Source organism: Streptomyces sp. LHD-70 (genome assembly GCF_031157275.1).
In the GTDB taxonomy this organism is placed as follows: domain Bacteria; phylum Actinomycetota; class Actinomycetes; order Streptomycetales; family Streptomycetaceae; genus Streptomyces.
In genome coordinates, this window is the sequence record NZ_JAVIFW010000020.1 from 57,133 (window position 1) to 114,803 (window position 57,671).

Consider the following 57,671-nt stretch of genomic DNA (forward strand, 5'->3'; position numbering starts at 1 on the left):
CGTCTTCATCACCTCGGCCGACTGCAGCACGAACGGCAGCTGCATCTGCCCGGAGCCGAACAGCTCACCGACCACCTTCATGCCCTCAAGCAGCGTGTTGTTGACGATGTCCAGCGCCGGGGTGTCCTGCAGCGCCTCATCGAGGTCGGCCTGCAGGCCGTTCTTCTCACCGTCGATGATCCGCCGCTTGAGCCGCTCCTCCAGCGGCAGCGCGGCCAGCTCCTCTGCCTTGCCCGCCTTCAACGACTTCGCGGTGGCGCCCTCGAACAACGCCATCAGCTTCTGCAGCGGGTCGTAGCCCTCGCTGCGACGGTCATAGATCAGATCCAGGGCCGTGGTGACCTGCTCCTCGTCGAAGCGGGCGATCGGCAGGATCTTCGAGGCGTGCACGATCGCCGAGTCCAGGCCCGCCTTGGTGCACTCGTCCAGGAACACCGAGTTGAGCAGGATCCGCGCGGCCGGGTTCAGACCGAAGGAGATGTTGGACAGGCCGAGCGTGGTCTGCACGTCCGGGCGGCGGCGCTTCAGCTCCCGGATCGCCTCGATCGTGGCGACACCGTCCTTACGGGACTCCTCCTGCCCCGTGCAGATCGTGAACGTCAACGTGTCGATGAGGATGTCCGACTCACGGATGCCCCAGTTGCCGGTGAGGTCGTCGATGATCCGCTCGGCGATGGCGACCTTGTTCTCGACCGTGCGGGCCTGGCCCTCCTCGTCGATCGTCAGCGCGATCAACGCCGCACCATGCTCGCGGGCCAGCTCGGTGACCTTCGCGAAACGCGACTCCGGCCCGTCACCGTCCTCGTAGTTCACCGAGTTGATGACCGCACGGCCACCCAGCTTCTCCAACCCCGCCTGAATCACCGGCACTTCAGTCGAGTCGAGCACGATCGGCAGCGTCGAAGCGGTCGCGAAACGGCCCGCCAGCTCCTCCATGTCCGCCACACCGTCCCGGCCGACATAGTCCACACACAGATCCAGCATGTGCGCGCCCTCACGGATCTGGTCCCGCGCCATCTCCACACAGTCGTCCCAGCGGCCGTCCAGCATCGCCTCACGGAACTTCTTCGACCCGTTCGCGTTCGTCCGCTCACCGATCGCCATGTACGACGTGTCCTGACGGAACGGCACCGTCTGATAGAGAGAAGCGGCGCCCGGCTCGGGCTGCGGCTCACGCACCGTCGGCGTCAAGTCCCGCACCCGCTCCACCACCTGGCGCAGATGCTCCGGCGTCGTACCGCAGCAACCGCCCACCAACGAGAGCCCGAAGTCGCGCACGAAGTTCTGCTGCGCGTCGGCGAGGCCCTCCGGGCCGAGGGGGAAGTGGGCGCCGTCCTTCGTGAGGACCGGAAGGCCCGCGTTCGGCATGCACAGCAGGGGGATGCGGGAGTGCTGGTTGAGATGGCGCAGATGCTCGGTCATCTCGGCCGGGCCCGTCGAGCAGTTGAGGCCGATCATGTCGATGCCCAGCGGCTCCAGCGCCGTCAGCGCGGCACCGATCTCGGAGCCGAGGAGCATCGTGCCGGTCGTCTCGAACGCCAGCGAGCACAGCAGCGGCATGCTCACGCCCGCCACGTCGAGCGCCCGCCGCGCACCGAGGATCGCCGCCTTGGTCTGCAGCAGATCCTGCGTCGTCTCCACCAGGAGCGCGTCCGCGCCGCCCGCGATCAGCCCTTCCGCGTTCGCCTGGAACCCGTCCCGCAGCCGCACGTACGGGGCGTGGCCGAGCGTCGGCAGCTTCGTACCCGGGCCCATCGAGCCGAGCACCCAGCGCTGCTGCCCACCGGACCCGGTGAACTCGTCCGCGACCTCCCGCGCGATCCGCGCACCCGCCTCCGACAGCTCGAAGATCCGCTCCGGGATGTCGTACTCACCGAGCGCCGAGGAGTTCGCGCCGAACGTGTTGGTCTCGACGCAGTCCACACCCACCGCGAAGTACTCGGCGTGCACCGCGCGCACGATGTCCGGGCGGGTCACGTTCAGGATCTCGTTGCAGCCCTCCAGCTGCTGGAAATCGTCCAGGCTCGGATCCTGCGCCTGGAGCATCGTGCCCATCGCCCCGTCGGCCACCACCACACGGGAGGCGAGAGCGGTCCGCAGCGCGTCCACACGGCCGGCCGCCGTCATCACGCACCCGCCAGGCACGGCTCGATGTCCTGCGCGGCCGTGCCGCCGTAGACCCGGTCGACACGGGCCAGCAGGTCCGCGGGCAGCAGCTTGTACTCCTGCGTGCCGACCGACTCCAGGACCACCGTGGCCAGGGCGCAGCCCAGTTGGGCGGCTCGCTCGTGCGACAGCTGCCGGGCGAGACCCGCGAGGAAACCCGCCCGGAAGGCGTCGCCCACCCCGGTCGGGTCGGCCGCCGCGTCCGTCGCCACCGCGGGCACGTCCCGGCGGGCCGCGCCGTGCGCCAGCAGGGACACCCCGTCCGCGCCGCGCGTCACGACCCACGTGCCGACCCGGGACAGCACCTCCTCCTCGTCCCAGCCGGTGCGCTCCTGCAGCAGCGCGGCCTCGTACTCGTTGGTGAACAGCCAGGTGGCGCCCTCGACCAGGGCGCGGGTCTCGTCGCCGGAGAGGCGGGCCAGCTGCTGCGAGGGATCGGCCGCGACCGGGATGCCCAAGCCGTGCGCCGAAGCGGTGTGCCGCAGCATCGCCTGCGGATCGTCCGCGCCGACCAGGACCAGGTCGAGGCCCTCGGTGCGCCAGTGCGTCGCCTCCAGGTCGATCCGGGAGGCCTCGGCCATGGCGCCCGCGTAGAAGGTCGCGATCTGGTTCTGGTCGTTGTCCGTCGTGCACACGAAACGGGCCGTGTGCAGGGACTCGCTGACCCGTACGGAAGCGGTGTCCACGCCGGCCTCCCGCAGCCGGGACCCGTACTCGGCGAAGTCCAGGCCCGCGGCGCCCACCAGAGCGGGCCGGACGCCGAGCAGACCCAGGCCGAAGGCGATGTTCGCGCCGACGCCGCCGCGGCGGACCTCAAGCCGGTCGGCGAGGAAGGACAGGGACACCCGCTCCAGCTGACCGGCGATCAGCTGGTCGGCGAAGCGGCCGGGGAACACCATCAGATGGTCGGTCGCGATGGAACCGGTCACGGCGATACGCACGACGTTTCTCCTTGAACCTGGTGGGGGCGGTGGCGCGGGACGCACCACGGACAGCGAACAGCGGACAGGCACCCGCGCCCGCCCCGACGCACGGGACGGGCGCGAGCGGGCACGGACGGGCGTGTGGGGCCGGGGCCTACAGCCCCGCGGCCCGGCGCAGCGCGTCCACGCGGTCCGTCTTCTCCCAGGTGAAATCGGGCAGTTCACGGCCGAAGTGGCCGTACGCGGCGGTCTGCGCGTAGATCGGGCGGAGCAGGTCGAGATCCCGGATGATGGCGGCCGGCCGCAGGTCGAAGACCTCGCCGATGGCCCGCTCGATGACGGCCTGCGCGACGGTCGCCGTGCCGAAGGTCTCCACGAACAGGCCGACCGGCTCGGCCTTCCCGATCGCGTACGCCACCTGCACCTCGCAGCGCCGCGCGAGCCCGGCCGCCACGACGTTCTTCGCCACCCAGCGCATCGCGTACGCGGCCGAACGGTCCACCTTCGACGGGTCCTTGCCGGAGAACGCGCCGCCGCCGTGCCGGGCCATGCCCCCGTACGTGTCGATGATGATCTTCCGGCCGGTGAGGCCCGCGTCGCCCATCGGGCCGCCGATCTCGAACCGGCCGGTCGGGTTGACGAGCAGCCGGTAGCCGTCGGTCGCCAGGTCGGTGCCGTTCTCGGCGAGCTCCTTCAGGACGTGCTCCACGACGTGCTCGCGGATGTCCGGAGTGAGCAGCGAGTCCAGGTCGATGTCGGCCGCGTGCTGCGACGACACCACGACCGTGTCCAGGCGGGCCGGGACGCTGCCCTGGTACTCGACGGTGACCTGCGTCTTGCCGTCCGGACGCAGATACGGCACCGTCCCGTCCTTGCGCACCTCGGCCAGGCGGCGCGACAGGCGGTGCGCCAGCGAGATCGGCAGCGGCATCAGCTCGGGCGTCTCGTCGGTCGCGTACCCGAACATCAACCCCTGGTCGCCCGCGCCCTGTTGGTCGAGCGCATCACCCCCGCCCGCGACCCGCTTCTCGTACGCGGTGTCGACGCCCTGCGCGATGTCCGGGGACTGCGCGCCGATGGACACCGAGACACCGCAGGACGTGCCGTCGAAGCCCTTGGCGGACGAGTCGTAGCCGATGTCGAGGATCGCCTCGCGCACCAGGGCGGGGATGTCGGCGTACGCGCCGGTGGTGACCTCACCGGCCAGGTGCACCTGGCCCGTGGTGATCAGGGTCTCCACCGCGACGCGTGCCGCGGGTTCCTGGGCGAGGAGTGCGTCCAGGACGGCGTCACTGATCCGGTCGGCGATCTTGTCGGGGTGGCCCTCGGTCACGGACTCGGAGGTGAAGAGCCGAGAAGTCATGCGGTTCTCTCCCATTGGCGGCGTGCGGTGCGGTGAAGTGGTCTGTGCCTTGCGGTGGATGTGCGGTGCGGTGAAGTGGTCTGTGCCTTGCGGTGGATGTGCTGTGCGGTGGATGTGGTTTGTGGTGGTCGTGGCGTGTTGGTGATGGGGCTGCGGGTGTGCGTTCCGATGCTCGGGACCGGGTGCGGGCGGGGGCAACGGCGGTCCGTGCCGGTGTGCCGAAGGAGGCAGCGGCGGCCTACCCCCTTCGAGGTGCCCGCACGTCGGACACCTCCTCCCGGCCGCCCGGCGGCGCGGGCAGGTCGCGCAGCTCTTTCAACTGCTGCCGGCGGACATCGGTGCTGAACACCAGGAAGTCGGCGATCACCGCCAGCTGTTCGGGGGAGTAGCGGCGGGACAGCTGTGCGTCCAGGTCGTCCAGATGCGGCGCGGTGAGCTCACCGGCACGTTCGGACGCCTCGCCCGTCGGACGCACCACGACCCGGCGCCGGTCGTCCCGCCGGACCCGCCGCACGATCAGACCGCCGCGCTCAAGCCGGTCGAGCAGCGCCGAGACACTGCCCGGCGTACGACCGAGCCGGACCGCGAGCAGCCCGGGGGAGACCTCCTCGTCGGCGCCGCGGAGAAACTCCAGACACCGAAGGTCCGTCTCGTTCAGCCCCATGAGCCGCGCCACTTCACGCTCGGCCTCACGGAACGTGTCCCGGTACTCCTGCCCGGCGTCACGCAGACCGGTGAGGTGACTCTCGCGCGGGTGTGAGGGCTCCGTACGGCGCTGGTGCCGGGCCGGGGGTTCTGGATCCCCGCGGCCGCCCGGCTGCTCGGCGTCGTGCCGTGCCGGGCCGAAGTCCCGTGTCGTGACGTCCATGTGATGCTTCCCCTCCCGAGGGTCCCGCCGGGTGTGTGCTTACTTCTTCCGAAACCGTTGCCCTGGCGGCGGGCGGCAGAAGTGGCCGAAGTGGCTGCCATGCCGGACGGCATCCCTTGATCCATCACGGACAGTCCGCCATGAACAGTCCGTCACCGTAAGTCCGCCACCTGTTAGTCCGTCACCTGTCAGTCCGTCACAACGAGTCCGTCCGCCACCGTCGGTCCGCTCATGTCGGCGCGGACCGCCACCGTCAGTCCGCCACCGGCAGCACCGCCACGGCGCGCAGGCCGCCGCTCCCGCCCCGGCCCAGTTCGAGCCGGCCGCCCGAGGCGGCGAGCAGGGCCGCGGCGATCGTCAGGCCGAGGCCCGTGCCGCTGCGGCCGTGCCCCGAACTGCCGCGCCAGAACGGCTCGCAGGCGCGCGCGATCTCCTCGTCCGCCATACCGGGCCCCTGGTCCGCGACCTCGACCCGTACCGCGGCGCCGGCCGCACGCACGACGACCGCCACCGAGCCGCCGGCCCCGGACACGTGCAGCGCGTTGTCCAGGAACACGTCGAGTGCCTGCTCCAACGTGCCCCGCACCTGAACACCCGTACACGCGACCCCGTCCAGGCACAGCCGCACCCCGCGTGCCCCGGCCGGAGCCGACCAGGCGTCGACCCGGCCCGCCGCGACCCCGAGCGCGTCGACCGTCTCGGTCGGCGGGCTGCCCCCGTCGATGGAACCCCAGGCGAGGACCTGTTCCAGCACGTGCGCGAGCCGCTCCACCTCGTGCAGGATGCCGCGGACCTCCCGCCGGGCCCGGTCGTCGCCCGGCCCGAGCAGATGGTCCTGGAGCAGTTCGAGCCGCAGCCGTACGGAGGACAGCGGGCCGCGGACCTGGTGCGCGGCCGCCGCGGCGGCCGACGGCGAGCCCTCCGCGGGAAGCGTGGGCGCGTCGACGGGCGAGAGACGGGCGGGGGAGGGGCCGGGGGAGACGGGGGAGACGGGGGAGACGGGGGAGACGGGGGAGACGGAGGGGACGGAGGAGATGCGGGAGGCATCGACGGTCATCGCGGAGCCACCCCCGCTCAGACGTACGCGGCGTCCGGCACCGTCATCCGGTAGCCGACACCGCGCACGGTCTCGATCCATTCCGTGCTGCCGAGCTTGGCGCGCAGCGAGCCCACGTGGACGTCGAGCGTGCGCGTGGAGCCGAACCAGTTCTCGTCCCACACCCGCGCCATGATGTCCTGACGCTCCATCACCGTGCCCGGATCCTCCATCAGCATCGCGAGCAGGTTGAACTCCTTGCGCGTGATGCGCACTTCGGCATCGTTCAGGAACACCTTGCGGGTACGCGGGTCCAGGCGCAGCGGACCGGCACGGAGCGGGCCGCCCGCCCCGGCCGGCGCCTCCGGCCCCGCGGCGGGCACCGCAGTCGTGGCCCCGGACACCGCAGCCGCCGGCGCGGACATGGGTGCCGCGACCGGCGCCGGGAGCGCTGCCACCGGGGCCGGTCGCGGGGTCGGGACGGACACCGGGCCGGAAACAGGGCCGGGGAGCGGCACCGGTGCCGGGCCGCCGAGAGGGGGCGCGGTGGGGGCGGCAGGGGCGGCAGGGACGGCAGTTGCAGGGACCAGGGCCGCGGCATGCTGCGCGCAGCCGCCCGCCCGCCGCGAGACCGCCTGGATACGGGCGATCAGCTCGTACCGGCCGACGGGCTTCGGCATGAAGTCGTCCGCCCCCAGATGCAGCGCCATCACCCGGTCCAGCTCCTCCGTACGACCGCTGAGCGCGATCACCGGCACGCACGACCGCTCGCGGATGCGCCGGCACACCTCGTGCCCCTCCAGGTCGGGCAACCCGAGGTCGAGCAGGACCAGTTCGGCACCGTCGAGCCGCCCGAGGGCCTCCGTGCCCGTGCAGACCCGGTGCGCCTGGTGGCCGTGGACCTCGAGGGTCTGCTCCAGAGCCTCGGCGACCCCGTCGTCGTCCTCGACGATCAGAACGTTCATCGATCGTGCCTCCCGTCGGCGGAGCCCGCGGACCCCGTGGACCCCGCTGCACCCTCGCAGTTCACATACTTGTCGAACGGCTTGCTTTTCAATTCTTAGCAAGCCGGTCGACCGGTCTTCAATAACGGAAGGTCAGCCGGCGCCCAGGGGAGCATCCGCGGATGTGTCTTTCGGGGTACGGCGACCGCCGCGCCCCGCGCCGACCCGGCCGCCCGCGTCCCGGGGTTGACCCTTTCCGAACGCCCCCCGGTAGGGTGCGCGAGGTACGCTCCGAACCTCGAGGGCGGTGCGGCCAGGGGAAGTTGGCTGGTCGGAGAGGGGGCGAGGGGATGGCGGCGGAGCACGGCGCACGCAGCACGGCAGCCGTTCTGCTCGAACACCGCACCGACGAGGTGCTCGCCGCCTACGAGGCGTCCCTGCACAGCACCGGCAGCTCACTGCTCCGCGAAGAGCCCGACGCCCGCCGGTACGTCGCCGAGGCCCGGCAGATACTCGCCCACGTCAGCGCCGAACTGCACCGCGGAACCTACTTGCCGCACCGTACGGAAGCCCCCGCCCCCGAGGTCCCGCCGGGCGGCCCGCGCACCCACCCCGTCGAATCGGGGCGCGCCGCGGCCGCCCTCTTCGACGCCGTGACCGTCGTCCTGCTCGGCGTGCCCGAGGAGGACCGGCCCTCCGGCGCGGAGACCGCCGTACTCTTCTCGCTCCTGCACCGCCAGATCGTCGCGCGGCACACCGCCCGCTCCGTCGCCCACATCGGCTACCTCCTGGAGCGGCTCCGCAGCGCCCACGACGACGAACGGCGCCGCATCGCCCGGGAGTTGCACGACGAGGTGGCCGGCCAGCTGGGCTCCGCCCTCAACGGTTTCGAGCTGCACGACCTCTACCAGGAGAGCGGCCGCGACGCCCTGGCCCGCGACAAGCTCGGCACGGCCCGCGACTCCGTCCGCGAGTCCCTCGGCAGCCTGCGCGACGTGATGACGGGCCTGCGCCACCGCATCGACGAACCACTGCGCACCGGACTCGCCCGCGACCTGGAGGACCTGGGCGCGGCAGCGGGCACGGGCGACGGCGAGGTGCGCATCACCGTCACCGGCGACGAGTCCCGGCTGCGGCCCGGTGTCGCCGAGGAGCTGTTCCTGATCGTCCGCGAGGCGCAGCGCAACGCGCTCAGGCACGCCCGCGCCCGGCACATCACCGTGGCCGTGCACGTGGCGCCCGAAGAGGTGCGGGGCGTCGTGGAGGACGACGGGGTCGGATTCGACCCCAGGACCACGGCCCCGCGGGGCCACAGCGGCATGCTCTCCATGCGGGAGCGCGCCGAACTCCTCGGCGGCAGCGTCGCCGTGGAGTCCCAGGCGGGCCGGGGAACCCGCATTCTGGTCTTCGTACCGTTGAGGGGGACGACAGGTGGAGACGACACATAGAGCCGTACGCGTACTCATCGCCGACGACCACACGCTGTTCCGCGAGGGCATCGGGGAGATCCTCACCGCGGCCGGCGGCATCGAGGTCGTGGGCTCCGCCCACAGCGGCGAGGACACCTGCCGCAAGGCGGCCGAACTCCACCCGGACGTCGTCGTCCTCGACGTCGAGATGCCCGGCCAGGGCATCCGCGAGACCCTGCCGCAGCTGCGCCGCGTCTCCCCGCACTCCCGGATCGTCGTCCTGACCATGCACGACGACGTGGTCCTCGCCCGCGAACTCCTCGCGCTCGGTGCCGGCGCCTACCTCGTCAAGGGCTCGACCCGGCACGAGCTGCTCTCCGCGATCCACAGCGTCGTCGTCGACCGCGGTCCGGGACATGTGATCCTCTCCGTCTCCCAGCAGGGCCTCGATCGTGTCGACAACACCCCGGGCGAACTCCTCTCCGCCCGCGAACGCGAGGTCCTCGGCCTCACCGCCGAGGCCATGAGCAACTCCCAGATCGCCCGCAGACTCTCCATCGCCGAGGGCACAGTCAAACGCCACCTGCGCAACATCTACGCCAAACTCGGCGCGGTCTCCCGCCTGGACGCGGTCAACAAGGCGGTGGCGGCGTCCTTGATCCCGCCCCCGGAGAACCGGAACTAGGCCGTCTCCTTCGGATCTTGCCGGGCCCCGTCACGCCCCGGTGTGCCCGAGCCGGACGGGATTCGCCGCCTCCGACCCCCGTACGACCGTCCCCTCGCGCAGCACCCACCCCTCTCCGTCGGCCGTCGCCCCGCGCAAGCCCTCCACCGCGTCCGCGCCCGTGAGGCGGGTGAGTCGGGTGAGGCGGGGCGTGGCGAGGGAGGCGAAGGCATAGGTGCGGGCCGGGGTCCAGTCGGTGCTCTGGCGGAGGCGGGCCGCCATCGGGGCGAAGTCCTCCGGGCCGGACGCCACCACCCAGGCGTCGGGGGCGGGGCGCGTCAGCCGGCGGGCCGGGCGCAGCCAGGACGCCGCCTCGCGCGGCCAGTCCACCGTCGCGAGGACCTCGCCGCCCGCCGCCTCCCAGGCACGGGCGAACGCCTCGGCGGCGCGCCGGGCCGACGGCTGCCGCGCGTGGCCGAGGGAGACGGTTCTCGTTCGGGTCCCGCTGCCGGTCCCGGGGTCTGTCAACTGGGCGAGCAGGCAGGCCAGTTCGGCTTCCGTATGGCCCGCACGGTCCTCAGGGCCGCCCGCATGGTCCTCATGGCCACGGCCCTCGGCGGGCTCGGGCTGCGCGCGGGCCTGCGTGGACCGCCAGCGCGCATACCGCTCCGGCAGGCAGATCGCGCAGGGCCGGTAGCCCGCCGCGAGTGCGGTCGCCTCGTCGGCGAAGAAGACGCGCTGCGCCACGTACCCGCCGCGCTCGATCGCGCGCCGGGCGGACGGGCAGTCGAGACGCCCGTACAGCCGCCCGCGCCGGTAGCCGCCGAGGGCGCCGGGACGTGTGCTGACGTACGGCCGGCCGTCGGCGCCGAGCAGCGTGTAGCGGCCCGGCGCCGGGGAGGCGGGCGGGGTCACAGCGGCAGCTCCAGCTGCGGTTGCAGTGCGCCCTCGTGCGTGAGCAGCGCCTCCTTGCGCGGGATACCCGCCGCGTACCCGCGCATCGAGCCGTCGGCGCCGATCACCCGGTGGCAGGGGCGGACGAGCAGCAGGGGGTTCGCCCCGATCGCCGCACCCACCGCGCGGACCTCCTCGCGCCCCACCCCGAGCCGCTCGGCGAGCGCCCCGTACGTGGTGGTCGTGCCGTACGGGATGGCGTCCAGGGCCTGCCAGACGCGCTCCTGGAACGCGCTTCCCCGGGTGCTGAACTCCAGCCGGAACTCGGTGAGTTCACCGTCGAAGTACGCGCGGAGCTGCTGGACGGCCGCGTCGAACGCCTCCGGTGCGCGCCGCCATCCGGGCTCGACGCGCGGCGCGCCCCGCTGCCCCGGCATGGACAGCGAAACCAGCGCCGCCCGCCCCGGCGCACCGGGGGACTCCTCGCCGACGAGCAGCAGTTCGCCGACCGGGCTGTCGACGGTCGTGTAGAGCGTCATCGTGTCGCTCCTTTCTGTGCACTCACCACTGTGGCCCCCGCGCACACCGACGGCTGGCGGTTTTCGGACGTGGAAGCGGCGTGCGTTCCGGCGGGAGCCACGCAGGCGCTACGCGGCCGTCCGCGCCGCCGCGTGCAGGCCGAGCGGCGGCCGGCCCGCGGCGGCCGCCGGCGCGAGAGGAGCGGGCCGCTCGGCGCACAGCCGCCCGATCGAGGCGTCGATGCCCCGCGCGTCGCCGTACGCCGTGACGAGCTCGGTGTCCCAGCCGCGCACCGCGTCCGCCAGCGCCCGCAGCGCCACGTCGGCGGGCATGGCGAGCATGCCGTCCAACTCGCCCGGCACCGGGACCGGTTCGCCGTCGAAGGCGTCATCCCGTACGTCATCCCGTACGTCATCCCGTACGTCATCCCGTACGTCATCCCGTACGTCATCCCGTACGTCATCCCGTACGTCATCCCGTACGTCATCCCGTGCTGCGACCTCTCGTACATCCGGCTCCGGGGCCCACGACGGCCAGGCCACCGCGACCGACGCGCCCTGGCGTGCGCCGGTCTCGCCCAGCTGGGCGCGGGCCGCGGCGAGTGCGCCGAGAGCGCGGCCGGTGGCCGAGCCAGGGGTGCCGAACCAGGCCGACGCCGAGGACAGCAGCACGAAGAAGCCGAGCGGCAGAGACGCCGTCGCCCGGTCCAGCTGAATGGCCTCGTCGAGCGGCCCGCCCGCGCAGTGCAGCACCCCGTCGAGGCCGCCGGACTCCCGCTGGGCGGCGGCCACGGCCGCGAGCGCGTCGGCGGGCCGGGACAGCTTCGCCCGTACGAATGTCACGCTCGCCCCGGCCCGCTCCATGCGGCGGAACGCGGCCTGCTGCTCCGCGTCCGGGTCCTGCTCGCCGGTCAGCACCAGGCGGGCGCGGTGCTCGCGGGCGAGGAGCGAGGCGAGCCGCAGACCGGTGCCGGTGGTGCCGCCGGTGATCAGATAGCGGCCGCCGTCGTGGAACACCGGGCGCCGCCCCGAGGCCGCGGTGCGCCGCTCGCGCCGGCGCAGGACCCGGACCTGGCGCCCGGCGTCCGCGTACCGCACCTCGGCGAGGCCGGGCAGTGTGGCCGCGGACAGTTCGGCGAGGGCCACGGCGAGCGGGTCACCGGCGCCGGCCGGCACCGTCTCGACACGCACGCACACGGGCCGCAGGCCGCGCTCCCCGGCGGCTGCGGCCTGCGCCAACGAGCCGAGCACCGGGGCGAGTTCGGGCCGGGCCCGGCCGGTCACCAGGAACGCCACCGGCAGCGGACCGCCCTCGGAACCGGCGAGCTGACCGCCCTCCGGACCGCCCTCCGGACCGTCCGCGGAGCCGGCGAGCAGGGCCTGCAGCGCCGGACGCACCAGCTCCATGGCGCGCTCCGGCCGCGTCGTCGCGGCCGGGAGGTCGAAGACCAGGGCGCGCGGGCCGCGCCCGGCCGCCCGGAGGCCGGCGAGGAACGCCGTCCACGCGGCCGGGTCGGCGTCGACGTCCAGGCCGACCCGCACCGGCCGGACGGAGCCGGGCGCCCAGGCCCGCCCGTGGTCCGCGCCATCCACGACGAGCAGCACATCGCGTGCGGTGAGCGGCACGGGCCCGGCGACCGGTGCGGGATCGGCGGCCTCCCACACCGGGGTGTACGTGACGAGCTCGGCCGGTGCCATCGTCGACTTCCCTTCCTGACGCGGGTGCGTGGGGTGCGTGGTGTGCGCGTTCATCGGGATTCCTCCGTGGTGCGGTCTGCCCCGGCCTTCCAGTATTGGCCCCGGGAATTCCCGGTCAAGAAGTGGCCAAAGCCATGGGGAGGACGTTCCTCTTCGTGCCGCCCTGTTCTTCCTCTTACCTCAACTGAGCTTCTGTGCAGGGGAGTTGTCGGCACGCCGAAATCCTCCGGCATTTCCCCTGCGTTCCGCTTAACCTTCCCTTTCGGTGCTGCTTAACGAAGCCTCACCCGTGTCTGCCGCATTCTTTTCGTTCCGTACGAAGAGCCGTACGAACAGACGCGCCGCCTCGGCCGCCTCCGCCAGGCCGGCGAAGCCCCGGTCGCGGGCCGCCGCCGTCAGTTCCCGCTCGCCCGTGCACCGCCAGCGCTCCTCCAGGTGGCCGCGGACCTCCGCGTCAGGGACCGGGTCCGCCGTACCCGCGACAGCCGCCGCCACCACGTCCGCGCTGTCCGCCCACACCCGGTCCGTGCCGCGCAGTCCGGCGGGCACACCGTGGAACGGGGCCGAGCCGGGGGCCTCGCGGAACGAGCGGACGAGCAGGGTCAGCAGCCGCGCCTCGGCGCCGTTCTGCCGCAGCTCCGCCGGCGTGAGCCAGTACGCCCACGCCTCCCGGGACAGCAGGCCGGGTGCGATGCCGCGCTCACCGGCCACCTCCAGGGCGGCGGCGACCAGCCCCCGGTCGGCGCTCCGCAACCGCTCGCCCGCGATCCCCGCCAGGGCGAACCGCCGCCAGCGCGCCGGGAAGTCGGGGGCGTACAACTGCTGGAAGCGCAGAACGTCGCGCTCCGGGACGGTCGCGGGATGGCGGTGGGCCACGGCCGGGCGGTGGGCGGCGCGCCAGCGCTCCAGGTGCGTGGTGCGCGGCAGCAGCCAGGCCGGAGTGGTGATGAGCGGGGCGGGCCCGGTCTCGTGGGTCGCGCACCCCAGGGCCGCCAGTGCGTCCTGGCGCATCAGGCCGTACAGCTCGGGATGGTCGTCGGTGAACCGCCGCAGCGTCCGGGCGGCGCGCCCAGCGCCGACCGACAACTCGCGGGCGCCCGCGGCAAGTTCGGGCCAGGTCCGCCGGAGGTGGTGCAGGCCCTTTGCGACGTCGAGCAGGGCGGCGGCGTCGGCGGCGCTCAGCACCTCATCGGCGACGGCGTTGGAGATGCCCCAGCGCAGATCGACCAGCGCGACCGTGCCCGGCCCGCCCGGCGCGACCTCGTCGTCGGCGTCCAGGGCCCCCTGGACGTACATGCCGAAGACCAGGCCCACGCCCTGCATGCCGTAGGGCCACAGCTCGGCCGCGCGCAGGGCGCCGATGCCGGCGGCGCCGATGACGCGGGTGCCGCGGCTCAGTACGTCGATGATCTCCTTGTGCCGTACGGGCGGGTCGGGGCTGCCCGCCCCGTCGATGAGGACCACGGTGTCGTACCGGTCGGTGTCCAGGGTCAGCAGGTCGCCGTGGCGCACCGGCGGGTGCGGCACGGCGTACGGGGCGCTCTGCAGGATCTCGGCCACCGTCACTGTGGGCCCCGCGTACACATGCGTGGTCACGCGGCCTCCCGCACGGCGGGTCCGGGCGGTTCGCGGCGCGGCGGGTTCCCGTGCCGCGAGCCGCCGCCGAGCCCCGGGGCCACCACCTTGACCACGCTGAAGCCGCCCTCGGTGCTCAGGTCGACGACCAGCGGCGGGCGCCCGGTCACCGCCCGCAGCCGGTCCGCGAGCCACCGGGTCTCCTGCGTGTCCTCGGCGAACTCCCGCCCCGGCCCGCCGACTTCGTGCCAGGCCACGGTCCGGCCCGGGGCCCATGGGCCGACGACGGCGCCCGGAGTGGGTCCCGGGGCGGGTCCCGAGCGCACGGCGGGCAGGTCGTCGCGGCTGCCCACGAGTGCGGTGAGACGATTCTGCGCGGCCTTGGCCACCGCCCGCCCCAGGGCGATGCCCGGCGAACTGTGCACACCGGAGCCGACCGCGGGGGCGGCCGGAAAGCCGTTGGCGGGGCGGGGGGAGTCGGCCGTGTGGCTCGGAAAGCCGTTGGCGGGGAGACCGGCAGGCGAGATCGAGCAGGCGAAACAGGGCAGCCCCCAGCGGTTGGGCACGCTCACGATCTCCGCCCGGGCGCCCCCGTCCGCGATCCGCCGCAGCAGGTCCGCGCAGTGGGGATCGTCCACCGAGGCCGGATCCACGTACACCCGCCGGGACCGGGGCACGGCGGCGGCGCTGGCCGTGCAGTCCCGCTCGATCACCTCGTACAGGGCGTGCGCGACCGCCTCGTCGTAACTGTTGCCGCCGGCCAGGCCGTCGGTGGAGGCGTGCAGCAGCGGCGGCTGCCAGGCGCCGGTGGCCTCCTCGTCGAGGGCCACGCAGGCGCGCGGCACCAGCGCCGGGGAGCCGCCGGCCACCTCGGCGGCGAGCACCCAGTCCAGCGGCGTACGCTCCCCGAGCAGGCGGCCCTCGGCGACCGCCAACTCGCCTACCGCGTAAGGGAGTTCCAGATCCCCGGCCGGTACGTTCCGCAACTCGGCCGGCGGGCAGGCGTACTCGGCGTGCCACCGCTCCAGGGCCGCCATCACCGCGGAGATCCGGGCCAGGAGGGGCGAAGTGCCCTGGCCCGGGGAGACGGTGAGGGATCTGGCGGCGGGCCGCACCACCACCGCCACCGGCACCCCGAGGGTGTCCAGGCCGGTGACGTCGGCGACCCGGGTGATCCCGAACGCCTCCCGCCGTGCGTCGACAGCCGCCCAGGTCTCCTCCGGTCGCCGGACGCGATGCGTGCCGTCGAAATGCACCTTCTTCACGCGTGGCTCCTTCTCCCGGCGGGTCCTCGGCGGCGCCTGTCGGGCGCTCTGCCCCCAGCGTCATGTCCAGCATCGGAGGTGCCGCCCCAGCGGTGTGTCACACCTGCGCGACGGCGGGTGCAGGGCTCCGGCAAGAGTGTGTGCAGGCCGGTCTGCGGGCTCTGGCGGCGGCCTGGCGCACTGCGTACGCCCCTCTGTGCTTTGTCTGCATTTGCTCTGCCTTGATGCTGTTGTGGGCTTTTCTACTGTGGGTCGGCGCAGCAGCGCGGAAGCCGACAGTTAAGGAACTCCCATGCAGCGAACGCCTGTTGAGGCCGGTACGCCGATGGGCAGCGCCCCCGGGAGGCAGGGGCTGCGGATCGGTGTCCTGGGGCCGCTCGAACTCCACCACGGGCGAGCGGACCGCACCCCCACGGCACCCATGACGCGCCGTCTCCTCGCGGTCCTGCTGCTGCACGCCAACCGCGCCGTACCCGTCACCGCGCTCGTCGACGAGCTGTGGGACGGCACGGCCCCACGAAGCGCCCGCCAGGCCGTCCAGACGTACGTCTACCAACTCCGCCGCGCCCTCGGGGAGCCGCCCGACACCGCCGGGGCGGTCATCGAGACGCGGCCCGGCGGCTATCTGCTGCGGCTGCGGCCCGAACAGCTCGACCTGTGGGCCTTCCAGAGCGCCGTGAGCCGGGCCCGCCGGGCCCAGGAGCAGGGCGACGACGCGACGGCCGCCGAGCGGCTGCGCGCCGCGCTCGACCTCTGGCGCGGGCCCGCCTTCGCCGGTATCGAGGCGGGCCCGCTGCTCGCGGCGCGCATCGCCCAGCTCGACGACGCGCGGCTCGGCGCGCTCGAACTGCGGATCGCCGCGGACCTGCGCCTGGGGCGCCACCGCGGCGTGCTCGGCGAACTCATGGGCCTGGCCCTCGCCCATCCGCGCAACGAGGAGTTCACCGCCCAGCTGATGACGGCCGCCTACCGTGCCGGGCGCCGCGGCACCGCCCTCGACGCGTTCCGCCGCCTGCGGCGCAACCTGGTCGACGAACTGGGCATCGAACCCTCGCAACGCCTCAGCACCCTCCACCAGGACGTACTCACTCAGGCGCCCGGCCTCGACTTGCCGGTGCGGGGGGCGGTGTCGGTGCCTGTGCCTGTGCCGGTGCCTGTGCCTGGGGCGGTTGGGCCGGTGTCCGGTGTGCCGGCCGCTGGTCTCGGTTCGCCTGCGCCTGCGCCTGCGCCTGGTTCGGCGGGGATTGGGGCTGGTACGGGTGAGCCCGTGTCCGGGGCGGCGGGACCTGGCCTCGACTTGCCTTCGGCTGCGGCGGGGCAAGGGCTCGACCTGCCGGTGCCCGGGTCCGGCAGGGCGGTTGAGGTACCGGCTGCGGGCTGCTGTGGGCGGGTGCCGCCGGCCCATCTCCCGGCGGACACGGCCGACTTCACCGGGCGTACGGACGAGCTGCGGCGCGTCCTCGACCTCGGCCGGGCCGGGTGCGCCGGGGCCGCGCCCACGGTGATCGCCCTGAACGGCACGGCGGGCGCGGGCAAGACCACCCTCGCCGTGCACGCCGCCCACGCCCTCAAGGACCGTTTCCCCGACGGCCAGTTGTACGCCGTGCTGCACGACACCGACGACCGCCCCCTCGCCCCGGCCGACGTCCTGCACGCACTGCTGCACGGCACCGGCATGCGGCCCGAGGACATCCCCGGGACGGCCGACGGGCGTGCCCGTGCCTTTCGTACCTGGTCGGCCGAGCGGGCGCTGCTGATCCTCCTCGACGACGCCGCCGGCGCCGAGCAGGTGCTGCCGCTGCTGCCCGGCAGCGGCAGCAGCACCGTCCTGATCACCTCCCGGGTCCGCCTCGGCGGACTCCCGGGAGCCAGGCTCCTCGGACTCGGGCCGATGGCCGCCGCGGACGCCGCACGCCTGCTCACCGAAGTCGCGGACCGTACGGACGACTTCGCGGGCGACGAGGCGACCGAGGGCGAGGCGATCGAGGATCAGGCGATCGGGAGTGAGGCGATCGGGAGTGAGGCCGAGGCCGTGGCCCGGGTCGTCCGGCTCTGCGGCCTGCTGCCGCTCGCGGTGCGCGCGGCGGGCGAGAAACTCGCCGCCCGGCGGATGTGGACCACGGCCGGCTTCGCCGCCCGCCTGGCCGACGAACACGTCCGGCTCGCCGAACTCCGCAGCGACGTCTTCGACATCCGGGCCCGCCTCCAGCACGCGCTGCACCGGCTGCCCGCCGCCGACCGGCACTCCCTGCGGCTCCTCGCCGCGTCCGGCCCGGGCGCCTTCGCCCCGCACACCGCCGCGCAGACCCTCGGCGAGACCGGCAGCGGCACGGAGCGGGTGCTCGGCGCGCTGCTCGACCAGCACGCCCTGGAAGTCGTCGGCCCCCGCCACGCCGTCCGGTTCCGCATACCGGAGCTGCTGCGCCTCACCGCCCTGGCCACGGACGGCGCGGGCACGCCCGGCCGTGGACTCGCCGCCGTACCGGACGACCGGTCCGCTGCCGGGCTGCCGCCCGTCCAGGCCCCGGGGCCGCCGCACGCCGGGTGGCGCGGATCCCGGGCGGCCGCCAGGAGCAGGGCCTTTGCCAGGGCTTGAGCGGCACTTCACACATCCTTGACCGGGATCCCGCACTGTCGGTGACGGGCTGCGGATCGCGGGTGCCGCCCCGAGCGCCGTCCGTCCCGCCGGGGCAGGCAGGACGGACGGCTGCGCCCACACCTGCGCCCACACCTGCGGCCCACACCCGCCGAGCCCCGCCTCCTCGAGCTCCCCGAGTTCCTGAACTCCCCGAGCTCACCCAGCCCTCCGAGCCCTCCGAGCCTTCGAGCCTCCGAGCCCTCCGGGCAAACCTCTCCGAACAGGCCCTTGTGCGGTTCTTGAGGCTCTGCTTCGAATCCCTTGACCCGCCGCTGCGAGGCTCGCCCTCAACCCACCCGACGGGAACGGCGGAAGGACGCAACGGTGCTCGATGACGGCCTGTCCTGGTACGTACGCGGTCACCTCGAAGCGGGCGGAGGGCGCCACGGCCGCGGCCCGCTCGCCCCACTCCTCGGCCGCGCAGCCGAACTCTCGGAAATGACACGGCAGTTGACGTCCGACGACACCGGCCCGCTCACCCTCACCGGCCCCGTCGGCGTGGGCAAGAGCCGGCTGGCCGCGGCGGTGTTCCGGCACCTCGGGAGCCGCTTCGAGCGGGCCTGCCTCGCCGAACTCGACACCGTGGACCCGCAGGGCGACGGCCGCGCCGCGGACCTGCTGCACACGGCGGCCGCCGACGGCACCACCCTCCTCGTCCTGGACGGCGGTACCCGGCCGCGCCGCGAGATCGCCCCGCTCGTCGCCCGCCTCGCCTGCGCGGCCGACGGCACCCGGATCCTCACCGTCACCCCCCGCGCCCTCGGCCTGTACGGGGAGCGCCGCCTCCCGCTCGCCCCGCTCGCCGTGCCCACATCCGCCGACGCCGCGGACCTCCAGCGGCTCGGCCGCGTCCCCTCGGTGCGGCTGCTCCTCGACCGCACCCGCTCCGTACGCCCCGGATTCCGGCTCAGCGACGGGAACCGGGGCGCCGTCGCGGAGCTGACCCGGCGTCTGGACGGGCTGCCCCTGGCTGTTGAACTCGCCGCCGCCCGGCTGAAGGTGGCCTCTCCGGCGCAGCTCCTGCGGGAGCTGGACGCCTCGCCCGACGCGCTGCGCGGCACTCCGGCCGACACCACCTCCGCGCACCTGACCATGGGCCGGGCCCTCGAACAGAGCTGGCAGGGCCTCGCCCCCGGGCGGCGTGAACTCCTCGCCCGGGTCGCGGTGTTCGCCGCGTCCTTCGACGCCGACGACGTCGCCGGGACGCTGCGGCTGTCGGCCGGGCAGGCGCACGGAGTGCTCGACGAGCTCCTCGACCGCAACCTCGTCGTGAGCGAGGAACAGCCCGACGGCGGCCTCCGCTTCCGGATGCCCGGCCTGACCCGCGCCCACGCCCGGGCGTTCCTGACCCGGCGCGACGCCTGGGAACCGGTGTGCCGGGGCCACGCCGCGTACCTCCTGCGGCACACGCCCACCGCGCTGCCCCTGCCCGACGGCGGCCCGCGGCCCGAGGCGGGGCCCCGGGACCCGGAGGTGCCCGACGGGGTGCCCGAGGGGGTGCCCGACGGGGTGCCCGAGGGGGTGCCCGACGGAGTGCACTCGCTCACCCCGCGCGAGCAGGAAGTGGCCGAGCTCGTCGCCGAGGGCCTGACCAACCGCGAGGTGGCGCGGCAGCTCGGCATCGCCGAGTGGACGGCCGTGAACACGCTCCGCAAGGTCATGCGCAAGCTCGGCTGCCCCTCCCGCGTGCACGTCGCCAACCGCCTGCGGCAGACCGACGGCCGGCCCACCGTCCCACCGGACCGCCCTGCGCGAGGTCACGCCCAGGCAGCAACGGCCCCTACGAGACGGGCGGTCGCGTAGCGCACCCACGCGACCGCCGACCACATCCCCGCCCCCCGACCGCCCCCGGTCACGCCCCCGCCGCCCCCGTCAGCTCCGCGAGTGCCGCCCGTAGCCACTGGTCCGGGGGGAGGGCCACCGCCCCCTTGCGCAGGCGGTCCAGGCGGGTCGTCCGTTCGGGGCCCGGCAGGGTCAGCCCTTCGTCGATGGCCTCGGCCAACTCCCGTACGTCGAAGGGGTCCACGAGCCGACAGCCCTCCGCCAGATCGTCCGCCGCCCCGGCCTCGCGGGACAGGACGAGTGCCAGGTCGCGGCGGCTGACGACAACGCCCTCCTTCGCCACGAGGTTCATGCCGTCCCGCACCGGGTTGACCACGAGCACGTCGGCCTGCGCCATCGCCGCGAGCCCGCGCCCGAAGTCGTTGTGCGTCTCCAGGAGCACCGGCCGCCACCCCGGCCTGCCGTAGCGTGCGTCGATCTCCCGGGCCAGCTCGGTGACCTGCCGGGTCAGGGTCCGGTAGGCCGCGAGGTCGGCGCGGGAGGCGTACGCGAGCACGAAGTGCACGACCCGGCCGTGCTGTTCGGGGTGCAGCTCAAGGAACCGGGCGAAGCCGCGCAGCCCGCGCAGGATGTTCTTCGACGGCTCCATCCGGTCCACCCGCACCACGAGCCGTACGTCCTCGCCCACCGCCCCGCGCAACTGCCGCTCGTGCGCCCGTACATCGTCGGCCGCGGCCCGCTCGAGCAGCGCCCCCGCGTCCACTCCCACCGGGAAGCAGCGCACCCCCGACCACCGACCGTCCCCGCCGCGCACCGCCCGCCGCCGCCGGTCGACGGCGAGGCCGAGGCGCTCGCAGCACGCCAGGAACGCCTCCGCCCAGCGCGGCACGAGGAAGCACACGAGGTCCGCGCCGAGCAGCCCGTCCACCAACTCCCGCCGCACCGCCGCCGGGAGCACCTCGAAGCGGTCCGGCTCGGCCCAGGGCGTCATGGTGAAGTGCGCGCTGCGCACATCGGGGCGCAGCGCCCGCAGCCGGCGCGGCGCGAGCGACAGGTGGTAGTCCTGCAGCAGTACGGTCCCGCCGGGCGCCGCCGCCTCGGCGCAGCCCCGCGCGAACGCGTCGTTGACGCGCCGGTAGCCCGCCCAGTGCGGCCGCAGCGCCGCCCCGGACACCGGCCCGCCCGGCAGCGGCAGCTGGTGCTGCACGAACCACAGCAGCTCCGTGGACACCGTCCCGTAATAGCTCGCGTAGTCCTCCCGGCCGTGCGCGAGCAGCCGCACCCCGATGGGCCCCTCGGGCAGCTCGACGCCCTCGACCCGGCCGGCCGCCGCCCGGTCCTCACCGGTGAGCGCGCTCGCCACCCACACCCCGCCGTACGAGGCGAGAGCGGGCCCGAGCACGGCGATCAGACCGCCCGCGCCGCGATGGCGCACCACCCGCCCGTCCGCGTCCCGGCGGCGCTCCACCGGCCCCCGGTTGGAGGCGATCACCAGCCGGGCGCGCCCCTGGTGTGCTGCTGCCGACGATGCTTCCACGTCCCTGCCCCCTGCGTCGGGGCACCGCCCCTGGAGCGGCGCCGTCGAGCCCCATCTGCCCCTCGTACAAGGGGAGTTACCTCATCCGGCGGCGTGGACCGAGAATGTAGCGGCTGCCCCTACGCTCTGCGCCGAACGGACCCGGAACTCCCTTCCGCGAGGTGCCGCATGAGCTTCACCGGTGACGCAGAGCCCGCCTGTACCACCGTCGTGCAGCCGCACGACGTGCCCGAGCGGAGCGCCCAGGCGTTCCACGACTATCTCGCCGTCCGGGCCCGCACCATCGACCTGCCGCAGCACGAGGTGCGGCGCCTCATCGACGGCCGCACCATCGTCGTCACCGGCGCCGCGGGCTGCATCGGCCGGGCCCTGCTGCGCGAGCTGGCACCGTACGCGCCCCGCCGGATCATCGGAGTCGGCCTGGAGGAACAGCCCGACCTGCAGGCCCTGCCTGAAGTAGCCGAACTGCCCGACGGCGTCGAGCACATCACCCTCGACATCCGCGACGCCGACGCCCTCACCGCGCTGCTCCGCACCGTCCGCTGCGACCTGGTCTTCCACCTGGCCGCCCAGCGCGACCCGGGCCTGGCCGAGCGGGAGGTGGCCCGCACCGTCACCACCAACGTCCTCGGCACCCGCAACGTCATCGACGCCTGCACGGCGGCCGGAACCGAGCGGCTGGTCCACGCCTCCACCGGCAAGGCCCTGCGCCCCTACACCAGCGATGTCTACGCCCAGAGCAAGCGCACCGGCGAGTGGCTCGTCGCCGACGCCGCCGCCCGCTCCGGCCTCACGGCGGCGGCGGTGCGCTTCACCCACGTCGTCGACAACGCCATCGTCCTCGACCGCTTCCGCACCTGGTGCCGGGCGGGCGAACCCCTGCGGCTGCACGGCCGGGACACCGTGTTCTACGTCCAGTCGGCCCGCGAGTCCGCCCAGTTGCTCCTCGCCGCCGCACTCACCCCGCCCGACGGCCTCTTCCGCCTCTACGCCCTCCACGACCTGGGCTGGCCGGTGGCGCTGTACGACCTCGCGCTCGGCGCGGTCGCCGAGTCCGGCCGCCCCGCGCGCATCGAGGTCGTCGGCCCCGAACCCGGCTACGAGAAACTCCCGTACCCCGGCGTGTACGACCCGCGCCACAGCGGCGACGTCAGCCCCCTCATCAACGGCCTTGAGGCACCCCGCACGGTGCGGGCGCCCGGCGTCCCCGACGTCGACTGCGCCGTCGGCCACGCCCCGCTCACCCCCGAACTGCGGGAGAGCTACGCCCACTTGGCGTGGGTCTGCGACCGCTCCGCCCGGCAGGACGAGATCCGCGGCGTCTTCGACGCCCTGGCCTGGAGTCTCCTCGGCCACGCCGTGGCGACCGCCGACCCCGCCTCCGTACGCCGCATCACCCGCCTCACCGAACCCCACCGGCCGCACATGAGCGACGAACACCTGCGCATCGACGGCCTGTTCCGCAAGCACTCCGGAGCACCCACGGCCCCGGACGAGACCGGAGCATCCACGGCCCCGGACGAGACCGGAGCATCCACGGCCCCGGACGAGACCCGAGCATCCACGGCCCCGGACACCCCGGACGAGGCCGGAGCAGGAAGGAGCGACGATGCCCCCGACGCCTGAGCCCACCGGGACACCGGCCGGCGCGGCTGCCACCCGGACCGCGCCGCCGCCCGCCGCGGCGCCGGACGCCCGCCCGTCCCCGCACCTGCGCACCCTGCTCGCCGCCCAGGCCGTCGGCGCCCTCGGCCTGTCCGCGGGCGGCACCGCGGGACCGCTGATCGCCGGGGACATCCTGGGCTCGGCGGCGCTCACCACCGTGCCGCTCGGCCTGCTCGTCCTCGGCACCGCCGGATCGGCCCCGCTGACCACCGCCCTGATGCGCCGGCACGGCCGCGCCGCCGGCCTCACCGCCGCCTACGCCGTCGCCACCGCCGGCGCCGTCCTCGTCGTCGCCGCCGCGGCGACCAGCGGAACGGCGCTGCTGCTCGCCGGGAGCCTCCTCCTCGGCGCCGGGAACACCGCCGTCATGCTCGGCCGGTACGTCGCCGCCGACGCCGCACCGGCGGCCGGCGCCGGCCGTGCCGTGAGCACCGCGATGACCGCCGTCACCGCAGGGGCCGTCCTCGGCCCCACCCTCATGGGCCCCGCCGCAACCCCCGCACACGCCCTGGGACTTCCCGGCGCCACCGGCCTGTTCCTGCTCGCCGCCGTCACCTTCCCGGCCGCCGCCGCCGTCACCCTGCGCCTGCAGCGACGGCTGCCCCGCACCGCCGCCGGCACACCCCCACCGCGGTCCGCCCCGGCGGCCACCACCCGCCCCCGCACCGGCCCCCGGCGCACCCGCCTTCCGCTCCTAGGCCGTGTCCGTAAAGTCCCTCCCCCAGCCTCCGGCCGGGAGGTGCCCCCAGCCCCGCGACGCCTGGCACGCACTCTCGCCGCACCGGGCGAAGGCCCAAGTACATCCAGTACGAGGGCCTGCGCCCGGCACGCCGAGAGCACGCTCCCCCAAGCTCTCGACTGTGCTCGAGCAGGGGGGACCCCCATGACGCCGCAGGGCCCGCCCTCCGGGCGGACGACGGGACTTTACGGACACGGCCTAGCCCTGGCCGTGATGGGCTGCGCCAACCTGACGATGGTGACCGCGATGGCGGCCGCCCCGGTCCATCTGCACGCCCACCACTGGACCCTCGACACCCTCGGCCTGCTCGTGGCCGGACACGTCCTGCTGATGTTCGGCCCCTCCGCGCTGACCGGCCGGCTCACCGACCGGATCGGCAGCGCGCTCACCGCCCTGTCGGGAACGGCCGTCCTGCTCGTCGCCCTCCCCCTGGTCGCCCTCGCCGCCGCCTCCCCGGCCTGGCTGACGGTGCTCGGCATCCTCCTGCTCGGCCTGGGCTGGAACCTCGTCCTCATCAGCGGCAGCGCCCTGGTGGTCCAGCGCACCCCCGCCGAGCACCGACACCGCGCCGAGGGCCTCGGCGAGTCGGCCATGGGCCTGGGCGCCGTCCTCGGCACCGTCGCCCTGGCGGGCCCGCTCATCGAGGCGGGCGGCCTGCCGCTGCTCTGCCTCGCCCTCGGCGCCGTCACCCTGCTCCCGGCCCTGCCCCTGGCGAAGGGCCGACGCGGATGACCCCGGCCTACGGGTCCGGCGCCGCGCGGCACGCCCGGTGGCGGCCCCCGGAAGCGGTGCTCTTCGACTACTCGGGCACCCTCTTCGACGACACCTCGGTCCTCACCCCGGGCCGACTCGCCGCCCAATGCGCCCTACGAGGAAGGGAGTTGCCGCACCGGCAGGCCGCCGCCCTGTGCACGGACATCCAGGCCGCCGTCGACTCCGCCGAGGGCCGTGCGCTGCGCGCGGACGCCGACCTGTCCCGGGAGGGGCACCGCGCGGTGTGGACCCGGCTTGCCCGTACGGCCCCGGGCAGCGACGCGCTGGTCGCCGAGGCGTTCTACGCCTGCGTCACCGCGTCGGACGCCTGGCGCCCGTACCCCGACACGGAACCCGTTCTGACCGCCCTGCACCGGGCGGGCGTACCGGTCGCCGTCGTCTCCAACACCGGCTGGGACATCCGCGGTTCCTTCGCCGCCGCCGGTCTCACCGGACTGGTCACGGCCTTCGTGCTCTCCTGCGACCTGGGCGTCCAGAAGCCGGACCCGGCGATCTTCCACGAGGCCTGCGACCGCCTGGGCGTCGCCCCGGGCAGGTCCCTGATGGTGGGCGACGACCCGGCGAAGGACGGCGCGGCGACGGCCGCGGGCCTCACGGCCCGCATCCTCCCCGCCGCCCGCTCCGTTGACCGTCCACGCGGTCTGGCCGAGGCCCTGGGCCCTTGAACTCCTTGCCGCGCATGGGGAGTCGGACTCTCCCGGCGCCGGGTGGGTATCGGACGGTCCGGCGGGTCGGCGGGGAGCCTGAGGTGTGAACTCCCGTACTTCGAAGGGGTGCTGGTGCTCAGTCGGGTAGCTGCCCGGCGCCGAGGGGTTGCAGGGCCGGTGGGGCTCCCGGAGGCCTTGACATCCCGGCTGCCGGAGGGGAGTCAGGGCTGTCCGGCGCCCCGGCGGGTGTCGGACAGCCCGGTGCCGGTGCCGGGGTTGCCCGGCGCCGGGCTCAGGTGTCGAGGACCTGTGTGATCACATGGCGGGCGTTGCCCGAGATCACCGGGTTGGTGCCGCGGTAGTACGCCAGCTGTGTGACCGCCATCGACAGGGCCCAGCCGCGGCCGCGGGCCCAGGTGGCGTCGTCGACGTCCACGCCCTCGCGGAAGACCTGACGGCTCGCGGCCGGCAGCAGGTTCCAGGCGGGGATCAGGTCGATGGCCGGGTCGCCGGTGCCCGCGGTGCCGAAGTCGAGGACCGCGGCGAGCCGGCCGTCGGCGGCGGCGAGCAGATTGCTCGGCATCAGGTCGGAGTGCGTCCACACCGGGGCCTTCGACCAGACGGGCTGGGCGAGCGCTGCGTCCCACGCGGCGAGGGCCGCGGCGGCGTCGAACGGCTCGTCGGTGCCCCGCAGTTGCCCGATCGACTCCCGGGTGAACGCGTCGGCGGAGGCGAGCGGGCCGCCGCGGTGCGCCGGGGGCCCGCCGTCGAGCTCGACCTTGCGGACGGCGGCGACGAACGCCGCCAGGTCACGGGCGAGCGCATCGGGCGCCAGGACCCGTCCCTCGACCAGGACTTCACCCTCGATCCACCGGTGGACGGCCCACTCCCACGGGTACTCCTCGGTGGGCTCGCCCCTGCCGAGGACCGCCGGAACGGGCACCGGCAGCAGCGGCGCAAGGCGCGGCAACCAGTGGGCCTCCTGGGCCACGACCTCGGCGCCGCCCGCGGTGAGCGGCAGCCGGACGGTGAGCTCGCCGCCGACCCGGTAGATCGCGTTCACCGTCCCGCCGGACGCCAGACGGCTCACCGGCAGGTCCGCCCACCGGGGGAACTGGGCGCGGAGCAACCGCCGGACGAGGCCCGGGTCGGTGTCCGCTTCATCCACGTGCATCTTGGCCATATGTCCTCAACCGTTCGTCCCGTCGCGTGCGCCGGCCCGGCTCCTCAGGGCCAGTCGATGTCACCGGTTCCGTTTCCGCCGACGGTCAGCAGGGTCGCAGGAGTCAGCAGGGTCGCAGGAGAAGGGGCTGTGGCGGCTGTGCACATGGGGGGTCTCCAGACAGAAGTCCTGAAAGGTAAACAGCTCTCCGGCCAGCGTTCGCCGCGCCACAGCCCCGTGGCAAGGCTGTTTGTCAAGAATTGGGGCGGGCGTCACGTCTCTTGCGTACCGTTGAGCTGGCTCTGATGTGCCTGGCGTTTGGCAAAAGTATTGCCATGCTGATGCAGAGACAGTTAAGATGCCCAGGTCGTGGCCGCAGGTCGCGCGCCAGTTCGTACACGAGAGTGATGGCGGGACTCACATGACAGCAGAGACGTCCTTCGGGGCACGCCTCAAGGCCTTGCGGCTGCAGCGTGGGCTCTCCCAGGCCGCCCTCGCCGACGGGGAGATCTCCACCGGCTACCTCTCGCGCCTGGAGTCCGGCGCGCGCCAGCCCACGGAGCGGGTGATCGCCCACCTCGCCAGGCAACTGGACGTGGACCGCTCCGCGTTCGAGGCCCCGGCCGCAGACAGCGGCGGCGGCAGCGCCCTGGCCCGGCAGCTGAGCATCGCCGCCTCCACGGACGCCGACGAGGCGGCCGAGGACCTGATCGAGGCGCTCGACGCCGCGCGGGACGAGGAGCCGCTGCTGCGCTGGCAGGCCCTCTGGCTGATCGCCGGGTACCGGCGGCGCCGCGGCGAGCGCGCCGCCGAGCAGGACGCCCTGGAGCAGCTCACCTCGATCGCGGACGAGCTGGAACTGCCCGCGCTGCAGTGCCGGTCGAGGACGCAGCTCGCCCGCTGCCTGCGCTCCCGCGGCGAGGTCACGCGTGCCCTCGGCCTCGCGGTGAGCGCGTACGAGAAGGCGAAGGAGGCCGCTCTCGCCGCGTCCGACACGGGCGCGGCGCTGCTCGCGCTGGTCTCGGCCGAGGTGGAGAGCGGGCGGCTGCCGGACGCCTGGGAGCACGCGCGGGAGCTGGTCGCCCTGGTCGCGGAGTGCGGCGGCACGCTGCCGGTGGAGGCGCTCTGGTCGGCGGCCACGGTCTGCTCGCGCCGCGGCGACGACGACGCGGCGCACGACTACCTGCAGCAGGCCATGGCGGCCCTCGACAGCCGCGACGACCCGGTCCTGTGGGCGCGGCTGCGGCTGGCCGCCGCCTCGCTGTACGTCCAGTCGCGGCCCGCCCGCACCGAGCAGGCGCGGGCCTGTCTCGCGGAGGCGGAGCAGGCCCTGTCCCTCGTCGGTACGCCGGTGCAGGAGCAGGAGCTGCTCGTGCTGCGGGCCCACCTCGCGTTCGAGGAGGGGCGGTACGACGACGCCAGGGCGGCCTACGCCGCGGTGGACCACGACGAGCTCGTGCTCGCCTACCGGGACCGGATCCGGCTGCGCACGCTCGACGGCCTGCTGCTGATCGTGGAGGGCCGGCAGAAGCAGGGACGGGCGCAGCTCAAGGAGTTGGGCGAGGAGGCCCGCCGCGCCGCCAACCTCGACCTGGCCGCCGAGATCTGGCGGGTCCTGGCCGAGACACTGGAGACCTCAGCCGCGCGCTGACCGCCAGGCACCGGCCCCGCAGCACGCAGGCCCCACAGCGCGTCGGCCCCGCACGCCCGCCCCGTACGCCCGAACGCCCGTGCCTCACGCCGAGACCTGTACGGCGACGCGGCCCGCCTCGCGCAGCACCGCCTCGCGGTAGCGCTCGCTGAGCCCCACCACCGGCGGCAGGACCCGGCACTCGTCGACGTCCCCGGTCTCGTACGGCAGCGCGAAACCGGCCAGGGGCAGCACCTTCAGCGGCAGCCTCGCGTCGAAGAGGCACGCCACCTCGGGCACCGGTGCCCCGGTCCTGGTGTCGATGCCTGCCCCGACGGCGACCACGCTCCGGCCGTCCACCGTTCCCCGCACCGCGCCCAGGGCGTGGCCGGGGCCGAACCGCCGGGCCGCCGCGGCCAGTTCGCCGCTCACCTCGGGCAGCACCCGGTCCGTCTCCAGCCAGCCGAAGGCGAGCGCCAGCTCCAGGTCGAGGCGGGGCCACTTGGCCAGGTAGTAGCGGTTGTTGCGGCGCGCCGCCCGCCCGTTCTCCGCGAGGCTGCGCGGATGCGGCAGATGCAGTCCGTACACCTCACGGCCGAGCACGATCGGGGTGCCGGCCCGCGCCACCCGCAGCGCCCACTCCTGGTCCTCGGGGCCCCAGCCCTCGAAGCCCTCGTCATAGGTGAGCCCGTGCTCGCGCACCGTGCGGGTGGTCACCGCGACCAGGCCGCCCCGCGCGTACACCCACGGGAAGCGGCCGAACGCCGAGGCGTGCTCCGGCGACCAGCGCTGGTCCATGACCACGTGGTCCTGCGCCTCGATGCGGGCGAGCACCTCGCGGTAGTGGCGGTACGGGGCGAGTTCGACCGGCCCGACCTCCTCGTCCTGGACGTCGTCGTAGCCGATCATCTGGCCCACGACGCACACGTTCTGCCGGTGCGCGTAGTACCGCCGGTAGAGGTTGTCCAGGAACCGGGTGGGCAGCGCCATGTCGGCGTCGAGGACGAGCGTCACCTGGCCGCGGGCGTGGCACATCGCCAGGTTCCTGGCGCGGGCGAGGTTCCAGTCGTCCGCGCAGAGCACCGAGACGAGGGTGAGGCGGTCGGTGAACTCCCGGCACAGGGCGACGAATTCGGGGTCGTACTCCATGGCGCCGATGAGGACCTCGAACCGGGCCGCGGGCATCGTCTGCTCCGCCAGGGACGACAGGGCCAGACGGAGATTGCCCAGGCGCTGCTTGTACGGGATCACGATGCTGAACGTCAAGTCATCATCCATGACGCGAGTGTGGCCCTGAATTGCCTAGCTTGGCAATATGTTGCCAAGAGGGGGCGGGGTGCCTTCGTCCTTCTCCTGGCCCTCGCGCACCGGATCGACCCGGAACGTGACGCGGTCCGCCAGCCGCGCCGCGAGTGCCCGCGCCCGCGCCGGGCTCTCGGCGCCGACGACGAGGTAGCCCGCCCGGTCCCCGGACTGCTGTACCGGAGCGAGCAGCTCGCCCGGGGACACCGTCAACTCCGCGCGCAGCACGGCCGGATGGGCGGCCACCTCGTCCCAGCCGTCCACACCGGTCAGGCGGCCCGGCGGGGCCACGAGGAAGCGGACCGCCGCGCCCCGCGACACGGGCCCGGGATCCCGCTGCGCGCGGCCGAGCACGTCGTCGTAGAGCAGGCCGAACAGGTCGAGCCCGGGCAGGGCGTGCGCGAGCAGCAGGTGCAGCCAGTCACCGCCCGGCCGCACATGCACCTCACCCAGGACGACCCCGTCCGCGGTCAGCCACAGCTCGACGTGGAACACCCCGAAGCGCAGCTCCAGCGCGTCCAGGGCGGCCACCACCTGCCGTTCGACCGCACGGCGGGTCTCCTCGGCCAGTTCGGCGGGCAGTACGTGCCCGACCTCCACGAAGTGCGGCGGCGGCAGCACCTCCTTCGCCGTCACGGCGAGCACCCTGGGCCCGGAGGAGAGCAGCACACCCTCGACGCTGTACTCGGGCCCGTCGACGAACTCCTCCACCAGGAACAGGTCCGGGTCCGGCAACGCGGCCACCGCGTCCGGCAGTTCGGCCACGGTCAGGACCTTGCGTACGCCGATGCTGGCCATGCCGTCGCGCGGTTTGACCACCCACGGGCCGCGCGAGGCGAGCAGGAACTCCTCGGCGTCCCGCCGCGAGGTGCACAGCCGTACCGCGGGCTGGCGGAACCCGGCCGCGGCGAGGGCGGCCCGGCAGGCGTCCTTGTTCCGCACCCGGCGTACCGCCTCGGCCGAGTTGCCCGGCACCCCGAGCAGCCGGGCCGCGCGTGCCACCGAGTCCTGCAGGGTGTCGCGGAGCCCGAGCACGATGTCGTAGCGGTCGCCCTCGGCGATCCGGGCCCGCACCCACCGCTCGACCGCGTCCGCGTCGTCCGGATCGACGGCCGACACCGCGTCGGCCAGCGCGCCGACGCCGGGCGTGCGCGCCAGCATCTCCTCGGTGTGGGTGAGATGCACCCGGATCCCGCGCGCCTGCGCCTCCGCCACGGCACGGGTGACGATGTCCACGCTGGACGGCAGCGGATTGGCACCGCCCACGAACAACATCCGCCCGGCCCGCCCGGCATCGGAGGCACCGGCATCGGAGGCACCGGCCCCGGCACGCGCGGCATCGGCATCGGCAGCGGCACTCATCGGACCACCCCCGACACCGCAACATCGGGTCGGCCCACACCCGCGCCCGTACTGGCCCCGGCGCCCGTACCCGTACTGGAGCCCGCACCCGCACCCGAAGACGCACCCACCAGCACCCGCCGCAGCCAGGAGACCCGGGCCCGGTGGGCGGCGCGGGAGATCTCCGCACCCGGCACCCACTCGTCGAAGCTGTGGAACGCCCCCGACCACACGTGCAGTTCGGCCTCGCCGCCCGCCTGCCAGATGCGTGCGGCGTACGCGAGGGCCTCGTCCCGCAGTGCCTCCACCGAGCCGACCTCGATGAACGCGGCGGGCAGCCCGGACACGTCCGCGGCACGTGCCGGTGCCGCGTAGCAGGACACGTCCGACGTGCCGCGCCGCGCACCGAGCAGCGCCGTCCAGCCTGCCCGGTTGGACGCACCGTCCCACAGGCCGACGTGTGCGAGCCGGGCCACGGAGTCCGTGGCACACCGGTCGTCCAGCATCGGGAACTGCAGCAACTGCCCCACGGGGCGCGGCCCTCTGCGGTCCCGGGCGAGCAGCGCGAGGCCGGCCGCGAGCGCACCGCCGGCGCTGTTGCCGCTCAGCACCAGCCGCTCCGGGTCGATCCCCAGCTCCGCCGCGTGCTCGGCGAGCCACACAAGACCGGCGTAGCAGTCCTCGACGGGAGCCGGGTCGGGGTGTTCGGGCGCGAGCCGGTAGTCGACCGCGACGACGGCCAGGCCGAGTTCCTGTGCCCGGTCGAGCTCACCGACCAGCTCCGTGCTGCGGTGGCTGCCGGCGACCATCCCGCCGCCGTGCGTGTGGAAGACCGCCGGGACCGGGCCGCCCGCGCCGGCCGGGCGGCAGATCAGCAGCGGCACCGGGGGCGCGCCGGGCGGCCCGGGCACCGTACGCTCCTCGATCGTGAACGCCCCGCCGCGGCGGATCGCGGCATCCGTGAGCCGGCCCGCACGCGACCTGCGGCGCCGGTCCGGAATACGGCCGGGCGTCAGCGGCATCGGCAGCTCGTCCAGGATCGCGCGCAGCGGACCGGCCAACTCCCGGTCGAACGGCGGATGCTGACCGGCTCCGACAGAGGCTGCCGGGCGGTCGGGGGTGATCGTCATGTGTCGTGACCCTTCGTCGTCCGTCGGCGCCCTCACGACTGGGGAACCAGCGCGAGAGCGTCGATCTCGAGGAGCAGATCGGGGCGGTAGAGCGCCACCACCTGGACCACGGTGCTGGCCGGCGGCCGCTCGGTGGACACGAACTCGTCCCGCACGGCCAGGACCTGCGGCACGTGCGCGATGTCGGTGACGTAGTACGTGAGCTTGATGACGTCGTCGAAGGTGAGCCCCGCGGCGGCCAGGCAGCCGCGCATGTTCCGGAAGACCTGCCGGGCCTGCGCGGCGGGGTCACCGGTGCCGACGAACACGCCCTTCTCGTCGAACGGCATCTGCCCGGCCACGGCCGCCACCTGGCCGGGCCCGGTCACGACGTGCGTGTAGCCGTCGCTGGGGGCGACCCCGGCCGGGGCGGAGACATGGGTGAGGGCGGAGCCGGGCCCGGCGGAGTCCGGCTTCTGCCCGGCGGGGTCCGGCGCCTGCGGCGTGCCCGGCGCGACCACGGTGCGCGCCGCGAACCAGGCCGCGAGCTCCCGGATCCGCAGCGCGGTCTGCTCCGCGTCCGCGCCCGCCAGGACGGCCGTGCCCGCGGGCCGGTTGGAGGCCTCGGTCGCCTCCGACGAGGTGCCGCCCACGCGGGCGGTGAGCACCACGTGCTCGACACCGTCCCGCTCGGCCACCTCCCGCTCATCGGGGAAGTCCCGCAGCCGGCCCGCCTCCGTGGCCAGGAACACGTCACCCAGCCACCGCTCGTCCGGCCGCGGCGCCACCCCGGGCGGCAGACCGAGGACCGCGCGCGCCCATTCGTCGTGCAGGTCCACACCGTGCTGACGGCGGATCATCTCGTCGAAGGAGCCACCCGGGATGCGGCCCCCGCACTCGCCGAAGACGAAGCGGTCCGGCTGCTCGAACACCTCCAGGTGGAAGACGCCGTCGTGGTGCTCAAGCGCCTTCATGGCCTGCTCGGCGAACGTGTGCGCCCGGTCGTACAGCTCGGTGCGGTGGCCTGGGTGCTCCATGACGGTGGCGACGATGCCGCCGTCCCGGATCGACAGCACGTTCTGCAGATACCGGCCCACCGAGACGAACAGCACCTGCCCGCCGCGCACGACGCCGTCGATGTGCAGCTCCGCGCCGTCCACCCACTCCTCGGTCAGGCACGGCCCCTGGGCGTCCGCGCGCTCCAACAGGTCGGCCACGGCGTGGCGTTCGGCCTCGTTGCGCCAGGACAGCACGCCTCGCGTGCCGGAGTCGGCGAGCGGCTTGATGACGCCGCGGGTGTGCGGGACGTCGCGCAGCTGCCCGGTGTGGACGATCGCGCGGGCCTCGGCGGCCGCCAGACCCGCGTCGCGTATCCGGCGCTTCTGCAGGTCCTTGTCGCGCAGCGCCAGGGCGGCGCGCGGCGTGGTGGGGCTGCGCGGGCCGCCGAGTACGGAGGCGTTGACGAGGGTGTACTCGTGCTGGCTGCACACGACATCGAAGTCGGTCACGGACAGGCCGCACCGCTCAAGGCCGGCCAGGGTCTCCTCGGCGCTCGTCGGGTCCTGCACGGGCACCGTGTGCGCGTCGTCCAGCAGAGCGGCCCGCCGTGGCGTGTCGTCACGCGTGGCGAGTACGCAGGTCACCTCGGCGCCGTGGCGTTCGAGGGCCTCGATGGCCTCCGGCCGCCAGCCGATGAGCAGCACGCTCCGTCGTGCCATGGCATGTCTCCTGTCTGCGGGGTGTTCTTCGCTGCGAGCTGTGAACGGGGTCGGAAGAGGTGCCGGGGTCGGAAGGGGTGGGCCGTACCGGACCTGCGGCGGCGTGCCTCAGGGCATCCGCCTCTTCGGGGTCAGGCGTACGGGGAGCGCGGCGGGACCGTTGACGGCGATCGACCGCACGCGGGTGACGGGCCCGGCCTGCTCCACCGAGCAGCCGGAGTCGAGGAGTTCGGAGAACAGGATGCGCATCTCGGCGCGGGCCAGCGTGGACCCGATGCAGAAGTGCTCACCGGAGGCGAGTGCGATGTGCCGGTTGGGCCTGCGGGCGATGTCGAAGCGGTACGGATCGTTGAAGACGGCCTCGTCGCGGTTGGCCGACGGCAGCCAGAGCACCACCCGGTCGCCCTCCTCGATCCGCCGGCCGCGCAGCGTGTGCGGGCGGGTGGCGGTGCGCATGCTGTGCGTCGCGCTGGAGGTGTGGCGCAGGATCTCCTCCACGGTCCCCGGCAGCAGCGCCCGGTCCGCGGCGAGGCGCCGCCACTGCCCGGGGTGCTGAAGGAAGGCGAGCATGCCGCCGATCAGGGCGAGGCGGCCGTTCTCCGTGGCGCCGATGAGGTTCTCGCAGTTGAGCAGGATCTCGTGCTCGGGCAGCAGCTCCCCGTGCACCGTCCCGTTGACCAGGGAGCTGAGCAGGTCGTCGGCGGGCTCGGCCATGCGCGCGTACAGCAGCTCCATCAAGTACTCCATGAGCTGCGGGTGCGCGGCCAGCGAGGTGTGTGCCGCGAACGCCTCCTCGCACCACCGGTAGACGGTGTCGTGGTCGCGCCCGGGGACGCCGATGATGCCGCAGATCACGGAGAGCGACAGGGGCCCCGCGATGTCCTGCACGAAGTCGCACACGCCCCGTTCGACGGCCCGCGCGAGCACCCTGCGGGTCGCGTCCCGGACGGTGTCCTCCAGGGCCCGCACCGACCGGGTGCTGAACCAGTCCGCCATCAGGGAGCGCAGCTGCTTGTGGCGCGGCGGGTCGGACAGCGCGAGCGTCAGGCCGCCGCCCGGGTCGTCGCCGAGCCGCGCCGGGCGCAGCAGCACCCCGCGGGCAGAGCTGTACGTCGCCGGGTCGCGGTAGACGGCACGGATGTCCTCGTACCGGGTCAGCGACCAGAACGCGGGCAGTTCACCGGCCTCGTGCCGGTGCACGGGCGCGAACTCCCGCATCCAGCGCCACAGTTCGTGCGGATCGCCGTCGGCGTGCAGGGCGGGGTCGACGAGCGCGGAGACGGTGGGCGAGGTGACGGTTGCCGCCATGAGGGGTGCCTTCGGGGTGAGGGGTGGCCGCGGCCCGTGGACAAGGGCGGCCGGGTGGACAGGGGCACGTGCGGGAGCGGCCGGGAGCGGCCGGGGGTGGACCGGCCCGGGCGCGTGGGGGCGCGGTCATCCGCCGGCCGTGACCGCCGCCCGCAGTCCCGCGGCCGGGCCTCCGTCGGGGCCTCCGTCGGGGCCTCCGTCGGGGCCGCGGTCCCGACCGCTCAGCGCGTGCAGCCGGTCCGTGAAGCGCTCGGCGAGCGCCCGTACGACCGCCTCCGGCACGGCGGCCGGCCGGAAGGCGTGCTCGACGCGGAGCCCGCCGCGGCCGTCCGGCCAGCACTCCGCGTGCAGTTCGAGGGGCAGCTCCGGGTAGGGCTGGCGGAGGAAACGGGTGCGCAGGCCCGGCAGGTCCAGGTCCGGCGCCGGGTTGTCCTGCAGCGCGAACAGCGCCTGGTAGAGCGGGTGGCGGCCGGTGCGGGGCGGGTCGACGAGGGCGAGGAGGTCGGTGAGCGGCAGGTCCTGCGCGGCGAAGGCGGACGCGGCGGCCCGGCCGGCCGCCCGGGCCGCGGCCGAGCCGCCGTCCAGGGCGGTGCCGCGCAGCCGCAGACAGAGCATCTCGACGTGGCATCCGACGACCTGCCCGAGCCCGGCCCCGTCGCGCTGCGCCACGGGCACGCCGACCGCGAAGTCCCGCTGCCCGGTGACGTCCGCGACGCTCGCACCCCACAGGGCGAGCAGCGCCACGAAGCGGGTGACGCCCGCCGCCGCGGCGAACCGGTCCACCCCGGCCAGCACGGACACCGGCACCTCGCTCACCACCCGGCCCTGCCCGGACGCGGTCGGCCCGTTCGTGGTCGGCTCGTGCTGGGCCGGCCCGTTCGCGGTCGGCTCGTTCTGGATCGGCCCGTTCGCGGTCTGCAACGGCGGGTGCGGCCACCGCAGTTCCGGTACGCCGGTCAGGCCCTGCGCATACGCCGCGTACGGGCTGTCCGCCTCGGCCAGGCCGCGCCGCAGGACCCGGTCCGCGTGCAGTGCGGCCAGGCCGGGCGGGGCCGGTGCGGCAGGTTCCGGTGCGGCGGCGCCGGCCGCCGAGGCGTAGGCCGCGGCCAGGTCGCGGGCGAGCACCGACTCGGAGTGGCCGTCGAACGCGATGTGGTGCACCACGCAGCCGAACACCACCGTGTCCTCGCCGCGCACGTCCACCAGCGCGGTGCGCCACACCTCGCCGAGCAACAGGTCGAGCTCGTCGGTGAGTTCGGCGCGCAGCGCCCGTACGGCCGCGTCGACGGAGGGCGCGGCGGGCAGCACTTCGAGTGCGGGGGCGGGCAGGTCCACGGGCACGGCGGACGGCCTGGGGTCGGGGACGTAGGCGGCGCGCAGCGCCTCGTGCCGCTCGTGCACGACGTCGACGGCCTGCTGCAGCGCCGCCCGGTCGAGGGGGCCCTCGACCACCCAGGTGACCAGGCAGTGCGCGGTCCGGTCGGCGGGGGCGACGAGCTGCCGGGTCAGGTAGACGGTCTGCATCGGCGTCAGCGGTGTCGGCCCGTCCGGTCCTGCCGCCGCGGCCTGCGGCTGCCCGGCGGTGCGCAGCCAGCCGGCGAGCGCGTCGACGGTGGGGTGCCGGTAGAGGCGGGAGACGGGCACGGGCCGCCCGAGCCGGGCCGCGACCCGCGCACACACCCGGCCGGCGCCGAGCGAGGTGCCGCCGAGGTCGGCGAAGGGCACGTCGAGGGGCACGGACGGCTGCCCGAGCACGGCGGCGAAGGCGTCCGCCACGGCCGAGACGACGGGATCGGCGTCGGCCGCCCCGCCGTTCGCGTCGCGGTACGTCTCGCCGTACGTCCCCCCGTACGTCCCCCCGTACGTCCCCCCGTACGTCCCCCCGTACGTCCCGCCGTGCGTGCCGTCCGCGCCGGGCCCGGTTCGGTCGTACGGGAGTGCCCGGTCGCCGAACGCCCGGTCCAGGAGCGCCCGTTCGTCCAGCTTGCCCTGGGCCGTCACCGGGAAGTCGTCGACGCTCAGCACGAGCGCGGGCCGCTGATACGGGACGAGGGCCGACCGCAGTGCGCCGAGCGCGCCGGTCAGCGGGTCGCCCGGCCGCTCGGGCCGGCAGAACGCCACCAGCTCCTGCCCCGTACCGGACGCGTCCGGCCGGGCGAGGACGCGGCAGGAGCGCACCGAGCCGAGCAGCTGCTCCACCTGGCGCTCCACCTCGGCGGGCTCGACGCGGTGCCCGCGGATCTTCACCTGCCGGTCGGCCCGGCCCCGGAAGTGCAGCAGCCCGTCCGCGTCCCACGCGACCAGGTCGCCGGTCCGGTACACCCGGACCGCGGCGCCCGCCTCGCCGACCGGGACCCGGACGAACTTCTCGTCCGTCAGGGCGCCCGCGCCCAGGTAGCCGAGCGCGAGACCCTCGCCCGCCACGCAGAGCTCACCGGTCTCGCCCACGCCGCACGGCCGGGTGCCGCCCTGCTCCAGGACGTGCACCCGGGTGCCCGGCACGGGGCGGCCGAGGGGGATGCCGCCGGGCCGCGCGCAGTCCGTGGGCGTGATGCGGTGGGTGGTGGTGAACACCGTGGACTCGACCGGTCCGTAGCCGTTGAGGAGAGCGATGCCGGGGTGGCGGTCGAGGAAGCGGCGCACATGCGCGACGGAGAGCCGCTCGCCGCCGGTCAGCACCTGGCGCAGGCCGCGGAAGGCGTCCGGGTCCTCGTCCACGACCATGTTGAACAGGCTGCTGGTCAGCCAGACGGTGTCCGTTCCGTGCCGGGCGATGCCGGAGCGCAGCGCGGCGGGGGAGAGGTAGGGGTCCGCGACGATCAGCGAGGTGCCGCCGTTCAGGAGCACCGACCACAGTTCGAGGCTGAACGCGTCCCACGGCAGCGGCGCCGCGAGCGGTACGACGCTGCCGGCGCCGAAGTCGGCGAAGCCGCCCGGCCCTTGCGGGAAGAGCCGGGCCGTGGCGCGGTGCGGGGTGAGCACGCCCTTGGGGCGGCCGGTCGTGCCCGAGGTGAAGAAGACGCAGGCGGGGCCGGAGCCGTCGACCGCGGCGGGCCGGAACCCGGCGGGCGCGGCGACCGGGCCGTCGGGCGGCACGAACACCGGCAGCGGCGGCCCGCCGAGCGCACCGCCCGTCTCCTTCGCCCCCGCGACGACCAGCGGCGGGTCGAGGTCGGCGCGGATGTCGGCGAGGCGGCGTTCGGGCCAGGACGGGTCGAGGAGCGCGTACGCGGCACCGGTCTTGAGCACCGCGAGCAGCGCGACGACCAGCTCCGTGCCGCGCGGCAGCAGGACGGGCACGAGACGGCCGGGACCCGACCCGAGGGCGGCGAGCCGCGCGGCCCAGGCGTCGGCGGTACGGTCCAACTCCCCGTACGTCAGGGTGCGTTCGCCCTCGACCAGTGCCACCGCGTCGGGCCGCCGCCGGGCCACCAGGGCGAGCGTCTCGTGCAGCCCCTGCGGGGGTGCGGTGCACGGCTCGCCCGTGGTCCAGACGTCCGGCACGGTGCGCGGCTCGGGCGGGTTATCCGTCTGCACAGCGGCTCCTCTCGCCTCGCCCCACTCTCTTGCCTGATGTGAGGCAAGAGCTTGCCATCACATTGCCATAGCTGGCAACCTTCGGGGTCCGGACCCACCACGCCCGGACCCACCACGCCCGGACCCACCACGCCCGGACCCACCGCGCCTGACGCACCGGCAGGCCCCGACCGAAGGTGATCCCATGGCCCGTGACCGTTCGCTGGACATCGCCGTCACCGGCCTGGCCGGCCGGTTCCCCGGCGGCGACGGCTCCTACGACCTCGGCCGGTGGTGGACCGCCCTGACCGAGGGACGGGTCCTCACCACCCGGTACGACAGCGCGGAACTCGCAGCCCGAGGAGTGCCCAAGACCCTCCTCGACGACCCGGACTTCGTGCCCGTCCACGGCCACCTCGACGGCTTCGACCGCTTCGACAACGCCCTGTTCCGGGTCACGCCCCGCGAGGCGGAGCTGATGGACCCGCAGCACCGGCTGATGCTCGAGGCGGCCTGGGCGGCCCTTGAGGACGCCGGCTCCGCACCCCTCGCCGCCCCCGCGCACCGAGCCGAGACGCCCACCACCGCGGTCTTCGCCAGCGCCGCCGGCAGCGGCTACATGCGCGCCATGGTCGCGAGCGGCGAGCTCGACCCGATGACCCTGGAGGACGCGGTGCACGGCACCGAACCGGACTTCATGGCGAGCCTCATCTCGTACCGCCTCGGCCTGACCGGCCCCGCCGTCGCCGTGCAGACCGCCTGCTCCTCCTCCCTGGTCGCCGTGCACCTCGCCGTCCAGGCGCTGCTGAACGGCGACTGCGACCAGGCCCTGGTCGTCGCCGCCGGTATCCCCTACCCGCAGGCCGGACACCTCGCCGTGGAGGGCGGCATCCACTCGCCCACCGGCCGGTGCCGCCCCTTCGACGAGCATGCCGACGGGGTCGTCGCCGGCGCCGGCGTCGCCGCGGTGGTGCTCCGCCGCCTGGACGACGCCACGGCCGACGGCGGCGACCCCTACGGCGTCGTCCTCGGCACCGCGGTCAACAACGACGGTGCGGCGAAGGCGGGTTACTACGCCCCGTCCGTCGACGGCCAGCAGGCCGTGATCCGGGCCGCGCTGCGCACCGCCGACGTCCCCGGCGACACCGTCGGATACCTGGAGACGCACGGCACCGGCACCCGCGTCGGCGACCCCATCGAGTGGTCCGCCGCCTCCGCCGCGCTGACCGCCATGGGCGCCCGGCCCGGCCAGGTCGCCGTCGGCGCCCTGAAGGCCAACGTCGGCCACCTCGACAACGCCGCCGGACTCGCCTCCCTGATCAAGGCACTCCTGGTCGTACGGGACGGGACCGTGCCCCCGGTGGCGTCCTTCACCGGCCTCAACCCGCTTCTGGAGACCGCCGGTTCACCGCTGTACGTACCCACCGGAAGGGGCCCGTGGAGCGGGCCCGAACCGCGCCGCGCGGGCGTCAGCTCCTTCGGGATCGGCGGCACCAACGTCCATGTGGTCGTCGAGCAGCCCCCCGCCCGCAGCCGGCCGGCCACCCCACCGCAGGGCCCCCGCCTCGTCCTCGCGTCCGCCGCCGACGAGGCGGCCCTGGCACGCACCGCCACCCGGCTCGGCGCCCATCTCGCCGCGCACGAACCGGAGTTGGCGGATGTCGCCGCGACCCTCGCCACCGGGCGGGCCGAACTGCCGGCCCGGCTAGCGGTGACCGGCCGCACGGCCGCCGAAGTGGCACAGCGCCTGACCCGGGGTACGGGCGTGGTGCGCGGCGCCCTGCCAACGCGCGGCCCCGCACCCTCGGTGTTCGTCTTCCCCGGCCAGGGCGCCCAGTACCCGGGCATGGCCCTGCCGCTCGCCGCGGCGCTGCCCGGCTTCGGCGACGCCCTCGACGCCTGCCTCGCGGCCTTCGCGCCGGAGCTCGCGCAGCGGCTGCGCCGTGCGCTGACCGACCCGGACTTCCCGGCGGCGGAACTGCGGCGCACCGAGCTGGCGCAGCCCGCCCTGTTCGCCGTCGAGCACGCCGCCGCCACCGCACTGACCGGCCTCGGCGTGCACCCGGTGGCGCTGGCCGGACACAGTCTCGGTGAGATCACGGCCGCCTGCGTCGCCGGGGTCTTCGAACTCGCCGACGCGGCCCGCCTGGTGACCGCCCGCGGGCAGGCGATGCAGGAGTGCCCCGAGGGAGCGATGCTCGCCCTCGGCTGCACCGAGACCCGGGCCCGCGAGCTGCTCGCCGTCTCCGGGCTCGACCTGGAGCTGGCCGCCGTGAACTCCGCCGACGGCTGTGTGGTGGCGGGCCCGGCCGCGGCGGTGCAGGAGTTCACCGACCGGCTCGGCGGCCGGGTCTTCACCCACCGCCTGGCCACCGGCCGCGCCTTCCACACCGCGCTCGTCGAGCCCGCGCTGCCGCGCCTCGCCGAGGAGTTGGCGGGCCTGACGGTGCGCCCGCCGACGGTGCCGTTCGCCACGAACGTCACCGGGCGCCTGGTGCCCGCGGGCACCCCCCTGCGGCCCGAGCTCTTCGTCGAACAGGCCCGGCGCACGGTGCGGTTCGCCGACGCGCTCGACGCGGTCGCCGAGGCGTTCCCCGGCGCGCTGGTCGTGGAGATCGGCCCCGGCCGGGTCCTGTCCGCGATGGCGGAGGCGGCCGGCCTTGACACGGTCCCGCTGCACCCCGCGCGCGGCGAACACCCGCAGGAGGAGGTCCTGTCGGCCCTCGGCACGCTCTGGACCCGGGGCCAGCCGCTGTCCCCGCGCGCGCTCTGCGGTCCGGCGGCGCCCCGCGTGCACCTGCCCCACTACCCCTTCGCCGGCCCGCGCTGGACCGCCCCGGAAGCCGAGCCACGGAGCGACGCGGCCCGCACCACCACCACCCGGCCCGAAGCACCCGAAGCCCCTGCCCCCGAGATGCCTGCCCCCGAGATGCCCGCTGCCGAGCCCTCCGCCCCCGAAGCACCCGAAGCCCCCGCCCTTCCACCAGCTGCTCCCGACACCGCCGTCGTACTCGCCCGGCTCTGGTCGGAGCTGCTCGGGCACGACGGCCTCGCCGCGGACGCCGACTTCTTCGAGCTGGGCGGTGACTCGCTCCTGGTCACCCACCTGGCCAGGAAGCTCGGGCGAGAGCTGGGCGTCAGGGTCCCCATCCGGTCCCTGATGACCGGGAGCACCCTGGCCGCGCAGACCGAGCTCGTACGCGAACTCACCCGGCAAGATCCAAAGGAGGCGGCCTAGGTGTATTGATCACGAGCGTTGTTGACACTCGTGATCAATACACCTAGCGGGTGCCGTACTAGGAGGCGTTCCATCGCTTCGGCGCTCGTGTCGACATGCCCCTACGCAAAGCCCTGCCGGAGTACGAGGTCGGCCTTGTGGAGTGCTTGCTTCAGATCACGTAGTACGCCCTCGGGAAGGTCGCGCGCTGCGAGAGCGCACGCGTCCACGAGCTCACGGCAGCGAGATGTCTGCCGCGCGGTCAGGAGGTTCAAGCACGGTTCGTAGGTGAGGAGTTCACGAGCGGCGTAGCCGTCGGCTGCTTCAACGGCCCGGGAGACCATGTCGTGGGCTACGGCGTCCGCTGGATATCCCACGAGGCGGGCGAGGTCCAGGATGGTGAGGCCGAGGCGTGTGTCGAAGACCGTTCGTCCCGGTTCTCGCGTTGATTGGAGGTAGGCGGTCGCCAGGGCCTCAAGGTCGGTTTCTCGTGCCGTTCCGCTCGCCACCTTGGCTGCAGTGGCGAGGCTCTTGGTGACGGTGCGCTCCCAGGGTTCGCCGGGGAGCGTTTCGGCTACGAGTTGGGCGGCCTGCTCGTGATCGCCTTCGACCAGCGCGGCGACCACAGCAACTTGGCGGCCGTCGAGCATCCGCTGTCCCACGCCGCGATGCCGCGCGATGTGCGCTTGGGCTTCGCTCCAGCGACCGGCGGAGGTGAGCGTGCGGGTGCCGTCGGCGAGGAGGACGCGCCATAGCCAGCTGCGTACTTCAAGCCGGTCCTCAGTGGTTGCGACGAGTTCGTTCGGGACGGTGATGCCGTCGTATTCGAGGCTGGTTCCGTTGGTGACTGCCTCGTACAGCGCGGTGAGTGCGTTCCGGCCCGTATCTGCGTTGCCGGCGCGGATCTTCAGACGGGCGAGGTTGACCAGCGGTTCCAGTCCTCGGATGGCGCTCATCGCGGGAAGGGGACAGGCCTGCAGGTAGGCATCCGCGTGGGCGTGGCAGATCTCGCGTGCGAGGTCAGGAAGGCCTACGTCGGAGGCGAGGAGCGCGGCCTGGTTGTGGACGGACGAGGCTACGCCCTGGTCGTCGTCCTGCTCGCTCTGGTCTGCGAGGACGGTGAGGCCCTGGACGCGTTCCGGAAGGGGCAGGCATGCCGGCCTGAAGCGTGCGATGAGGGGGAAGCGTCGGGCTATCGGGCCGTTGCGGTCCATGCGTTCTCCAAGGCGCGATGGGGCGTGTTCCCGCCCGGTGTGGGCGGGAACGCGCGGTAACTACCGTTCAGCTACTGCCACTTGATGACGATCTGGTTCAGCGGGGTGTCGATGGTGAATCGTCCAGGCTGGGGCTCGGCGGGTGCCGCATCGAGCGGGCGCAGCTCGAAGTCGGCTTCGCGGCCGCGGTAGTCGCGGTCCCATTCCTGGATCGCGGTGGCGACGCGGGCGGCCAGCTCGTCGCTGCCGGGGCCGTGTCCGATGACGCCGAACTCCCAGAGCTTGCCGCCTTCGGGGGTCGTCTGGTCGGACAGGCGGCGGGCCAGGTAGGTGAGCGCACTCTTGTCGAAGACCGCGGTGGAACTCGGGTACGGGTCGTCGGTGAGGAGTTTTCCGGCGACCTCGTTCCTGTCGAAGGACATCCAGTTCAGGCCGCTGGGCATGGCGAGGGTCAGCCAAAGCTCCATCCATTCCGGGGACTCGCCGCCCCGGACCAGGACACCGGTCCATTCCTGGATGGACGGCTGGTCGAGGACGTCGGCGAGGGCGGTGGCGTCGATCGCTTGGCTTGTGTTCGTCTGGAGGTGGATGGCCCCGGTCGCGGACACCGGGATGAGCGGGCGGTCGTCGTCGGCGACGCCGCGCCTCAGGGGCATGAACGTGTTCATCTCGCTGCTGACGGAGACGAAGCTGTCGCCACGGCGCTCGTAGGAGATGGACCGGTTGACGCTGCCGCGCAGCCGCTGGGGCACGAGCAGACGGCCGCCCTGCGCGAGCTGCTCCAGCCAGGCGTGCGGAATGCCGTGTGCCCCGACGGTCGCGATGATCTTGTCGTAGGGCGCGCTGTCGGCGTGGCCGAGCGCACCGTCGCCGAGGGCGACGGTCACGTTGTCGACTCCCGCAGCGGCCAGGTGTGCGCGGGCCCCTTCCACCAGGTCGTCGTCCACGTCGATGGTGGTGACGTGCCCCTTTTCGCCGACGAGATGGGCCAACAGAGCGGCGTTGTAGCCGGTCCCGGCACCGAGTTCCAGGATCCGTTCGCCGGGCTGCGGCTGGAGCTGCTCCAGCATCAGGCCGACGACGCTGGGCTGCGAGGCGCAGCTGATCGACTGGCCGGTCTCGTTGTACTTGATGTGGACGGTCGTGTTCGCGTAGGCGTCCTCGAGCGACGCCTCGGGCACGAACAGGTGCCGGGGAACGGTACGCATCGCCTGGATGATGCGCGGGGTCTTGATCCGATCCTCCGAGACGACCTGGTCGACCAGGGCGTTGCGGAGGCGTTCGGCGGCGGTGTCGTTGGCTTCGATGGTGTCGGTGCTCACTTCGGGAACGCTAGTGTCTTCGCCGGCCGCTGCCGGGATGGACTCAGAGCGGTCACTCGAACCCATGACGATCTCCTTCGCTAGTGCTGACATGGCGCTTTGGTCCTCTGTCGAGAGGCCCGCTCGGTTGGCATGGAAGATGAAGTGGTGGGCGATGACGGCCCGCAGGCCGCGTTCGAGCTGGCCCCGGCGGGAGAGATTCGCAAGTTCGCGTCCGGCGTTCTCGAAGGCGCTCACCCAGGTGTTGAGACCGGCGAGCGGCCCATTGTTCGACGGGGTGCACAGCGTTGAGGTGTTGACGGTCATCAGGCGGCGCATCGTCGCCGCGTCCCGGGGGCGTGGGATCTGCGCGGGAGTCGACCCGGCCGGGCGCAGGTGGGAGATCTTGTCCCAGACGTCTCCCTGCTCGTACCAGTCGAGGCCGGCTGCGCGCATCATGGCGCTGCACAGCACGACAGCCGTTTCCCTCCGCCCCAAGTGACCTGTGAATGGCGGGTAGTTGAGCAGGTGGCGGCTGTCGTGGTGGAACAGCTCGTGGGCGGTGTGCATTGCGGCCTGTCCGCCGAAGGCGGCGGTCTCGGGTTCGTAGATGCCGTCGGTCCAGTCCACGATCTGGCCGTCGGCGGCGAGTTGGTCGAGGAGCCGGGTGACGGTGTCGCGGGCGCGGTTGTCGCGGGGGTACCGCAGGGGCCAGGGCTGCTTGTTCATGAACCACCACCCGTGGAGCGCCCTGCTCTCGTAGGCGGCGCGCAGGGCGGGGCCGAGGAGGTCGGTGATCACGCGCTGGCCGCTGTCGCGGTCGTGGAAGACGATGCTGTGCTGGCACCAGGAGTAGGGCATCGGAGTCCTCACTGTGCGGGCGGCGGTCAGGAGATGAGCAGGCAGGCGTCCCACGCGGATCGGGGCGCGGTGCCGGTCTCGGGCGCGAGGGTGGCCAGAGCGAGGCCGGCGGTGCCGTCGAGCAGGCCGGGACCACCGTCGTCTGCGTTCATCAGCTCGGTGATCGTGTTCTCCGGGTCGCTGCCGGGTGGCAGTACGGCTGTGAGGAGGGTGGGGACGAGCGTGCGGAGTTCTCCGGCGTTCGTGGGCAGGGCGTCGTCGGCGGTGCGGGCGGCGACGTGGGCGAGTCCGGCGAAGCCGTGGCAGAGGGCGATGTCGGTGGTCGCGGCGAGCTGGTGCCGGTCGGTGAGCGCGTTGAGGAGTTCACGCTCGGCGGTGAGTTGACGGTCGCGGTCGCCGAGGGCGAGGGCGGCGAGTTGCTGGGCACGAGCCAGGCCCGCTGTTCCGTAGCACCAGGACGGGCGCAGTGCACCAGTGGATTCCACGCGCCCTGAACGTACTTGAGTGCGGGTGACCCAGTACGGCCAGGCGCTGCCCCGCTCGCTCGCATCGTGCCAGCGGTCCAGCCAGGCGCAGATGGTGCGGATGGCGTCGAGCTGGCCGGGTACCGGACGGCGGCGGGCGGCGAGCGAGAGCAGACTCAGCACTCCGGTGATGCCGTGGGCGAGGGAGTTGTTGGCGTGCCCGTCGGGGAAGCGGTCATCGGGCCTGCCGGAGGGCCCCGACGTGGTCCACCAGCCCGGCACGCGGTCCCCGTCGTGGGTGAGGGGCGCTGTCAGGCGCACGAGGTAGGTGAGGATCTCGTGTACCGCTGGCCCGTTGGGGTCGCGGCGCAGCAGGTAGGCGCCGTAGCCGGTGAGTCCTTGGAGGGCGTCGAACTCGGCCAGTTGCGGGAGTTCGCCACGGTCGATGCGGCGGTGAGCGGCGGCCACCCGGCGACGGGCTTCCGCCGCGATGTTCTGATCGAGGCCGTCGAGTGTCCGTTTGTAGGCGCCGGGGAGCTGTTCGGCGGCGCAGGCCAGGGGGTGGGCAAGAGCAGGGGCCCCGTAGAAGGGGTGGCTGTCAGGGCCGCTGGTGATCGGTGCGGTTGTGGCGGCCGACAGCCAGTCGTGGACGCGCTGCCAAGGCCGCATCTCGGCGGCGGCCAGCTCGATGTGCAGCAGGGCAATGCCGGGGATGCCGTGTGCGAGGGATTGCCGCCACCACGGTGCGCTGTGTGATCGGCGCGGTGCGAGGGCGGGGTGGGCGAGACGATCGGCGACGCGTAGGGCGAGGTCCGGGAGGGGCGGCTGATTCACGGGTTCCTTCCGGTGGTGCGTGCTGTCCAGGCCTGGGCGGCGGCGCGTGCGAGGTACAGGCAGATGGCTTCCTCGGGGAAGTCGACGGCGACGGCGCGTACGAAGTGCACGTGCAGCAGGGGGCCGAGGACATCGTCGAGGTCGATGCCCTGGGTGTGCGGTCCGTGCAGATGTTCCCGGTAGGCGACCAGGGCGCGGTCGCGTTCCCGCCACGCGTGGACGATCGCGGTGCCTCCGGGCACGGCGGTCAGGGCCTGCCACTGTTGTCGGGGGTCGGCCAGTCGTACGGCCTCGGTCAGCTCGTGCCGGGGAACGGGCTCGGGTGCTCGCGCCGGGATGTTGTCGATCAGCCACCGCATGCCGGTGGATGTGCTGCCGAGGAAGGCGGAGGCGATGGCGACGGTGTGGGCGGCGACCAGGGCCCGGCGCGAGGGACGCACGGGTTGGCGCAGCTGGGTGAGCAGGGCCCGCGAGTCGGCGCGGAACACGTTCTCGGCTGCCTGCCAGGCGGGCCCGGAGCCCCACCGGCCGGTCTCCGGGTAGGACGTCGGATAGCGCAACTCCCGCAGCAGTCCTGCGCGATGCAGGTCATCGGCCCAGGCACTCACCTCGGCGGCCACGGTCCCGAACGCGTCCGGCTCAGGCAGGGCGATGCGCAGACGCAAGTGCTGGTCCGGGTCGCGGAAGCGGACGTACCACCACGATGGCCCGTCGAGGCGGTCGAGCAAGTCGGGCAGGTGCCGGGCAAGGATCGTGTCCTGGCGGCGGATGTCCCCGTACAGGCTGGCAAGCAGCACGTTGGAGGCCGCAGGCGTGTCGTGGCGGTCGCGGTCGATGGCCCTCGCCCGGGTGGGGGCGGGCAAGCGCGGCCACGCCGGCGGCTCCGTCGCCCTGAGAGGAATGACGATTTCGTGGGGGCGGTCCTGGCACCAGCCGGTCTCGTCCAGGGACTCGGTGAGCACTGCGGGGGTGCCGCGGTTCAGGTGGGTGCGGAGCAGGACGCGGTGGCCGCTGTGCTCCAGGTCCAGGAGGAGACGCCGATCGCCTTCGGTCAGGCAGACCCGCGCGGGCAAGCGGCGGCGGGTGCGCCAGGCGGTGAACGCTGCGTCCCACGCGCTCCACGCTTCTGTCCGGCCAGGCAGCTCGGCGGGGTCCAACCGCCAGCGGGCCGCGGCCAAGATGGTGCGCCCGTAGCGCAGGCGGGGCAGGAACGGCATGGTCCGGGCTGCTCCCCAGTCGAAGAGCGTGACGGTGGCGCACTGGGCGCGGCTCAGCTCGATCAGGTAGCGGGCCAGCGGCGGTGTGTGGGTGTGCAGGCTTAGCGCGTGCATACCGACGGCCTCGACACGACACCCTTGGGCCGGAACGGCGAGGTACATGCGGCGGCCGTCGCAGCCGACCGCGAGATCGCCTGCGGTCAGCACGGCGTCGCTCGGGGGCCGGTATTCGTCCAGGCTGATCACGTGGGGCAGGGTCTGCGGGGCGCGGGCAACGTGCGCGGTCTCCGCGACCAGCGGCGAGAACGACAGCTGCGCCGCCACCGTGTTGGAGTCGGCTGTGGGCAGATCGGCCAACTCGGCTGTGATCAGGGCTCGTTCCCATTCAGGCAACGTGTCGACAAAGCGGCCCATTCCGACGCCTGCCCCGCGGGACACGCTCACGACTTCCAACTGGAAGGCCCCGTGCTCCAGGCCTTCGGCGCTGTCCGCGTGCACACGCACGGCCAGTTCCATGTGCGGCGGGAGCCTGACCGGATCCGCCCCCTGGGCCAGGTCAGCGATGACGGACTCGTCGAGGACCACCTCGTCGCGACCGTCCAGCACGGCGGCCTGGGCGAGACGCACCAGAGCCTCGTCCCGCTCAGAAACCGGCCGTCGCTCCGCCGGCACGGTGCCGGGGTAGCCATCAGGGAAGCCGATCCCGCTGTCCGCGACAACGTCCTGCAGCGGAACCATCGAGCCGATCCCGAATCGCTCGTAGAACCGCATGTGGTGTGCCTTCCACTCAGCAGTCCCGAACGGTGCGGCACTCAGGCGCGCCAAGGCGAACGCCGCGCGCTCGGCCTCACGCGCCACGTCCTCGGGCAGCGTGAGGGCCGCGCCGGTCATACGCAGATCAACCGCGAGCGGATGCTTGCGCCCCGGCACCAGGGCGCTCATCTTCTCGGCGACACTCACGCGCTCAGCACGGGCCTGTCCCAAGGGGCGCGTACTAGCTCGGCGGAGGCTCGCGTGGATCTCGCGCAGCGACTCCACCAGCTCAGCGACCGGCTGCACGCGGTCGGCGTCGACCGCCGCGAGCTGCTCCAGCAGATACAACAGCGCGTCGGTCTCGGTGCTCGGCGCGTGCAGACAGGTGATCAGCGCACGCCGTTCGAGCAGTTCTTTGAGCAGGGCGTTCACGTGTTCCGGTCCGGCCTCGGGGAAATCCGCCGAGAGCTTGTCCTTCACGTCCCCGATGCAGGCCGGAGTCCGGGTGGCGGCCAAGACCGTAGACACGGGCGCGGTGTACGCCAGCGACACCTCCACGGCCCCGGTCCCCTTGCCCGTTGGGTGCGGCTGGTACGGCACGATCAACCGGCCTCCGCGGACCGTCATAGTGCTGTTGGCCATGACCGTCAGGCGAGACAGCAGTTCCGGGCAGTTCTGAAGACGCGTGATCACGCCAGACAGCCACGCGGCACCCGCGCGTACGACCGCCACCGGCTCGCCGCCCCAACTCGCCTGTACGCGCTCGCCGAACCCAGCGGTCGTGACGCCGGCAAACAGGCCGAACGGAGTCGGCCGGTGCCCGGCACGCAAGAGGTAGCGGGCGACCGAGAGCACCGCCCGCCTCAAGTCACGCCGCCGGGGCCGCGCGGATTCACACAGGGCTCGTGCCTGAGCTGCGAGGACCGGGCTTGCCTGTCGAAGTCCTTCCTCCACGTCCGCGATATCGAGGACGGCACGCAGCCACTCCACCTGGACTTGGTCGGTGTGAGCGGATGGTTCTGCCGTCAGCTCAGGCCAAGAAGGGATGGCCAGCGCCGGCCGCGCCACCGCGCGAACGAGGGCGGTGTTGCCGGATCGAAATGCACAAGCGGGAGCGGCCATCGCTGTCCTCCAAGAACGTAGTCGGGCCTGGTGGGTGGCTGGTGCTGCCGCCCGCAGTGGCGTGCGGCAGCACCAGCACTCAAGGGTTCATCCGGCCTGTACGGGCCGGCTCAGGCGACGCCGGTGGTGCAGGCGCCGCAGGTGCTGCCGCAGCCGTCGTTGGTGATGTTGACGAGGCTCGCCGAGTCGGCCACCTCCAGAAGGCTCGCGTCCAACTCGAAGCCTTCCGGGGTTGTCGACTCCGTACTCTGCGGACGCAGTTGGTTGGTACCGAGGCCAGTCCTAATTCCAGTCGGGGCCATTCCAATTCCTCCAATGTGAGTTGGGTTGGTGATGCAGACCTGGCTTCGGCGGGGTGCCGGGCCAGGAGCTCTCGCCGGGGATGCCCGGTGCAGCTCGCGTGAGGAGAGACCGGTGGGAGGGAGGAACTCTCCCCACGCTGCTCATCCGGCGCGGAGCCTTCTTCCAGGTCCGGCTGCCGGGTCGTGCACCCTTCCGCCTGGGGCGGCGGGAGGGCCGTCTAGGAACGGGGCGGGGAGGACCGGCCGCGACTCCCCTCAACCACAGAGCGCGGCCAGGGCGCCGGTTCTCGGCGCCGCGCGCCCGCAGCGGCGCACGGCTTGGAGTTCAGGCCTTCACCGGGTCCTGGTCCACGTAGAGGCTGTACTCCTCGGACATGATCGAGTTGAAGTCGCGGCCCTTGCCGCCCATCTCCTCGGTCTCGCGGTGGTCGCCGAAGGTCTTCCAGCAGTTCCGGGCGGCCGCGCGTTCCATGAACCACCGGGCCTGCATCCTCAACGCGTGCTTGTCGAGCAGGCCCGCGTGGAACTTGGCGGACAGGAAGCTGAGCAGCCGGTTGCAGCACAGGTGCTGCTGACACTCCTCGTCCGGGACGCCTCCACCGGGAGGCGACCAGATCTCCCGCAGTTCCGGGTCCGCCACCACGTCCGAGATCCACCCCTGATGCAACGTAGCGACATCCAGGGCGAGTTGATGCCGGTGCTGGCTCTGGGAGAGCGCGATCCCTACGGCTCCGACCGCGGCGGCGGGAGCCCTTCACACACGGAACAGTCTCGTGCACGACGGTAGTCATCAGGCCCTCCCCAAGGGGAGGCGAAACATGCACCACGTCTCTTCACCGAGGCTTGCCCACGCGTCCGCGAGCTCATCAATCAATCGCAGCCCTCGGCCTGACTCAAGGTCGGCACCGGGGTCTTTGAGCACCGCGCGGGCAGGGTTCTCGTCCCTTACGGAGACCTGCACCTCGCTCTCGGTCAGCGTGATCCTGAGCCTGACGTCTCCTTCACCGTGGACGACCGCGTTGGTGACCAACTCGGACACGGCCAGCTCGACGTCACTCGCCGCGGCCGTCGGCACACCGGATCGGCTGAGGAAGCCCTTGGTCGCACACCGCATGTCCCCAACTCGGAGCGGGGCGCGCGTGAAGGACGCCTCGAATAAGACCAACTTCGGCTCTATGTCCTCAAGCATGGGCAAGTTCTGCTGGTCTACAGGGGTCGACCGCGCGCTAGACGTGCACGCCGCCGACTTGCCCGTGCCCCCGCTGGACGGGGGCGCCTCTTGGAGCTTGGTCATGCCCCCATGGCACCGTGCAACGAAGTCGTCTACCAGGGGAATCAGGAGGGGGAAAATTCCGTCAAGGGGGGAAATCCAAGGGGGAATTGAGGCCATCATTGGCTTTCGCCCACCGACAGAGGTCACACTCATGCCAGATCCGTTCGCCGACCTGCTCCTACGGCTCCGGCAAGAAGCAGGCCGGACCCAGGAGGAGCACGCAGACGCGATCAACGCCGTCTCCGGCCGGGACACCATGACTCGCCGCGAGATCAGTCGCTACGAGAAGTTCGAGAACATCCCGACCAACCACACGCTCGCCCACATCGCGGCAGCCAGCGGCGTCCCCCTCGAAGTGCTGTTGCGGGAGGCCAAGAAAGCCCGCTCCAGGAAGAGAAGAGGGTCGGTCCATGAAGACGAGGACCAGGACGACGTGAAGCGCCGCGCGCTGCTGGGTAGCGCCGCCATCGGCGTGAGCGCGGCGGCCGAGCCTTGGGGACGACTCGCCTTCGCTCTCGGCAAGGGGGCAAAGATCGATACGCCCTCCGCCATCGCACTCATCGATCGAGCCGCCGATCTACACGTCCAAGAGCTCAACCTCAGCGCTCGTCGTTTGCAAAGTACGGTCGAATCGCACCTCGACGCGATCACCGCTGCTCTGCCTCGTGCCGGCGACCACGAGCGAGCTCTAACCATCGCCGCCGGGGAAACCGCAGCCCTGGCCGGCTGGGTGGCCTGGGATCTGGGAGAACGTGACAAAGCCGACGCCTACTACAAGGTCACGTCGGAGTGCGCGAAGAGCGCCTGGCACCCTCCGCTTCGCGCTCTGGCCTTGACCTACGCGAGCTACGGTGCGGCGACGCCGCAGGAAAAGCTGGAGTTCCTTTCCCAGGCAGCCAAAGACGTCCGGGGCCACGGCAACGCCACGGCCGCGGCCTGGGCCCTCGGCAGGCACGCGGAAGAAGCCGCTGCGGTCGGAAACGACAACCAGGCGCTGCGCGCCCTGGACCAAGCCCTCTTCGCGTACGACTTCGCGGACCACACCACGAAGCAGGCATGGGTCCGGTTCGTCACTCCATATCGCATGGACTCGCTGGCCCTCTCCGTGTACGGGCAGTTGGGGCGTCCCGAGCTCACCACGACGGCCGAGACTGCGGTCGACCGCCTCGGAGATGAGCTGCCGGATGGCGGCGTCGTCGTTCTCGGTGATCTCGCCTCAGCCCTCTTGCGTGGAGGAGACACCGATCAAGGCGTCTATGTATCGCGCCAGTTCACAGCAGCTTCGCAAGCCAAGCCCAACACGATGGGAAAGGAACGCGCCGCGCAAATCGCAGCAAGGCTCCCCGATAGCGAACGCGAACTAGCCCTCCACCTAAGGCAGTTCGCTGTCTGACCTCTCCTGCGCAGTCTCGTCAACGACCCAGGACAGGTACGCCTCCGACCCGCCCGTCACCGGCAGAGTGATCCACTGAGGGACGTCGTACGGGTGTCGCTTGTGCAGCCATGCCTCGAGTTTCGGAAGACGGTCCGTGGTGGTCATGTACGAGATTCGCCACTCTTTCGCATCCTGGACCTCGCCCTTCCACCAGTAGTAGGCGGTGATCGGCGCATCGATGTGAACTCCCGCCGCCAGCTTGTGCTCGACCGCTTCTCGCGCCAGCGCCTTCGCCTGGCCCTCGTCGTCGCTGGTCGTCTGCGCGATCACAATGTCGTTGGCCATGCGGCTACCTCTCCAGCTTGGTGTACCGCGACCCTACCCAGCCATCTGGAGTACGTCGAAAGCCCGTCACTACAGGTAGTGACGGGTTTCGGCAGAGGCGAAGGGGCCCGCCCTCCTGTCCTGGGTGTGGTTTCTCAAGACCTTGGTTGCACGAAGTTCTCGAACGGCCCCCGGTGCACGTGGTCGGACATCACTCAGACCGAGAGCTCCAGGCGCGGCCCCTGGCGGATCGAAGCCGAACACCGGGCCGTACAGGGAGAGTTCGGCCTGCAGACAGGCGACGACGGTGTCGGCCCCGCGGAATCCGTGGCCCCGCCCGGGCGTCGAGGACCTCGGACGCGGTCTCGTCGGGGGCGCGCGATCAGGGCGCTGCGCCCGCCCTCGGAGGGCCGGCGCTCGGTCCACCACACCTGGTCGCCGACGCATCCGAGCCCATTCGACGAGCGCCTCACCGGCGGCCGCCGCCTGCGCGGTGACGGGTGAGGTCCAGCTCCCGTGGGAGCGCTCAGCAGGGTCTGCCTCCTTGCGCCGGCGAACATCAGGCACATAGATTGCCTATTCCGTGCCAAGTTTGGCAACATGTTGCCGCGCGTTGGCCGAGAGGTCGCGGCGAACAGGAGGAGGGGCCGACCGATGACCCAGTCCATACCGGAGGCCGCCGGACGAACGGCCCGCGGACCCGGACCGCAGCCGTCAACAGGACGGCTGCGCACGGCACTTGCCCTGGAGACCCTCCTCGGCAGTCTCGGCCTGTACACCGTCATCCCGGTGCTCGGACTGCTGCTCGCCGCCCGCTCCACCGGCGGCGGCACCGCGATCGTCGGCGTCGGCCTCTTCTGCTACACCGCGTCGGCCGGCCTGTCCGCCACCCTCGTGGCCCGCTGGCTGCAACGCCTCACCTACGCACCCGGCATGGCCGGCGCCGTCCTGCTCTCCGCCGTCGCCTTCGGACTCCTGCCGTACGCGCACACCGACTGGCTGCTGTGCGCCCTGCTCGTCCTCGCGGGCTTCGGCGTGAGCGCCCACTTCCTGTACTCACGCGTCCTCATCGCCGAGGCCGTACGCGACGACATCGGCCGCAACCGGATCTTCTCCCTGCTCCAGGTCGCCGTGAACGCGGCCGCCGCGATCGGCCCGTTCATCGCCAACGCCCTCTACACCCCCGACGACCCGCAGGCCCTCATCGCCGTGGTCGCCGTGTGCTACGCGGCCGCCGCGCTCGCCATGCTGCCCGGCCTGCCGCGCGGCGTCAGGCCCCCCGCGACCTCGGGCAAGTGGCCGGTCAGCAGGCAGGTGCTGCGCCAGATCGCCACGGTGCCGAGCATGCGCCGCACCGTCCTGGTCAGCGTCGTCGGCACCTTCGGATACGCCCAGTTCTACTCGGCGTTCGCGTTCTACGTGGGCAAGGAGTTCGACTCGGCCGCCCTGCGCTCCTTCCTGATCGCCGGGCCCGCCTTCTGGATCGTCGTCCTGCAGACCGGCGTCACCGCCGTCGTCAGCAGGCTCATGAAGTCCGGCGCCACTCCCTTCGCCGTACTCGGCTGCGCCAACCTGCTGTTCGGCCTGTCCATGCTGACCCTCGGCCTGGGTGTCGCACCGGTACTCGGCGCGATCGTCGCCGTGCTCGTGTTCTCCGTCGCCGAGATGGTCTTCGGCCCCATGAGCAGCACCGCGTACGCCGGACTGCCCATCGGCTCCAGCCTGGAGGCCCTCAACCTGCGGCAGGTGTGCTGGTCCTTCGGCGAGGCACTCGGCGCACTGTCGGGCGGAGCCCTGTTCGTCGCCCTCTACGACCACGGCGACGGCCCTGCGTACTGGACGACGCTCGGCGTGCTCACGCTGCTCACCACCGCCGTACTGCAGTTCTTCGCCCGCCGCGAGGCCCGCGCCGCCCGCCCCTGAGCGGGCCCGGACGCCCGCACGCCCAGCAGAGGAGTTCCCCCATGACCCCATCGCTCATGACCCCATCGCTCATGACCCCATCGCTCATGACCACCTCGCCCGAAGCCGCAGCACCCCCCGACCACCGGCCGGACCCGGCCCGACCGGCCGACCGGGTCCTGGAGTTCGGCCGCGGCGCGCCCCTGCCGCGCGCCGACGCCGTACCGGTACACGAGCTCACCGCCCGCTTCGCCCGCCTCAAACCGGCCGCCACCGCGGTCAGTTGCGGCGACAGCGCCATCAGCTACCGCGAACTCGACGCCTGGGCCGCACGGATCGCGGCCCGCCTCACCACCGCGGGCGTGCACCGCGGCAGCCGCGTCGGCATCCTCGCGCAGCCCTCCACCGCGATGGTCGCCGCCGTGCTCGGCGTGCTGAAGGCCGGCGCCGCCTACGTCCCCGTCGACCCCGGCCACCCCGACCGGCACGTCGCCACCGTCCTGAACGACGCGCACGCCACCGCCCTCGTCGCCACCACCGCCACCGCCGGCCGCGCCGGAGCACTGCACCTGCCCGTCGTACGAGCCGAGGAGGAGGAGCGGCCCGACGCACGGGACGGCGACGGCGACGAGGAGGCCGACCACGCCCACCCGTCACCCGCCGTGGCCGACGACGACCCGGCCTACCTGATCTACACCTCCGGCAGCACCGGCGCACCCAAGGGCGTCGAGGTCGGCCACCGCCAGCTCGCCGCCTCGACCCGCGCCCGCCACACCGTCTACCCCGCGGCCCCGGTCTTCCTCCTCGTCTCCCCGCTCGCCTTCGACTCCTCCGTCGCCGGCCTGTGGGACACCCTCACCACCGGCGGCCACCTCGTCGTCGCCACCGCCGACGAGGTCCGCGACCCCGAACGCCTCGTCACCCTCGTCGGACGCCACCACGTGACCCGACTGCTGTGCGTGCCCTCGCTGTACGCGGTCCTCCTCGACGCCGCCGAACGCCTCGGCACCGAACGGCTGCGCACCCTCGACACCGTGATCACCGCGGGCGAGGCCCTCCCCGCCGCCCTGCTGCACCGCCACTTCGCCGTACGCACCGCCCCGGCGAGCCTCGTCAACGAGTACGGCCCCACCGAGGCCACCGTCTGGGCCAGCTACCGCCGCTACGACACCCCGGGCCCGGTCTCCATCGGCGGCCCGGTGCCCGGCGCCCGGCTCTACGTCCTCGACGAGCAGCAGCGCCCCGTACCGCCCGGCGTCGAGGGCGAGCTGTTCATCGGCGGCGCCGGAGTGAGCCACGGCTACGCCGGCCGGCCCCGGGCCACCGAACGCTCCTTCCCCGACGACCCGTTCGCCGGGACACCGGGCGCCCGCATGTACCGCACCGGCGACCTCGCCCGCTGGAACGACGACGGCACGCTCGACTTCCTCGGCCGCCGCGACCACCAGGTCAAGATCCGCGGCCACCGCATCGAACTCAGCGCGGTCGAGGCCGCGTTGGGCGCCCTGCCCGGAGTGCGCGAGGCCGTGGTGGTGCACGACGAGGCAGGCACCCGGCTCACCGGTTTCGTCACCGCACCCGCCCCGGCCACCGCCCAGGTCACCGCCTCGGCCACCGCCCCGGGCCCCGAGGAACTCCGCGCACAGCTGCGCGAACTGCTCCCGGCCGCCATGGTCCCGGCCCGCATCACGGTCCTCGACGAGCTGCCCCGTACCGTCAACGGAAAGGCCGACCGGGCCGCGCTGCGCGCCCGCGCCGTACAGCCCCACCAGCCGCCTGCCACCGCCGCCGCCCGGCCCGCACCGGGGAGCGGCCCGCACCCGGCTGTCACGGCCGCCTGGGCCGAGGTCCTGGGGCTCACCGACGTACCGCCGGACGTCAACTTCTTCGACCTGGGCGGCCATTCGCTCGCCATGTTCCAGCTCCAGTCGGCCCTGGAACGGCACACCGGCAAGCGACCAGCCATCGTCCAGCTCTTCCGGCACACCACCGTCGCCGCACAGGCCGAACTCATCCACAGCGGCGGCGCCGAAGCCCACGACACCGACGCGGACACCCGCCGCGAGACCGCCCGCCGCGCCCGCGCCCTGCGCGCCCGCCGCCACCGCGCAGAACAGGAGCCCGGAGCGTGACCCCCACCGACGCCGCGACCACTCTGCCCACGACCCGGCGCACCCCGCAGGCCCGCTGGCTGCACTGCCCCACGCCGCTGCCCGACCCGCGCCGGCGGCTCGTGTGCTTCCCGCACGCCGGCGGCTCCGCCGCGTTCTACCGGGACTGGGGGCGGCAGTTGCCCGGCACCGAGGTGCACGCCGTGCGCTACCCGGGCCGCGCCGAGCGGATCGCCGAACCGCCCGCCACGGACCTGCGGGCCCTCGCCGCCGACATCGCCGACGCCGTCGAGCCGCTGGCCGACCGGCCGCTGCTGCTGTTCGGGCACAGCATGGGCGCCGCCGTCGCCCTGGAGACCGCCCGCCGCCTGGAGAGCCGGGGCATCCACCCGGCCCACCTCGTCGCCTCCGGCTCCCGCGACGCCCCCTACCCGCAGGACACCGAGGCTCTCGCCGACGACGACGAGGACGACGCCACCGTCGTGGCCCGCCTCCTCGCCCTCGGCGGCACCGACCCCGAACTCGCCGCGGACCCCGAGTTCCAGGAACTCGTCCTGCCCTACGTCCGCGCGGACGGCGCCCTGTTCCACGGCTACACCCCGCGCCCGGACGACCCGGCGCTCAGCTGCCCGGTGACCACCGTCGTCGGAGACGCGGACGACGACGCCGACCGCCGCCCCTGGCACCGCCTCACCACCGGCCCGCACCGTGAACAGGGCGTCACCGGCGACCACTTCTACCTGGTCCCGAGCCCGCCCTTCGCGCTCCTGCGGAATCTGTGACCCACCCGTCCCGCCACCAGTGGCACGGACACCGAGAAGCGCCGCGTCGTCCCCGACGACGCGGCGCTTCCCGTACGGCAGTACGGCACACCCGCTGCTCAGGGCCGCAGCAGTCCGCCCACCCACCAGTCGTGCGGCTCGCCGTGGACCAGGCTGCGGCTGCGCAGCGTGCCCTCCAGGACGAAGCCGAGCTTCTCGGCGAGCGCACGCGAGGCCGTGTTGCCGACCATCGCCCACCACTCCAGGCGGTGCGCCCGCAGCGCGGCGAAGCCCCAGTCGCACATCGCCCGCGCGGCCTCCGCCGCATACCCGTGGCCCCGCTGCTCCGCGGCCGCCCAGTACCCCAACTCGTAGACCCCCTGGGAGAGCCGGGTCAGGCAGAACGAGCCGACCAGGGACCCGTCGTCGAGGAACGCCCCGAGGATGTG

General features: G+C 73.4%; 40 protein-coding genes and 1 pseudogene (2 of these 41 only partly in view). 13 read left to right on the forward strand and 28 right to left on the reverse strand.

Going from position 1 to position 57,671, the window contains the following annotated elements; all coding sequences use genetic code 11:
- The 6 genes from metH to RCO28_RS31300 all read right to left on the reverse strand — a co-directional run.
- Nucleotides 1-2,127: the 5' portion of a methionine synthase gene (gene metH, locus RCO28_RS31275; RefSeq protein ID WP_308944684.1), read on the reverse strand. Its footprint begins 1,356 nt before the window's first position; 2,127 of the gene's 3,483 nt are visible here — the first part of the coding sequence; the start codon lies at nucleotides 2,125-2,127; the stop codon falls past the left edge of the window.
- The gene (locus RCO28_RS31280; protein WP_308944685.1) at nucleotides 2,127-3,107 is read right to left on the reverse strand and encodes a carbohydrate kinase family protein; all 981 of its coding nucleotides are present in this window, start codon (nucleotides 3,105-3,107) and stop codon (nucleotides 2,127-2,129) included. Before RCO28_RS31280 ends, metH begins: the two co-directional genes overlap by 1 nt.
- Before the next feature lie 136 nt (nucleotides 3,108-3,243).
- On the reverse strand, nucleotides 3,244-4,452 hold the full coding sequence (metK, locus tag RCO28_RS31285) for a methionine adenosyltransferase (RefSeq protein WP_308944686.1): 1,209 nt from the start codon (nucleotides 4,450-4,452) through the stop codon (nucleotides 3,244-3,246).
- A 238-nt stretch (nucleotides 4,453-4,690) separates the two neighbouring features.
- Nucleotides 4,691-5,320, reverse strand: a complete 630-nt coding sequence (locus RCO28_RS31290) for a MarR family transcriptional regulator (protein WP_308944687.1) — start codon at nucleotides 5,318-5,320, stop codon at nucleotides 4,691-4,693.
- 253 nt (nucleotides 5,321-5,573) lie between these two features.
- The gene (locus RCO28_RS31295) at nucleotides 5,574-6,377 is read right to left on the reverse strand and encodes a HAMP domain-containing sensor histidine kinase (RefSeq protein ID WP_308944688.1); all 804 of its coding nucleotides are present in this window, start codon (nucleotides 6,375-6,377) and stop codon (nucleotides 5,574-5,576) included.
- Nucleotides 6,378-6,394: 17 nt separating this feature from the next.
- Complete coding sequence (locus RCO28_RS31300; protein WP_308944689.1) at nucleotides 6,395-7,321, reverse strand: response regulator transcription factor; 927 nt, start codon at nucleotides 7,319-7,321, stop codon at nucleotides 6,395-6,397.
- Nucleotides 7,322-7,650: 329 nt separating this feature from the next.
- Here RCO28_RS31300 and RCO28_RS31305 point away from each other — a divergent pair, with 329 nt between their 5' ends.
- On the forward strand, nucleotides 7,651-8,748 hold the full coding sequence (locus RCO28_RS31305; protein WP_308944690.1) for a sensor histidine kinase: 1,098 nt from the start codon (nucleotides 7,651-7,653) through the stop codon (nucleotides 8,746-8,748).
- Nucleotides 8,732-9,394: a response regulator transcription factor gene (locus RCO28_RS31310; RefSeq protein WP_308944691.1), complete on the forward strand. Its 663-nt coding sequence runs from the start codon at nucleotides 8,732-8,734 to the stop codon at nucleotides 9,392-9,394. The genes RCO28_RS31305 and RCO28_RS31310 overlap by 17 nt, the downstream gene beginning before the upstream one ends.
- 30 nt (nucleotides 9,395-9,424) lie before the next feature.
- Here RCO28_RS31310 and RCO28_RS31315 read toward each other — a convergent pair whose 3' ends face one another.
- The 5 genes from RCO28_RS31315 to RCO28_RS31335 form a co-directional block, all read right to left on the reverse strand.
- Nucleotides 9,425-10,288 carry an Ada metal-binding domain-containing protein gene (locus tag RCO28_RS31315; protein WP_308944692.1) on the reverse strand — a complete coding sequence of 288 codons (864 nt, stop codon included), beginning with the start codon at nucleotides 10,286-10,288 and terminating at the stop codon, nucleotides 9,425-9,427.
- A complete protein-coding gene (locus RCO28_RS31320; RefSeq protein ID WP_308944693.1) occupies nucleotides 10,285-10,806 on the reverse strand; it encodes a methylated-DNA--[protein]-cysteine S-methyltransferase in 522 nt (173 codons plus the stop codon). The genes RCO28_RS31315 and RCO28_RS31320 overlap by 4 nt, the downstream gene beginning before the upstream one ends.
- A gap of 108 nt (nucleotides 10,807-10,914) precedes the next feature.
- A complete protein-coding gene (locus tag RCO28_RS31325; protein ID WP_308944694.1) occupies nucleotides 10,915-12,537 on the reverse strand; it encodes an SDR family NAD(P)-dependent oxidoreductase in 1,623 nt (540 codons plus the stop codon).
- Nucleotides 12,538-12,732: 195 nt separating this feature from the next.
- Nucleotides 12,733-14,079: a TfuA-like protein gene (locus tag RCO28_RS31330; RefSeq protein ID WP_308944695.1), complete on the reverse strand. Its 1,347-nt coding sequence runs from the start codon at nucleotides 14,077-14,079 to the stop codon at nucleotides 12,733-12,735.
- Nucleotides 14,076-15,323: a YcaO-like family protein gene (locus RCO28_RS31335; RefSeq protein ID WP_308944696.1), complete on the reverse strand. Its 1,248-nt coding sequence runs from the start codon at nucleotides 15,321-15,323 to the stop codon at nucleotides 14,076-14,078. Before RCO28_RS31335 ends, RCO28_RS31330 begins: the two co-directional genes overlap by 4 nt.
- 292 nt (nucleotides 15,324-15,615) lie before the next feature.
- Between RCO28_RS31335 and RCO28_RS31340 the strand changes: the two genes are divergently transcribed.
- A complete protein-coding gene (locus RCO28_RS31340; RefSeq protein WP_308944697.1) occupies nucleotides 15,616-17,919 on the forward strand; it encodes a BTAD domain-containing putative transcriptional regulator in 2,304 nt (767 codons plus the stop codon).
- Nucleotides 17,920-18,285: 366 nt separating this feature from the next.
- Nucleotides 18,286-19,764, forward strand: coding sequence for a LuxR C-terminal-related transcriptional regulator (locus RCO28_RS31345; RefSeq protein ID WP_308944698.1), 1,479 nt, complete (start codon nucleotides 18,286-18,288; stop codon nucleotides 19,762-19,764).
- A gap of 49 nt (nucleotides 19,765-19,813) precedes the next feature.
- Here the strand turns inward: RCO28_RS31345 and RCO28_RS31350 are convergent, their stop codons facing one another.
- The gene (locus tag RCO28_RS31350; protein WP_308944699.1) at nucleotides 19,814-21,280 is read right to left on the reverse strand and encodes a trehalose-6-phosphate synthase; all 1,467 of its coding nucleotides are present in this window, start codon (nucleotides 21,278-21,280) and stop codon (nucleotides 19,814-19,816) included.
- 168 nt (nucleotides 21,281-21,448) lie between these two features.
- Between RCO28_RS31350 and RCO28_RS31355 the strand changes: the two genes are divergently transcribed.
- Genes RCO28_RS31355 through RCO28_RS31365 form a run of 3 tightly spaced genes read left to right on the forward strand, consistent with a single transcriptional unit; the run spans nucleotide 21,449 to nucleotide 25,123 of the window.
- The gene (locus RCO28_RS31355) at nucleotides 21,449-22,906 is read left to right on the forward strand and encodes an SDR family NAD(P)-dependent oxidoreductase (protein ID WP_308944700.1); all 1,458 of its coding nucleotides are present in this window, start codon (nucleotides 21,449-21,451) and stop codon (nucleotides 22,904-22,906) included.
- The gene (locus tag RCO28_RS31360) at nucleotides 22,890-24,416 is read left to right on the forward strand and encodes an MFS transporter (protein WP_308944701.1); all 1,527 of its coding nucleotides are present in this window, start codon (nucleotides 22,890-22,892) and stop codon (nucleotides 24,414-24,416) included. The genes RCO28_RS31355 and RCO28_RS31360 overlap by 17 nt, the downstream gene beginning before the upstream one ends.
- Entirely contained in the window at nucleotides 24,413-25,123 is a 711-nt protein-coding gene (locus RCO28_RS31365; protein WP_308944702.1) for an HAD family hydrolase, read from the forward strand. The genes RCO28_RS31360 and RCO28_RS31365 overlap by 4 nt, the downstream gene beginning before the upstream one ends.
- Before the next feature lie 274 nt (nucleotides 25,124-25,397).
- Here RCO28_RS31365 and RCO28_RS31370 read toward each other — a convergent pair whose 3' ends face one another.
- Nucleotides 25,398-26,279 (reverse strand): aminoglycoside phosphotransferase family protein, encoded by an 882-nt coding sequence (locus RCO28_RS31370; RefSeq protein WP_308944703.1) that lies wholly within the window; start codon nucleotides 26,277-26,279, stop codon nucleotides 25,398-25,400.
- 409 nt (nucleotides 26,280-26,688) lie between these two features.
- On the opposite strand from RCO28_RS31370, the gene RCO28_RS31375 reads away from it, so the two are divergent.
- Entirely contained in the window at nucleotides 26,689-27,918 is a 1,230-nt protein-coding gene (locus tag RCO28_RS31375; protein ID WP_308944704.1) for a helix-turn-helix transcriptional regulator, read from the forward strand.
- Between the two features lie 84 nt (nucleotides 27,919-28,002).
- Here the strand turns inward: RCO28_RS31375 and RCO28_RS31380 are convergent, their stop codons facing one another.
- The 6 genes from RCO28_RS31380 to RCO28_RS31405 form a co-directional block, all read right to left on the reverse strand.
- Nucleotides 28,003-29,175: a glycosyltransferase gene (locus tag RCO28_RS31380; protein ID WP_308944705.1), complete on the reverse strand. Its 1,173-nt coding sequence runs from the start codon at nucleotides 29,173-29,175 to the stop codon at nucleotides 28,003-28,005.
- Nucleotides 29,176-29,199: 24 nt separating this feature from the next.
- The gene (locus tag RCO28_RS31385) at nucleotides 29,200-30,561 is read right to left on the reverse strand and encodes an ATP-grasp domain-containing protein (protein ID WP_308944706.1); all 1,362 of its coding nucleotides are present in this window, start codon (nucleotides 30,559-30,561) and stop codon (nucleotides 29,200-29,202) included.
- Nucleotides 30,558-31,670, reverse strand: coding sequence for an alpha/beta hydrolase (locus tag RCO28_RS31390; RefSeq protein ID WP_308944707.1), 1,113 nt, complete (start codon nucleotides 31,668-31,670; stop codon nucleotides 30,558-30,560). The genes RCO28_RS31385 and RCO28_RS31390 overlap by 4 nt, the downstream gene beginning before the upstream one ends.
- 32 nt (nucleotides 31,671-31,702) lie before the next feature.
- Complete coding sequence (locus RCO28_RS31395; protein ID WP_308944708.1) at nucleotides 31,703-33,367, reverse strand: Rid family hydrolase; 1,665 nt, start codon at nucleotides 33,365-33,367, stop codon at nucleotides 31,703-31,705.
- Nucleotides 33,368-33,475: 108 nt separating this feature from the next.
- Nucleotides 33,476-34,675 carry a cytochrome P450 gene (locus RCO28_RS31400; protein WP_308944709.1) on the reverse strand — a complete coding sequence of 400 codons (1,200 nt, stop codon included), beginning with the start codon at nucleotides 34,673-34,675 and terminating at the stop codon, nucleotides 33,476-33,478.
- 126 nt (nucleotides 34,676-34,801) lie between these two features.
- Nucleotides 34,802-38,212: an amino acid adenylation domain-containing protein gene (locus RCO28_RS31405; protein WP_308944710.1), complete on the reverse strand. Its 3,411-nt coding sequence runs from the start codon at nucleotides 38,210-38,212 to the stop codon at nucleotides 34,802-34,804.
- A gap of 184 nt (nucleotides 38,213-38,396) precedes the next feature.
- Between RCO28_RS31405 and RCO28_RS31410 the strand changes: the two genes are divergently transcribed.
- A complete protein-coding gene (locus RCO28_RS31410; RefSeq protein ID WP_308944711.1) occupies nucleotides 38,397-41,429 on the forward strand; it encodes a beta-ketoacyl synthase N-terminal-like domain-containing protein in 3,033 nt (1,010 codons plus the stop codon).
- A gap of 101 nt (nucleotides 41,430-41,530) precedes the next feature.
- Here the strand turns inward: RCO28_RS31410 and RCO28_RS31415 are convergent, their stop codons facing one another.
- The 7 genes and pseudogenes from RCO28_RS31415 to RCO28_RS31445 form a co-directional block, all read right to left on the reverse strand.
- Nucleotides 41,531-42,622 (reverse strand): hypothetical protein, encoded by a 1,092-nt coding sequence (locus RCO28_RS31415; RefSeq protein WP_308944712.1) that lies wholly within the window; start codon nucleotides 42,620-42,622, stop codon nucleotides 41,531-41,533.
- A gap of 71 nt (nucleotides 42,623-42,693) precedes the next feature.
- Nucleotides 42,694-44,784, reverse strand: coding sequence for a methyltransferase, FxLD system (gene fxlM / locus RCO28_RS31420; RefSeq protein ID WP_308944713.1), 2,091 nt, complete (start codon nucleotides 44,782-44,784; stop codon nucleotides 42,694-42,696).
- Nucleotides 44,785-44,810: 26 nt separating this feature from the next.
- Nucleotides 44,811-46,082, reverse strand: coding sequence for a lanthionine synthetase C family protein (locus RCO28_RS31425; protein WP_308944714.1), 1,272 nt, complete (start codon nucleotides 46,080-46,082; stop codon nucleotides 44,811-44,813).
- Nucleotides 46,079-49,042 (reverse strand): lantibiotic dehydratase, encoded by a 2,964-nt coding sequence (locus RCO28_RS31430; RefSeq protein WP_308944715.1) that lies wholly within the window; start codon nucleotides 49,040-49,042, stop codon nucleotides 46,079-46,081. The genes RCO28_RS31425 and RCO28_RS31430 overlap by 4 nt, the downstream gene beginning before the upstream one ends.
- Before the next feature lie 242 nt (nucleotides 49,043-49,284).
- Entirely contained in the window at nucleotides 49,285-49,389 is a 105-nt protein-coding gene (fxlA, locus tag RCO28_RS31435) for an FxLD family lanthipeptide (RefSeq protein ID WP_308944716.1), read from the reverse strand.
- Nucleotides 49,390-49,801: 412 nt separating this feature from the next.
- A pseudogene (locus RCO28_RS31440) lies at nucleotides 49,802-50,209 on the reverse strand (DUF6082 family protein); the annotation flags it as partial.
- Nucleotides 50,210-50,266: 57 nt separating this feature from the next.
- Nucleotides 50,267-50,770 (reverse strand): ATP-binding protein, encoded by a 504-nt coding sequence (locus tag RCO28_RS31445; protein WP_308944717.1) that lies wholly within the window; start codon nucleotides 50,768-50,770, stop codon nucleotides 50,267-50,269.
- Between the two features lie 130 nt (nucleotides 50,771-50,900).
- Here RCO28_RS31445 and RCO28_RS31450 point away from each other — a divergent pair, with 130 nt between their 5' ends.
- Nucleotides 50,901-52,142, forward strand: a complete 1,242-nt coding sequence (locus RCO28_RS31450; RefSeq protein WP_308944718.1) for a helix-turn-helix transcriptional regulator — start codon at nucleotides 50,901-50,903, stop codon at nucleotides 52,140-52,142.
- Here the strand turns inward: RCO28_RS31450 and cutA are convergent.
- Complete coding sequence (cutA, locus tag RCO28_RS31455) at nucleotides 52,122-52,469, reverse strand: divalent-cation tolerance protein CutA (RefSeq protein WP_308944719.1); 348 nt, start codon at nucleotides 52,467-52,469, stop codon at nucleotides 52,122-52,124. The two genes, RCO28_RS31450 and cutA, sit on opposite strands and share 21 nt — an antisense overlap.
- A gap of 633 nt (nucleotides 52,470-53,102) precedes the next feature.
- On the opposite strand from cutA, the gene RCO28_RS31460 reads away from it, so the two are divergent.
- From RCO28_RS31460 to RCO28_RS31470, 3 genes are read left to right on the forward strand one after another with little or no spacing between them, the layout of a single operon-like run.
- The gene (locus tag RCO28_RS31460; RefSeq protein WP_308944720.1) at nucleotides 53,103-54,371 is read left to right on the forward strand and encodes an MFS transporter; all 1,269 of its coding nucleotides are present in this window, start codon (nucleotides 53,103-53,105) and stop codon (nucleotides 54,369-54,371) included.
- 41 nt (nucleotides 54,372-54,412) lie between these two features.
- Complete coding sequence (locus RCO28_RS31465) at nucleotides 54,413-56,482, forward strand: non-ribosomal peptide synthetase (protein WP_308944721.1); 2,070 nt, start codon at nucleotides 54,413-54,415, stop codon at nucleotides 56,480-56,482.
- Nucleotides 56,479-57,243, forward strand: a complete 765-nt coding sequence (locus RCO28_RS31470; protein WP_308944722.1) for an alpha/beta fold hydrolase — start codon at nucleotides 56,479-56,481, stop codon at nucleotides 57,241-57,243. Before RCO28_RS31465 ends, RCO28_RS31470 begins: the two co-directional genes overlap by 4 nt.
- Before the next feature lie 98 nt (nucleotides 57,244-57,341).
- Here RCO28_RS31470 and RCO28_RS31475 read toward each other — a convergent pair whose 3' ends face one another.
- Nucleotides 57,342-57,671: the 3' portion of a GNAT family protein gene (locus RCO28_RS31475; protein ID WP_308944723.1), read on the reverse strand. It continues 195 nt past the right edge of the window; the window shows 330 of its 525 coding nt (coding positions 196-525); the start codon falls outside the window, past its right edge — the gene reads right to left on this strand; the stop codon is at nucleotides 57,342-57,344.

What these genes read in the sequence shown, in the direction of transcription:
- metK (WP_308944686.1), bottom strand. Translation starts at nt 4,452, where the DNA reads ATGACTTCTCGGCTCTTCACCTCCGAGTCCGTGACCGAGGGCCACCCC.
- RCO28_RS31290 (WP_308944687.1), bottom strand. Translation starts at nt 5,320, where the DNA reads ATGGACGTCACGACACGGGACTTCGGCCCGGCACGGCACGACGCCGAG.
- RCO28_RS31295 (WP_308944688.1), bottom strand. Translation starts at nt 6,377, where the DNA reads ATGACCGTCGATGCCTCCCGCATCTCCTCCGTCCCCTCCGTCTCCCCC.
- RCO28_RS31300 (WP_308944689.1), bottom strand. Translation starts at nt 7,321, where the DNA reads ATGAACGTTCTGATCGTCGAGGACGACGACGGGGTCGCCGAGGCTCTG.
- RCO28_RS31305 (WP_308944690.1), top strand. Translation starts at nt 7,651, where the DNA reads ATGGCGGCGGAGCACGGCGCACGCAGCACGGCAGCCGTTCTGCTCGAA.
- RCO28_RS31320 (WP_308944693.1), bottom strand. Translation starts at nt 10,806, where the DNA reads ATGACGCTCTACACGACCGTCGACAGCCCGGTCGGCGAACTGCTGCTC.
- RCO28_RS31325 (WP_308944694.1), bottom strand. Translation starts at nt 12,537, where the DNA reads ATGAACGCGCACACCACGCACCCCACGCACCCGCGTCAGGAAGGGAAG.
- RCO28_RS31340 (WP_308944697.1), top strand. Translation starts at nt 15,616, where the DNA reads ATGCAGCGAACGCCTGTTGAGGCCGGTACGCCGATGGGCAGCGCCCCC.
- RCO28_RS31355 (WP_308944700.1), top strand. Translation starts at nt 21,449, where the DNA reads ATGAGCTTCACCGGTGACGCAGAGCCCGCCTGTACCACCGTCGTGCAG.
- RCO28_RS31360 (WP_308944701.1), top strand. Translation starts at nt 22,890, where the DNA reads ATGCCCCCGACGCCTGAGCCCACCGGGACACCGGCCGGCGCGGCTGCC.
- RCO28_RS31365 (WP_308944702.1), top strand. Translation starts at nt 24,413, where the DNA reads ATGACCCCGGCCTACGGGTCCGGCGCCGCGCGGCACGCCCGGTGGCGG.
- RCO28_RS31370 (WP_308944703.1), bottom strand. Translation starts at nt 26,279, where the DNA reads ATGCACGTGGATGAAGCGGACACCGACCCGGGCCTCGTCCGGCGGTTG.
- RCO28_RS31375 (WP_308944704.1), top strand. Translation starts at nt 26,689, where the DNA reads ATGACAGCAGAGACGTCCTTCGGGGCACGCCTCAAGGCCTTGCGGCTG.
- RCO28_RS31380 (WP_308944705.1), bottom strand. Translation starts at nt 29,175, where the DNA reads ATGGATGATGACTTGACGTTCAGCATCGTGATCCCGTACAAGCAGCGC.
- RCO28_RS31385 (WP_308944706.1), bottom strand. Translation starts at nt 30,561, where the DNA reads ATGAGTGCCGCTGCCGATGCCGATGCCGCGCGTGCCGGGGCCGGTGCC.
- RCO28_RS31390 (WP_308944707.1), bottom strand. Translation starts at nt 31,670, where the DNA reads ATGACGATCACCCCCGACCGCCCGGCAGCCTCTGTCGGAGCCGGTCAG.
- RCO28_RS31395 (WP_308944708.1), bottom strand. Translation starts at nt 33,367, where the DNA reads ATGGCACGACGGAGCGTGCTGCTCATCGGCTGGCGGCCGGAGGCCATC.
- RCO28_RS31400 (WP_308944709.1), bottom strand. Translation starts at nt 34,675, where the DNA reads ATGGCGGCAACCGTCACCTCGCCCACCGTCTCCGCGCTCGTCGACCCC.
- RCO28_RS31410 (WP_308944711.1), top strand. Translation starts at nt 38,397, where the DNA reads ATGGCCCGTGACCGTTCGCTGGACATCGCCGTCACCGGCCTGGCCGGC.
- RCO28_RS31415 (WP_308944712.1), bottom strand. Translation starts at nt 42,622, where the DNA reads ATGGACCGCAACGGCCCGATAGCCCGACGCTTCCCCCTCATCGCACGC.
- fxlM (WP_308944713.1), bottom strand. Translation starts at nt 44,784, where the DNA reads ATGCCCTACTCCTGGTGCCAGCACAGCATCGTCTTCCACGACCGCGAC.
- RCO28_RS31445 (WP_308944717.1), bottom strand. Translation starts at nt 50,770, where the DNA reads ATGACCAAGCTCCAAGAGGCGCCCCCGTCCAGCGGGGGCACGGGCAAG.
- RCO28_RS31450 (WP_308944718.1), top strand. Translation starts at nt 50,901, where the DNA reads ATGCCAGATCCGTTCGCCGACCTGCTCCTACGGCTCCGGCAAGAAGCA.
- cutA (WP_308944719.1), bottom strand. Translation starts at nt 52,469, where the DNA reads ATGGCCAACGACATTGTGATCGCGCAGACGACCAGCGACGACGAGGGC.
- RCO28_RS31460 (WP_308944720.1), top strand. Translation starts at nt 53,103, where the DNA reads ATGACCCAGTCCATACCGGAGGCCGCCGGACGAACGGCCCGCGGACCC.
- RCO28_RS31465 (WP_308944721.1), top strand. Translation starts at nt 54,413, where the DNA reads ATGACCCCATCGCTCATGACCCCATCGCTCATGACCCCATCGCTCATG.